Origin of the sequence: Corynebacterium kozikiae (assembly GCF_024580965.1) — a bacterium.
GTDB lineage: Bacteria > Actinomycetota > Actinomycetes > Mycobacteriales > Mycobacteriaceae > Corynebacterium > Corynebacterium kozikiae.
Genome location: NZ_JANIKJ010000015.1, coordinates 1 through 43,978 on the forward strand (window position 1 = coordinate 1; position 43,978 = coordinate 43,978).

38 protein-coding genes, 1 tRNA gene and 1 rRNA gene are annotated in these 43,978 nt (G+C 59.4%); 8 read left to right on the forward strand and 32 right to left on the reverse strand.

All coding sequences use genetic code 11. The features are described from left to right. Positions 1-707: 707 nt before the first annotated feature. The 5 genes from NQ018_RS08805 to secA2 form a co-directional block, all read right to left on the reverse strand. A complete protein-coding gene (locus tag NQ018_RS08805; protein ID WP_306429010.1) occupies positions 708-1,268 on the reverse strand; it encodes a MerR family transcriptional regulator in 561 nt (186 codons plus the stop codon). 151 nt (positions 1,269-1,419) lie between these two features. Beyond that, positions 1,420-2,079, reverse strand: a complete 660-nt coding sequence (locus tag NQ018_RS08810; RefSeq protein ID WP_257060429.1) for a bifunctional nuclease family protein — start codon at positions 2,077-2,079, stop codon at positions 1,420-1,422. Positions 2,080-2,262: 183 nt separating this feature from the next. Next, positions 2,263-3,027: a transcriptional regulator FtsR gene (ftsR, locus tag NQ018_RS08815; RefSeq protein ID WP_257060430.1), complete on the reverse strand. Its 765-nt coding sequence runs from the start codon at positions 3,025-3,027 to the stop codon at positions 2,263-2,265. Between the two features lie 47 nt (positions 3,028-3,074). After that, on the reverse strand, positions 3,075-3,506 hold the full coding sequence (odhI, locus tag NQ018_RS08820; RefSeq protein WP_257038152.1) for an oxoglutarate dehydrogenase inhibitor Odhl: 432 nt from the start codon (positions 3,504-3,506) through the stop codon (positions 3,075-3,077). A 382-nt stretch (positions 3,507-3,888) separates the two neighbouring features. Further along, positions 3,889-6,237 carry an accessory Sec system translocase SecA2 gene (gene secA2, locus NQ018_RS08825; RefSeq protein WP_257060431.1) on the reverse strand — a complete coding sequence of 783 codons (2,349 nt, stop codon included), beginning with the start codon at positions 6,235-6,237 and terminating at the stop codon, positions 3,889-3,891. A 360-nt stretch (positions 6,238-6,597) separates the two neighbouring features. Here secA2 and NQ018_RS08830 point away from each other — a divergent pair, with 360 nt between their 5' ends. The 3 genes from NQ018_RS08830 to NQ018_RS08840 all read left to right on the forward strand — a co-directional run bounded on the left by NQ018_RS08830 (position 6,598) and on the right by NQ018_RS08840 (position 8,342). Further along, the gene (locus tag NQ018_RS08830; RefSeq protein ID WP_257060439.1) at positions 6,598-7,764 is read left to right on the forward strand and encodes a bifunctional alpha/beta hydrolase/OsmC family protein; all 1,167 of its coding nucleotides are present in this window, start codon (positions 6,598-6,600) and stop codon (positions 7,762-7,764) included. Between the two features lie 9 nt (positions 7,765-7,773). Next, the gene (locus NQ018_RS08835; protein ID WP_257060441.1) at positions 7,774-8,181 is read left to right on the forward strand and encodes a YchJ family protein; all 408 of its coding nucleotides are present in this window, start codon (positions 7,774-7,776) and stop codon (positions 8,179-8,181) included. Between the two features lie 84 nt (positions 8,182-8,265). Beyond that, positions 8,266-8,342: transfer RNA gene (locus NQ018_RS08840), tRNA-Pro, on the forward strand. A 57-nt stretch (positions 8,343-8,399) separates the two neighbouring features. Here NQ018_RS08840 and NQ018_RS08845 read toward each other — a convergent pair. Both NQ018_RS08845 and NQ018_RS08850 read right to left on the reverse strand, forming a co-directional pair. Continuing rightward, positions 8,400-8,747 carry a PIN domain-containing protein gene (locus NQ018_RS08845; RefSeq protein WP_257060442.1) on the reverse strand — a complete coding sequence of 116 codons (348 nt, stop codon included), beginning with the start codon at positions 8,745-8,747 and terminating at the stop codon, positions 8,400-8,402. Continuing rightward, the gene (locus NQ018_RS08850) at positions 8,744-9,193 is read right to left on the reverse strand and encodes a helix-turn-helix domain-containing protein (RefSeq protein WP_257060443.1); all 450 of its coding nucleotides are present in this window, start codon (positions 9,191-9,193) and stop codon (positions 8,744-8,746) included. The genes NQ018_RS08845 and NQ018_RS08850 overlap by 4 nt, the downstream gene beginning before the upstream one ends. A gap of 854 nt (positions 9,194-10,047) precedes the next feature. On the opposite strand from NQ018_RS08850, the gene NQ018_RS08855 reads away from it, so the two are divergent. Beyond that, positions 10,048-10,377 (forward strand): hypothetical protein, encoded by a 330-nt coding sequence (locus tag NQ018_RS08855; RefSeq protein ID WP_257060444.1) that lies wholly within the window; start codon positions 10,048-10,050, stop codon positions 10,375-10,377. A 150-nt stretch (positions 10,378-10,527) separates the two neighbouring features. Here NQ018_RS08855 and NQ018_RS08860 read toward each other — a convergent pair whose 3' ends face one another. Then, the gene (locus tag NQ018_RS08860; protein ID WP_257060445.1) at positions 10,528-11,025 is read right to left on the reverse strand and encodes a hypothetical protein; all 498 of its coding nucleotides are present in this window, start codon (positions 11,023-11,025) and stop codon (positions 10,528-10,530) included. Positions 11,026-11,520: 495 nt separating this feature from the next. Between NQ018_RS08860 and NQ018_RS08865 the strand changes: the two genes are divergently transcribed. From NQ018_RS08865 to NQ018_RS08875, 3 genes are read left to right on the forward strand one after another with little or no spacing between them, the layout of a single operon-like run. After that, a complete protein-coding gene (locus NQ018_RS08865; protein ID WP_257060446.1) occupies positions 11,521-13,479 on the forward strand; it encodes a type I restriction-modification system subunit M in 1,959 nt (652 codons plus the stop codon). Next, positions 13,479-14,711 carry a restriction endonuclease subunit S gene (locus tag NQ018_RS08870; RefSeq protein WP_257060448.1) on the forward strand — a complete coding sequence of 411 codons (1,233 nt, stop codon included), beginning with the start codon at positions 13,479-13,481 and terminating at the stop codon, positions 14,709-14,711. Before NQ018_RS08865 ends, NQ018_RS08870 begins: the two co-directional genes overlap by 1 nt. Before the next feature lie 3 nt (positions 14,712-14,714). Beyond that, the gene (locus NQ018_RS08875) at positions 14,715-17,837 is read left to right on the forward strand and encodes a type I restriction endonuclease subunit R (RefSeq protein WP_257060450.1); all 3,123 of its coding nucleotides are present in this window, start codon (positions 14,715-14,717) and stop codon (positions 17,835-17,837) included. Between the two features lie 93 nt (positions 17,838-17,930). Here the strand turns inward: NQ018_RS08875 and NQ018_RS08880 are convergent, their stop codons facing one another. From NQ018_RS08880 to NQ018_RS08890, 3 genes are read right to left on the reverse strand one after another with little or no spacing between them, the layout of a single operon-like run. After that, a complete protein-coding gene (locus tag NQ018_RS08880; RefSeq protein WP_257053901.1) occupies positions 17,931-18,722 on the reverse strand; it encodes an ABC transporter ATP-binding protein in 792 nt (263 codons plus the stop codon). 8 nt (positions 18,723-18,730) lie between these two features. Next, positions 18,731-19,654 (reverse strand): ABC transporter permease, encoded by a 924-nt coding sequence (locus NQ018_RS08885; RefSeq protein WP_257053864.1) that lies wholly within the window; start codon positions 19,652-19,654, stop codon positions 18,731-18,733. Next, a complete protein-coding gene (locus NQ018_RS08890; RefSeq protein WP_257039273.1) occupies positions 19,651-20,640 on the reverse strand; it encodes an ABC transporter substrate-binding protein in 990 nt (329 codons plus the stop codon). Before NQ018_RS08890 ends, NQ018_RS08885 begins: the two co-directional genes overlap by 4 nt. Before the next feature lie 213 nt (positions 20,641-20,853). Between NQ018_RS08890 and NQ018_RS08895 the strand changes: the two genes are divergently transcribed. Next, the gene (locus NQ018_RS08895) at positions 20,854-21,627 is read left to right on the forward strand and encodes a class I SAM-dependent methyltransferase (protein ID WP_257060452.1); all 774 of its coding nucleotides are present in this window, start codon (positions 20,854-20,856) and stop codon (positions 21,625-21,627) included. Positions 21,628-21,724: 97 nt separating this feature from the next. Here NQ018_RS08895 and NQ018_RS08900 read toward each other — a convergent pair whose 3' ends face one another. The 21 genes from NQ018_RS08900 to rrf all read right to left on the reverse strand — a co-directional run bounded on the left by NQ018_RS08900 (position 21,725) and on the right by rrf (position 43,975). Beyond that, complete coding sequence (locus tag NQ018_RS08900; protein ID WP_257060453.1) at positions 21,725-23,506, reverse strand: ABC transporter ATP-binding protein; 1,782 nt, start codon at positions 23,504-23,506, stop codon at positions 21,725-21,727. After that, the gene (locus tag NQ018_RS08905; RefSeq protein WP_306429013.1) at positions 23,506-25,137 is read right to left on the reverse strand and encodes an ABC transporter transmembrane domain-containing protein; all 1,632 of its coding nucleotides are present in this window, start codon (positions 25,135-25,137) and stop codon (positions 23,506-23,508) included. Before NQ018_RS08905 ends, NQ018_RS08900 begins: the two co-directional genes overlap by 1 nt. Positions 25,138-25,231: 94 nt before the next feature. Further along, entirely contained in the window at positions 25,232-26,632 is a 1,401-nt protein-coding gene (gene der, locus NQ018_RS08910; protein WP_306428626.1) for a ribosome biogenesis GTPase Der, read from the reverse strand. A gap of 203 nt (positions 26,633-26,835) precedes the next feature. Beyond that, positions 26,836-27,552: a (d)CMP kinase gene (gene cmk, locus NQ018_RS08915; RefSeq protein ID WP_257060479.1), complete on the reverse strand. Its 717-nt coding sequence runs from the start codon at positions 27,550-27,552 to the stop codon at positions 26,836-26,838. Next, positions 27,552-28,670 (reverse strand): pseudouridine synthase, encoded by a 1,119-nt coding sequence (locus NQ018_RS08920; RefSeq protein ID WP_373566926.1) that lies wholly within the window; start codon positions 28,668-28,670, stop codon positions 27,552-27,554. The genes cmk and NQ018_RS08920 overlap by 1 nt, the downstream gene beginning before the upstream one ends. A gap of 163 nt (positions 28,671-28,833) precedes the next feature. Beyond that, a complete protein-coding gene (gene scpB / locus NQ018_RS08925) occupies positions 28,834-29,433 on the reverse strand; it encodes an SMC-Scp complex subunit ScpB (protein ID WP_257060454.1) in 600 nt (199 codons plus the stop codon). Next, a complete protein-coding gene (locus tag NQ018_RS08930; protein ID WP_257060455.1) occupies positions 29,430-31,022 on the reverse strand; it encodes a cation:proton antiporter in 1,593 nt (530 codons plus the stop codon). Before NQ018_RS08930 ends, scpB begins: the two co-directional genes overlap by 4 nt. Positions 31,023-31,147: 125 nt before the next feature. Beyond that, entirely contained in the window at positions 31,148-31,753 is a 606-nt protein-coding gene (gene bioD / locus NQ018_RS08935; RefSeq protein ID WP_257060457.1) for an ATP-dependent dethiobiotin synthetase BioD, read from the reverse strand. Positions 31,754-31,905: 152 nt separating this feature from the next. Further along, complete coding sequence (locus NQ018_RS08940; protein WP_257060458.1) at positions 31,906-32,715, reverse strand: segregation and condensation protein A; 810 nt, start codon at positions 32,713-32,715, stop codon at positions 31,906-31,908. A gap of 10 nt (positions 32,716-32,725) precedes the next feature. Next, a complete protein-coding gene (locus NQ018_RS08945; RefSeq protein ID WP_257060459.1) occupies positions 32,726-33,610 on the reverse strand; it encodes a ParA family protein in 885 nt (294 codons plus the stop codon). 203 nt (positions 33,611-33,813) lie between these two features. Next, positions 33,814-34,743: a site-specific tyrosine recombinase XerD gene (xerD, locus tag NQ018_RS08950; RefSeq protein ID WP_257060460.1), complete on the reverse strand. Its 930-nt coding sequence runs from the start codon at positions 34,741-34,743 to the stop codon at positions 33,814-33,816. Continuing rightward, the gene (locus NQ018_RS08955) at positions 34,733-35,392 is read right to left on the reverse strand and encodes an NUDIX domain-containing protein (RefSeq protein ID WP_257060461.1); all 660 of its coding nucleotides are present in this window, start codon (positions 35,390-35,392) and stop codon (positions 34,733-34,735) included. The genes xerD and NQ018_RS08955 overlap by 11 nt, the downstream gene beginning before the upstream one ends. Before the next feature lies 1 nt (position 35,393). Next, positions 35,394-36,350, reverse strand: coding sequence for a copper transporter (locus NQ018_RS08960; protein WP_257060463.1), 957 nt, complete (start codon positions 36,348-36,350; stop codon positions 35,394-35,396). Between the two features lie 30 nt (positions 36,351-36,380). Beyond that, a complete protein-coding gene (gene steA / locus NQ018_RS08965) occupies positions 36,381-37,574 on the reverse strand; it encodes a putative cytokinetic ring protein SteA (RefSeq protein ID WP_257060482.1) in 1,194 nt (397 codons plus the stop codon). 183 nt (positions 37,575-37,757) lie between these two features. Continuing rightward, on the reverse strand, positions 37,758-39,518 hold the full coding sequence (gene recN / locus NQ018_RS08970) for a DNA repair protein RecN (protein WP_257060464.1): 1,761 nt from the start codon (positions 39,516-39,518) through the stop codon (positions 37,758-37,760). Between the two features lie 80 nt (positions 39,519-39,598). Continuing rightward, the gene (locus NQ018_RS08975; RefSeq protein WP_257060466.1) at positions 39,599-40,561 is read right to left on the reverse strand and encodes an NAD kinase; all 963 of its coding nucleotides are present in this window, start codon (positions 40,559-40,561) and stop codon (positions 39,599-39,601) included. Further along, entirely contained in the window at positions 40,562-41,383 is an 822-nt protein-coding gene (locus tag NQ018_RS08980) for a TlyA family RNA methyltransferase (protein WP_257060468.1), read from the reverse strand. 82 nt (positions 41,384-41,465) lie between these two features. Beyond that, positions 41,466-41,639, reverse strand: coding sequence for a hypothetical protein (locus NQ018_RS08985; protein WP_257060470.1), 174 nt, complete (start codon positions 41,637-41,639; stop codon positions 41,466-41,468). Between the two features lie 62 nt (positions 41,640-41,701). After that, positions 41,702-42,727: an HAD-IIA family hydrolase gene (locus NQ018_RS08990; protein WP_257060472.1), complete on the reverse strand. Its 1,026-nt coding sequence runs from the start codon at positions 42,725-42,727 to the stop codon at positions 41,702-41,704. Between the two features lie 36 nt (positions 42,728-42,763). Then, positions 42,764-43,750, reverse strand: coding sequence for a tetratricopeptide repeat protein (locus tag NQ018_RS08995; protein ID WP_257060474.1), 987 nt, complete (start codon positions 43,748-43,750; stop codon positions 42,764-42,766). A gap of 108 nt (positions 43,751-43,858) precedes the next feature. Continuing rightward, positions 43,859-43,975, reverse strand: a 5S ribosomal RNA gene (gene rrf, locus NQ018_RS09000). Between the last annotated feature and the right edge of the window lie 3 nt (positions 43,976-43,978).

A 43,978-nucleotide genomic window follows, 5' to 3' on the forward strand; every position in this document is an offset into this window, starting at 1 on the left:
AGATTCTCCGCCAGAATACGATCCTCAACCAAGCGGACCACACGGTCCTTCGCATCCTGATCAAACTTCTTTGGCATGTTCCAGATTTTCCCATCTACTCAAACGGAACAAAACCCGGGACACTTCACCACCGGGGTGTTTGACCGGGTACGTACCTTCCGGTTGCAAAGATGAACCTTTCACAAGAAAACGAGAATTCAGCTTGCTTTTCCACAGTGTTTGCTGTGGATTGAGGTGCTACCAAGAGGGCACCGGCCAACAAGGCACTGGCACCAATCACACCGAGCTTTTTCATTCAGCTACCTTTCCAAATGAGGGACAATGATCGCCCAACTCCCCTATCGGGAGCCTGGGATGAGCAGAGGGTGAGAGGGCAAGGATTTCAAATCCTGCACAAAAATTAGGGAGCATCCAGCACATGGTTCAAATGGAGGAAACGCAACCAATCCCTGGGCTTTCATGAGAATCGGAACAAAACCCACAAAACCAAATATGGAAATCCGTTTAGCTCTTCGGAAACCAAATCAGTAGCCCCCTCGGCACCGACGTCCCAAACACAAACCCAAAAAAGAGGGGCTCCGCGCCTCTCAATAGGGGGTGTACTGAAAACTACCCCCGTTACCGAGCCAACGCACACCCAATTGGGGAGCAACGCAAAAAGGGCCCTCCGTGTTGCAGCTCGGAGGGCCCGATTCTTTACCGTAAAACTAGGAGCTCTTGCGCCTGCGCCTTGCGGCGAGCTCATCCATAGCGATCACCTGCGGACCATCAAGGTCCTCCTCAATCCGCTCGGATGGGAAGGAGGAAATGGTGCCGGTGAGTTCGCGCATAATGCCTGGCACCGCGATGCCAAACACGCCCTGGCCGTCACCCAGGAGGTCAAATACTTCTTCCGCAGAACGGCATTCGTACACCGTCTTGCCATCGGAAACCAATGTGATCTCCGCGAGGTCGTTCACGCCAAGGTCACGCAGCTTCTCTACGGCGAGGCGAATGTTCTGCAAAGAAATACCGGTGTCCAAGAGTCGCTTGACGATCTTCAGCACCAGGATGTCCTTGAAGGAGTACAAACGCTGGGAGCCGGAACCGTGAGCACCGCGGATGGATGGCACAACGAGCTTAGTGCGTGCCCAGTAGTCAAGCTGACGGTAGGTGATGCCTGCAACCTGGCAAGCAATAGGAACGCGGTAGCCCACTTCCTCGTCTGGCCCCACGTCAAACAGGGTGTCTTGCACACCCATCTCCTCAGGCTTGATCTCCAGAGACATGCCTTGCTCCTCGCGGTACTGTGAAAATCTTCGTTGAAGCGCTCGCAGTTGATGAAAACCGATGCTTCATATTCTTTAGCAAGGTTAGAACAGGGTCAAGGGTTTCCCTCACGACACGCCCATAACTTAAACCTCAAGTTGAAGTTTAAACCTAAATTGCACCATTGTCATCTTCAGTCCCATCGGCCCCATCAGTCTCATCAGTCACATCTGTTTCACCGAAACTGAAGGCGTCATCCTCCACATCCAACGAGAGGTCGTCCTCCGAGATCCCGAGCTCCGCCATTAAGGCAGAAAAATCTGCATCCGCCTGCGCATCGCCTGAAGCAGACGCTGCGCCCGCACCGCCGACGTCGGCAGGCTCCTCCTCACGAGGCAGCGGCCCGAGCTGGAGGTAGGTGCGCAGGTCTTCGTCGTTCATGAAGATGCTGGCCTGATTGAGAACTTCCTCCTCGGCGAGGATTGGTACGCCGACTTTGAGGGCGAGCAGCGTTGCGTCGGAGGGGCGGGCGTCCATCTCAAAGCCGTCCTCGAACTCCAAGGTGGCAGTGAACTCGCCGTTGAAGTAGGTGGAGATCACTACTTGGCTTAGTTCGCGGCCGGACATTGCGAGCACTTCCATCAGGAGGTCAATTGCGGTTGGCCTGCGTCCCTCCTGCTCATTGACGTGCTGGAGGTGCGCCCAGCCTGCATCGTCCTCCACCCAAATTGGCAGCACCCGGCCGCGCGCGGGCCACCAGAACACCAGGCAGGGGAAGTGTTCTGGGCCCAGACCGATCGGGCCTTGGTAACTCAATTCGTGCTGGGCCATGTGTTTCCTTCCCTTAAGGATGTCTTGTGGAATTGGCTAGTCCCCCACGTTACCCCTGAAACGTTGAAAACCCCGCACCACTGCGCAACCGGTGAACGGGCCCCAAAGTCACGGGGGCCAATGGCAGCTAGTGTGCGGGGCGCTCTCGCATCAACTGCAACAACGCTTGATACAAGAAATGGGCTAAGAACCCAGTTCGTCTTTGAGCTCGGCCTTGAGCAGATTTGCATGCAGTGACACCATCAGTGCGCTCACTTGCTGGGAAAGCTCGCGGGCCTCGTGCTTTGCACCTTCACCCTTTTGGTGCGCCAATGGCTTGACCGCGCGGGTAACCAAGTCTGCCTGGCGGGCTGCTGTGTTGCGCAGGTTCTTCAAGTGGCGGGTATCGATGCCAAATGCTTCAAGCTGCACTGCCAAAGCGGCGGTTTGGGCGTCTTCGGCGTCGAAGTACCCGGAGGCGTCTGCGTCAATCACCCCACCTTTAGCCAGCGCTCGAACCTGCTCAACCGTGATCTCGGCGCGTGCTGCCAAGTCAGCTTCGCTGAGTCGCGTTGCCCCGGCGGTGCCGCGGAACTTTTCCGGGCTTACCACTGGTGCACTTGGTTCAACCTGCGGCGTGATGGCGGTGACAAGGCCGGAGTCCATTGCCTCCAGTTGCTCACGGATCACTTTCAGCGGCAGGTAGGCGTCACGTTGGGTGGTGAGGATGAAGCGGAGCCGGTCAACGTCAGCCTGGGTGAAACGGCGGTAGCCACTCGCCGTGCGTTGTGGGGAGATGAGTCCTTCAGATTCCAGGAAGCGGATTTTAGAAACGGTGACGTCGGGAAACTCGGCAGTGAGCTGCTGCAGTACCACTCCAATGGCCATGGTCTTTGGAGCTTTCGCCGGAATTACTGCGCGCGAAGCGCCAGCCGAAGCTGGTGTTGCTTTCTGAGGTACTGCGCCCATCTACTTCTTTCCCTTGTCCCTACAACTACTTCCTACAACCGCGTTCTTTAGGCTGCTGGGCCCGCCAGGAACACCAGGCGGAACTTGCCAATCTGAACCTCGTCACCGGTGGACAGCGGAGAGGAGTTACGTGGCTCGCGGTTCACATAGGTTCCATTGAGGCTTCCCACGTCCACTACCTCAAACTGGCCGTCGTTGATGCGGAACTCTGCGTGGCGGCGGGACACGGTGACGTCATCCAAGAAGATGTCCGAGTCTGGGTGGCGGCCAGCGGTGGTGGTTTCACGATCCAACAGGAAGCGTGCACCAGCGTTTGGCCCACGCTTTACCACGAGCATGCCTGCACCTGCTGGTGGGGTGACATCAGTGCCAGACGCTGGGGACGCGCTTGCACCGGACTCCATTTCCTTAAGCAGGTCTGCGCGGAACACAGAGGTGGTTTCCACCTGCATATCTGGAGTCACGTTGTTGTCACTCATTGTTCAACCTCCAAGTTGATTGCTCATGGCATCCAATCGCCTCTGATTGCACGCACTGATTCAATGCTTCATATCTTAGCCAGCTTCCCCCTACACTACGCCAACCTAAACAAAATCGTGGGGCACCCGAACGCTGTGGCCATGCCCTCACCTGGAAGGATATGGGCTCGCTGAGAATTGAAAACGCGGCCACATTGTTCAGACATAGTTCAACCGCCGCAATACACCTGCAATCCACCTCAGCGCGGGCAACAGAGCCTAGGCAGGTGGCCGGCTCAAGAATGTGTGGGGAAGTTCCCTCAAACTTCACCCACGCAGGCGCGCCGCGCTCGGTTTCAAGCACCGCGCACAAGCAGCAGCTTCCGACGCTCCCCTCTCCCGTTTAACGGAATATGTTGCCAATCCCCCGAAGCACGCCGTTGCCGGAGTTTTGGAGCGGGTTATCGGACACCATGTACGTCCAGGTGGCGGAGGGGCGTATCAGGCCGGCATCCTCAAGGTGCGCGCCTGCGGCGTCAATAGCAACCGTTCCAAACGTTTCCACGGCCTCATCCACAGCCCGCTGCGCCAATTCTTTGAACTCGCGCACGGCGATGCGGTGGAACTCGTCAATCGGGGTTTCCCTCGCAATGGCGCGCAGGTGGATGGACTCACGGACGTCATCCATGAGGGCTAGGTGCTCACTCCAGGCGTTGTCCAAGTGAAACAGCATGATTTCTCGCGCCGCCTGCTCCAACACCTCGCCAGGAACCTCGCCCTGCAACTGCTCAGCCCGCTGCGGGTTCGCCGCAGCCAGCTCCTGCCAAGCTTGGTTACTCTCCAAGATGTTCTTGCGGCGTTCCACAATGATTTCGCGCTGGTCCGCCAGCAGTTGGTTGTACTTCCACGTCTGGGCGTGGATTTCCAACAGCTCACCTTCGGTGACGCGCTGGCAGTGCCCAATAAAGTTTTCCACCTTCTTGGATTGGATCAGCCCGGTGGCGTCTGGGGTTGCCCCGATCTCTGCGCCGTCGCCGCCCGCTAGCAGCAGATCATCCTCTAGGGACACGTAGAACTGTGACATTCCGGGGTCACCTTGGCGCCCTGCACGCCCGCGGAGTTGGTTGTCCAGGCGCTGCGTGCGGTATCGGCTGGAGCCAATAACCGCCAGCCCACCGGCTGCTACAACTTCCTCATAGTTTGCGCCGTCCACCCCACCGAGGCGAATGTCGGTGCCACGTCCGGCCATCTGCGTAGACACCGTGACCTGCCCGAGCCCGCCTGCTTGGGCGATGATTGCAGCTTCGTGCGCATCGTTCTTCGCATTGAGCACCGCCGCCTGGATCCCTTGTTCCTCAAGTGCCTGCGCCAGGGCTTCGGATTCGGCGACGTCCTGGGTGCCCACGAGCACGGGCTGCCCGGTGGCGTGGATCGCAGCAATATCGGAAACAATCGCTTGGAACTTCTCCGTGGCGGTGGCGTAGACGCGGTCCGCGTAGTCATTGCGAATGTTGGGCACGTTGGGTTCGATTAGGGAAATGTGCAGGTTGTAAAACTGGCGCAGTTGGTCGGTGGCTTCAACGGCGGTGCCGGTCATGCCGCACACCAGCGGGTAACGCCCCATGAGCGCCTGGATGGTGATGGTGTCTAGGATCTTGCCTCCCTCGGTTACAGCGAGGCCCTCTTTCGCTTCCACCGCAGCCTGCACACCGTCGGGCCAGCGCTGCAGTTGCGCTACGCGGCCTTTGGAGGCGTCAATGAGCGCCACTTTGCCTTCGCGGACAATGTAGTGGACATCTCGGTGGACCAGCGCGTGTGCATGCAGCGCCAGGTTCACCTGAACTAGGGTGCTGCCCACATGCTCTGAGTCGTAGAGGCTGTGAATCCCCAGCGCCTGCTCCACGGCGTGGGCGCCTGCCTCGGTGAGGTGTGCGGTGCGGGCGTCGTCGCTTACGGTGAAGTGCTCTTTTTCCTTGAGCCGCCGCACTACCTGCGTGATCCTGCCGCGTGGCGCCTCGCCCGGTGCGCTGCCGGCGAGGACCAGGGGCACCAGCGCTTCGTCGATAAGCACGGAGTCGGCCTCGTCCACAATCGCCACGTCAGGCGCGGCAACTACGGCGTCCTCACTGCGGGTGATCAGTTGGTCGCGCAGCACATCAAAGCCCAGCTCGTTGACGGGGCCGTACACAACGTTTGCAAGGTACGCTTGCCGACGCTCCCCCGGCCCCATTTCCTCAGCGATGTGGGAGGAGCTCAAGCCGAAGAACTCCACGAGCGGGCGCATCCACTCCTGGTCACGCCCGGCCAAGTATTCATTCACGGTGACCACGTGCACCCGCTTACCCAGCAGCCCAAACCCCGTTGCTGCCATGGCGCCCACCAGGGTTTTGCCCTCGCCGGTAGCCATTTGGATCACGTCGCCTTCTAGCAGGCGCAGGACTGCCTGCAACTGCACGGGGAACGGGCGCAAACCTAGCGTGCGCTCGGAGGCCACCTGGAGGCCTGCTAGGAATGTCTCGGGGTCCGCGAGGCGCGGGGGATTACTCTTGCCGGACGCGCCCTTCCCAGACGTGCCCTTGACTACCGCGCCCTTGCCAGCGGCACTCATCACGAGCTCGCGCAGGGCGGCGTCATCGAGATGGGCGAGTTCTCCCGCCTTCTGCCCTGCCCGTTCTACAATGCCGAGGCTGCGTTTTTGGTTGCGCCCGGATTTGCCATCAAGGGCGTTCCAAAACCATTTCAAACCAGCCACGGTGTATCACTTCTTCCTGCAAATCGTCTGGCAGCAGTACCTTTGTGCAAGCTTTGCGCACTGAAATCTGGGTGTGGGCACTCGCGGAAAAACGCCGCTTAGGTGACCTAGATTTCAAAGGGGTGCGCTGTTTAAGCAAACTGACACCCACTTTAGCGGTGCTGCCGTAGTTTACGGCACAGCATTGCTCTACTCTGTGCTCTAGTACGTTGCTCACATACGTTGCTTCCGTGTGTTATTGCCGTGTGCTTTTGCCGTGTGAAGAGCAACGGGCAATTGCAGCTTTCCAACCCAACGCGATCTTCCTCCCCAACCCCAACCCCACCCGAGACCCAGAACCTGAGAAAGGTAAACCGCCCAGTGCATTCCGTGAACGTGAAGGTGCCCTCCTCCAAGGGCTACCAGATGGCCGGCACAATTGACATGCCAGATTCCACGCCCACCGCCTTCGCAATGTTTGCGCACTGCTTTACGGGTTCGCGGTTTACACCTGCGGCTTCGCGTGCATCAAAGGAGCTCGCGGAGCACGGCATCGCGTGTTTGCGCTTCGACTTCCCTGGGCTTGGCCAATCCGAGGGCAACTTCCACGAGACCTCCTTTAGTGAGAACGTGGAAGACATCAAGGCGGCCTACCAGTGGATGAGCGAACACTACAGCGCCCCTCAGTTACTGATTGGCCACTCGCTTGGCGGCGCGGCAGCACTGAAGGCGGCAACCCAACTCAAGAAGCTCCGCGCGGTGGCCACCATTGGCGCGCCTTTCGATCCAGCCCACGCCGTTCTCCACTTCGCCGACCGCATCTCCGAGGTAGATGAAACCGGCGCCGTCACCCTCACCCTCGGCGGGCGTGACATCACCATTTCCCGCGAGTTCCTGGAGGACCTCGCCGAAACCAACCCCGAGGAATACCTCCCCAAACTGCGCAAGCCGCTGCTGATCCTGCACTCCCCGATTGACCAAACCGTAGGCGTAGAAAACGCGCAGCTCATCTACACCACCACACGCTTCCCCAAGTCCCTGGTTTCCCTGCACCAGGTTGATCACTTGGTGACCAAGCAGGGGGCGGCCCAGTTCGCCGCACGCCTCATTGTGGATTGGGTTGGCCAGCATCTGCGCCCCGAGGCCCAAGAGCTTGCCGAGCTTCCCGAACACGTTGCCGTAGCCAGCTCCACCCAGGCGGGCCGCTTTACGGACCTCGTCCACACCGGCACCAACACGCTGACCACCGACCGCGAAAAGTCCGCCGGTGGCAAAGGCCAGGGCATCTCCCCCACCGGCCTCATGCTTTCCGCTCTGGCAGCCGGCGTTTCCCAAACCGTGCGCATCGCAGCAAAAGACGCCAAAATCCACGAACTGGAGCACGTCCAAGCCACCGCAACCAAGCACGGCAGCCAGATCACTGTTGCGCTGCGCTTCACGGGCGCACTTACCGACGCCCACAAGGCCCAACTCCTCGACGCCGCACGGGAGCACGAGATCGCAGCGCTCATCCCTGATGCCCGCATCATCGAAGACGCGGAAGCGTAGGGGCAGGCAATGACTGCTGGGTACCCATTGGATGCACCCTGCCCATGCGGCCAAGGACACCAGGGCCGAGAAGGTGCGCTGAGCTTTGGCAACTGCTGCGAGCCTCTGCTTTCCGGCGCTAAGGATGCACCAACCGCGCGGGCGCTCATGCAGTCGCGCTACACGGCCTTCGTGCTCGAGGATTCCGAGTACCTCATGCGTAGCTGGCACCCAAGGACCAGACCAGCGTCCTTGGACCTTTCCCCGGACATGCAGTGGCTGGGATTGGAGATTCTGCAAACCACTGGAGGCACGATGTTTTCCGCGGAAGGCACGGTGGAGTTCAATGCCTACTACGAAGGCGGCGTGCAACACGAGCACTCCACGTTCAGCCGGGTGGATGGCCGCTGGGTGTACGTGGACGCTTTGCCTTCCTAAACTGCCCTGGCCTGCCAATTTCCCCGGAATGCTCACACTGGTGTAACCTGATCGGTGTTGCCCAATTGGGCGGCAAGCAGTAATCGGGCTGTGGCGCAGTTTGGTAGCGCACCACACTGGGGGTGTGGGGGTCGCAGGTTCAAATCCTGTCAGTCCGACCAAGTAAGAGCCCACCGCTTCGGCGGTGGGTTTTTTTGCTGTGCAGGGGCTGCGGCTGATTATTGCGCTCCGAGAAACCAGTTTGGTGTATCAGAAGCCTCTCCGAGGTCCGCCGCAGCAAGAACATGACGGTCATCAGGATCCGGCAAAGACAATGACTCAATTAAATCTTCATACCCAGTCACCAGACAATCATCCACAGCCTGACACATCAGCTCTCTGGTTCGGCGCAGTTTACTGGGGTCAAGATCTGGCCGGTTGGCCTGGAGATTGCGAAAGACCTCATCCAAGATGTCCTCGGTCCACCGGGCTTGGTAAATATCTGTGCCTGCCAATCTGATCAGGATGTCGCGTAACATAGTGGGATACAGCACGTTGGCGTCGTAGACAACGGTAAAGCCGCTCACTCGTACAGCCCCATCTCCTCGGTCAGGGCAGTGAGATTATCTGCAGCTGTGCGGGTGTCAATATCTCGTTGGTGTTTGTAGGCCTGCACGTCGGCCGCATAGATACGCCGATGCGTGCCAACCTTATGTCCGGGCAAGATGCCGTCATCCATTAATTTAATGACATGCGGACGAGAGACATTAAGCAAGTTAGCTGCTTGCTGGGTGGTTAGCTCGGCCCGCATAGGGATCACGCCTACCGATCTGCCGGCTGCAGAATTAACCAGGATCTCCCGGAGTACTTTGGCTACTTCTCGAGGTAGACGGATAACTTGATCGGAGTCCTCCACAACGACCTTGACGTCCTTATTCGTAGATGTATCGCTCAGGACGCGGTTAATTTTCTGCAAAGCCTTACGGGCTGTGGCCGCTGTGCTGGCGAGTTCATTGTCCTGTAGGTGTGACATGCCACCACATTACCGAATAAACGAAACAAACGAAACATGTGCCATGTAAAGATCCCAAAAGGTATGCCTCAACGTAACCAGATGTGGCAGGCACTCTCCACCAAGGCCCCCGGCGGGCAAGGATGGCCTTCTCAGGTTCGACCTGGTTATTACCTCAACTAAGGGCGTTGAACGCCATCACCTGTTCCCCAAGGCTTATCTGTCGAAAAAGCTGGGCGTCTCTGATCCCAAGAAGATCAACTAGATCGCCAACATGGCACCGGTCGCTTCAAGTGGAAACCGAGTACCATCTCACCGAGCCCATCAACACAGGGTCGTAAAAGAAGCGGAACTAAACCCAGGACGCTTCAGTCCGTAACAAAGGACGGTTTTGCTTTCAAATCACTCCCTGGACACTTTGAGGGCGCAGGACGCACTATTAGCTTCCAATTTTACAATGCTCCTGCATGGGGCATGCGAGGAGAGAATCAGATTTTTATGGAGGTTCGAGAATGGGGACCCCCTACGGGAGCATCGAAACTCGGACCCCTGAATTCCGAAACTCTTGCTAATTATGTATGGTCCAGCCTTGCTAGAAATCTACGCGGAAGAATCGTCAATTCATCTGTAGACTACCTCACAAGTGATAAATACATCCGTTCAGCAAGGACCATGTCCTCACAAAAACCCGTCGGCACATCTCCCGAATCTGAGTACATTGATGCATATCAGCTTGCAGCAGAATGGAACCAAGGCGAGTTTCCGCTAGTTGATTTGAATAACCCAATTTCCCTAGAGGGCATTCCAAAAAACTGTGCTTCTTCAACTGCAACAAGAACAAGCTAATCGATATTCATCCACCCCTAGGAGAACCAGTGATACTAGTCGCCGTTCCCGCCCTGATGGCAGGGATCATTTGGGGCCTCATTACAGGAATCATCTTTACCGTAATAAACCACCGCCGTCACCTTGGCGAGAATAAAAAGACACTAAACTCCAAAGTGAAGCTCGGTGCTTTTAGTTTATTTTGTTCCATTGTATTTTTTATATGGATTAGGCCAGGAGGGTTTGAAACCTACTTATTAACCGCAGCGCTTGTATCCCTCATTTTCGGCGCGGGAACATTTATTTCAGCAAAGACCATAGTGTCAATATGGGATCCGGAAAAATTTCCACCACCAGGGGATAATAAACCATCCAATTGAGTCAGCATATGATTAGCGAAATAGGTGAGCTTCTCGAAGATGCTCAGCGGTCCGGCTTAGCCACAAGCGAATTAGAGCTCGGATAAGCACCCAGCCCTTCCGCCTCCTTGGGGTGTACTTAATACGACGTATACTTCCCCGCCATCGGCCTTACCTCTCCCTCAATCGGGTCAGCACATGGATCTGCAGCAGGACCGGATAGAGGTGGCAGACGACCCCGACCGTCAGGAGAGGCAAAAGGGACACCCATCCACCGGCCACGCTGGCCCAGACCGCGGTAACTGCATGGAGCAGGAACGCCCATGCATGGCCGGCCGCCGCCGCCATCACGGGTCTCGACTCCCTGTCCTTCATCGCCCCGGATGCCTCATCTCTCCGCAGGGAGAAAATAAGCCTGTTCCACCCAATCCATGAGAGAAAGGCATTGAATAGTTCCACTCCCCATCGGCGACTGGCGTCTCGCGAGAGAGAAAGACGATCCCACTGGGAGCTCGGGATATGGCGCTCCAGCGAGTCGCCGACAAAGGGGGCGAGCCCCAAGCCCAGGAGAGTTGTTGTGATAACGAAGCCCACCGAGGCCACGCCCGTCGCATTAGCCACGATCACGAGGCCCAGTACCGCAGCGACCGTCAGAAGCAGAGCGACCATACAGATTCACCACCCCGGGACGCTACTTGGCCCTTCTGGCCCCCGCTCTCTTCCGTAAAACCGCGTCTCCAAGCGCACCCAAAGAAACGAACATGCACACTACTTCTCATGCGGTAAACCCTTCGACTCCTCAACTAGACCTTCTTTCCACCCTCGCGGAGGAGGCCACGAAACTCCCCACTCAGCTAACTGGTTTTTTGTCCACAATACCGAGACTCTCTAGGGCTAGTTCCCCTGTCGAACTCGAGACCCACCTTGTCAATTCTGACATCTACTTCTCCAGAGTATTGTTTTCTGCCAAGCATCAAATTCAGACGCTCACTGTCCCACCGAACCAACAACCACCGCTCCGGCGCTGCTCCTGATCCTGTTGGGTTCCCCAACCGAAATAGTGTTCGCACAAACCGACTGCGTAGACCATGATTGTCAGTTGCGGCGGCTAAAGTAATGAGGTCATCAAAGAACACGTCCCTCAAACCATAAGGAATGATTGCTGTGGCTTCCTCCAACTCCATCTACCAGGCTGTATGGGGCACCGCGGACACCTACCTCCGCGGCACCGTTTCACGCCAAAGCTATGGCGATTACATCCTCCCGTTTACCGTGCTGCGGCGCATGGAGTGTGCGTTGAAGGGCACCAAAACCGCAGTCCTGGAGACCGTCAAAGAAGTAGAGCACATGCCTGACCACCTGGTGGACGCGATGGTTCTGGCTAAGCACAAGTTACCGTTCTATTCTTCTTCCCCGCTGTCTTTGGAGGTGATTGCCAACTCAGATGACAACGTGATGGCTGGCATGCTCGCATACCTGGATAGCTTCAATGAGACTGTCCGTGATGTGTGGAAGGCGTTCAAGTTCCCGGAACTCTTGCAGACGTTAGAGGAAGGCAATGTTCTGTGGGGCGTGGTGGCTCACTTTGCTGGCATTGACTTGTCAAACGAAGCCTTAGCTAAGGGCAATGAGCAGAGCGCAGAAAACGCCATGGGGGACCTGTTCGAGGAACTCATGTACCGCTCTTTCTCCGAAAACGGGCAGGTAGCCGGTGAATACTACACTTCGCGTGAGATCATCCGCTTGATGGTGGATGTGCTGCTCAACTCCGACGATGACGGCCTCCAGGGCAAAGCTCCGGCACGAACTGTGTACGACCCAGCCGCCGGAACCTGCGGCATGTTGCTGGTAGCCAAAAATGCGATGGAAGAACTGAATGGCAACATTCAGGTTGGTCTGTTTGGCCAAGAGATCATGCCGAAGTCTTTTGCACTTGGCCGCTCTGACCTAGTGGTATCCGGCGTTGATCCCAACGCCCTTCAGTTTGGCGACACCCTGGTCAATGACCGCTACGAGGGCCAACAGTTCGATTACGTGCTCTCCAACCCGCCTTATGGCTCTGATTGGAAGAAATCGAAAAACGCGGTAATCGCCGAGGCAAATCGCGAGGGATCCCGTTTTTCTCACGGCCTGCCACCGGTATCTGATGGGCAGATGCTGTTCCTCTGCCACGTAGTAGACAAGCTCAAGGACGCTGAAGAAGGTACTACAAAGGGTGGCCGTGGCGGTGTTGTTACCAACGGTTCCCCACTGTTCACCGGAGCTGCTGGTTCAGGGGCAGACCAGATTCGCCAATGGCTGATCGAGGAAGATTTCCTTGATGCAATCATCGCTCTGCCAACGGACATGTTCCACAACACCGGCATTGCCACCTATATCTGGATCGTGGATAAGAACAAGGAGCCACGGCGTAGAGGCAAGATTCAGCTCATCGACGCAACCGCACAGTGGACTCCAATGCGCAAGTCCATGGGCAATAAGCGCCGCTACTTCTCCGAGGAAGACCGCGCAGCGATTTCAACTCTGTACGCGCAGTTCGATCAGGCTGACCCAGAGCTTTCCAAAATTGTCACCGCGAAGGACCTCTCTTTCTATGACGTGCCAATGTTCCGGGTGAAGCACTACGCAACGCTTATTACCGACGACACCGTGCGAGCAGCTATGGAGCACAAGTCCGCCCTCACCGGACATGAAGCTGTGATTCGTTCATGTGAGGGCGTGGCATGGAATGATCTCCCCAACCACTTAAAGACCCAGGCAAAGGCCGCTGGCTTAAAGATGAGTGCAACCCTGCTCGCACACATCATGCAAGCTGTAGCAGTGGATGATGACACCGCGCCAGAAGCTATCGATCACAAAGGCAACCCAGTGATTGATGCAGGTTCAAAGATTGTGGAGCGCATACCACGAACTGAAAACATCGAAGAGCACATGGCGCGTGAGGTGTACCCCTTCGCCCCAGACCTTGTGTGGAACGAAGCCGATGTGAAGATCGGCTACGAAATCCCAATGACCCGACTGTTCTACAAGCCCGAAGAAACCGAAACGTTGGAAGAACTCGACCGAAAGATCGACGAAAAGCTGGCCTTGATCCAGAAGCTGTTGGCGGAGGTACAGAAATAATGGCTGCGTTTCCTATGGTGCCGGTGGGATTTGCAACAGAAGTAATGCTCGGAAAAATGGTCACAAATACGCCAAAGAATTCAAATGACGTTCTGCAACGGTACGTCCACGCCGCGAACATCCGAGACTATGGCATCCTCGACATGGAACACTCCGAGCGCGAAATGTGGTTCACAAAATCCGAAGCGTGCGCCCTTGACATTCGTGCTGGCGACTTGCTTTTAGCAGAAGGTGGAGCCAGCGGCAAGCCAGCCATTGCCCTAGAAGACTTAGAAAATTGCGGTTTTCAAAATTCCGTTCTCCGAGTCCGCAAGATTGACGGCTTAAGTGAGCCGAGATATCTACTTTATGTCTTCTTAAGTGCGTTTTTGGAAGGCAACTTTGCTCGCCTTATCAATACAGTATCTATTTCCCACTTGCCGGCAGAGAAACTATCAAGATTCCGGATTCCTCTCCCGGACATTGAAACGCAACGTCGTATCGCAAACTATCTCGACCATGAAACCAAACAGATCGACACCCTAGTGGCCGAGCTGGACGAGTATGTGGAGTTGTTGGAGAGCCGAAAATTAAGGTCAGTCACCCAAGCAGTGTCCCACGGCATCCCCGATTCAGAAACAATGGCTTCGCATCCGAAGGTGAAACTACATTTTTTCAGCAGGTTTGTTTCAGGCACTGGTTTTCCCATTGACGAGCAGGGAGTTACAGACCAACAGTATCCTTTTTACAAAGTTTCGTCCTTGTCCAAAGTGGCAGCAGACGGCTTGACTATCATAGACAAGGCTAATAGCGTTTCAGCCGAAAAAGCCAGGCAACTGAGTGCCACTTTAATTCCACCCGCCAGTGCGATCGTTGCGAAAATTGGCGAAGCTGTGCGCCTTAAGAAAGTCCGCATCAATCAATACACATGCTGCATTGACAACAACATGCTCGCATTAATTCCACGCCAGGATTCAATTTGCACCCGATTCTTCCCATACGCTTTGAGTATTTTGAATATCGACTTAATTCTAAATCCGGGGACTGTTCCGACGCTAAATATGTCTACGTTGCGGAACTACGGAATTCCCCTCCCCGACCTCGACACGCAGCATCGTATCGCGGACTTCCTCGATGAGGAGACGGCCAAAACTGACACCATCATCACCGAATGTATTGAGTTAAAGGAGCTTTTGCTCAAACGCCGTCAGGTGCTCATCACGGACGTAGTGACCGGAAAAGTGGAGGTCTAAAACATGACTGATTCACAAGTAGAAAAGGCAATGGCCAATTACCTTGAGAAAGGTTTTGAAGATACGATCGTCGCCGCGCTCCAGCAGGCAGGCTGGGTGCATGACGCATCTAATGCTGAATGGGATGTAGCCCGTGCGTTGCACGTCGGAGACGTTCTCTATTGGTTGCAAACCCAGTACCCCGAAGAATTTGAGAAGGCCGTCCCCGCGAAGCTTACCGGCACCGACCGGCAAGTGGCAGTAAACAAGCTGCTCGACCGCCTCGTTGAAAAACTGAACTCCACGCCAAAACTCACCGCACGGACCAAGAAGGTATCCGGTGGCCTCTTGGGGACCTTGCGGGACGGCTTCTCCCACTCCCAACGTGGACGGCAAAAGGCCAGCTTTGCCAATATGGTGCAGTTCTTTCCAGAGAACCCGCTGTACACAGATATCGCCGCGAAGGCCCGGATGAATCGCCTCCGTGTGATGCGTCAAGTGCGCTTTGATGTGAACTCCACCGAAACCCTCGACCTCGTGCTTACCGTCAACGGCGTCCCGGTAGTCACCATGGAGCTGAAAACGGACAACACCCAGGCCGTTACTGATGCCATCAAGCAATACCGGCAGAACCGTGTACCAAACAAGAACCGTCCACTGTTGATGCCAGGGCGCGCCCTCGTGCACTTCGCCGTTTCCAACCAAGAGGTCTACATGGCCACGGTGCTCGCCGGCGCAGATACCTTCTTCCTGCCTTTCAACAAAGGCAACGGATTCCACGCAGGCAACCCGGCAAACCCCGAAGGCTCCGATACCGCCTACCTATGGCAAGAAGTACTGGCACCAGAGTTATTCCTACGGATCCTTCGCGACTACGCACTATGGGAACCAGCCAAGAAAGGCAATGCAGGCCGCCTTGTCTTCCCTCGCTACCACCAGTTGCGGGCCTGCGAGCGCGTGCTCACAGACATGGCAACCAACGGTGTGGGTGGGCGCTACCTAATTCAGCACTCGGCTGGATCAGGCAAGACCAAAACGATTGCCTGGCTCGCCCATAGGGCAAACCGCGTGTGTAACACCGATGGCCAACCGCTGTTCAATTCCGTCATCGTGGTCACTGACCGAAGGGCGTTGGACGATAACGTCAAAGAAGGCCTCGACCTCATGCGGGCCTCCGAGGGCATGGTTGTGGCCGTGGACAATCAACTTGGTTCCAAATCCAAAAAGCTGGAAAAGGCGTTGTCAGAAGGTGGGCACATCATTTCGTGCACCATTCAAACCTTCCCAGCGCTGGCAAGGATTATGGAAACCAACGAAGCACTGGCGGGAAGAAAGTACTGCGTCATCATTGACGAAGCACACTCATCCCAGCACGGCGAAGCAGCAAAGAAGCTGCGTGAAACCCTAGTGACAGTTGAACAGCCAGGCAGCGAGGACGAGGACTTTAGTAGCGATGACATGCTCATGGCAGTAGATACCGCCGTGGCAAATTCCGCAAACATTTCCTTCATCGCACTCACAGCAACGCCGAAAGGCAAGACTCTGGCCACCTACGGTGTTCCCGACCCTCATGACAACACCAAGCATGCAGCCTTTGACGTCTACTCCATGAGCCAAGCCATCGAGGAGGGGTTCATTCTCGACGTCCTAGCTAACTACTCCACCTACGCCATGTTCGCCCGAATCAAAGATGAACTGGGCCGCACCGAAATGGTGGACGAGTCCGCCGCGGTGGCTGACATGGTTCGTTTCGCTCGCCTGCACCCCACCTCCATTGCACAGAAGGTGGTAGTTGCCGTTGAACACTTCCGCCGCAATGTGATGTCCCACCTGGGCGGTACAGCAAAGGCAATGGTTGTTGCCGCAGACCGGCAAGCAGCACTCACCTGGCAATTGGAGATGAACAAGTACATTGCCAAGCAGGGCTACAAAAACATGACCACGCTTGTAGCTTTTTCTGGCTCCCTGGAAATGGGTGAGAACACCGTAACGGAATACTCGCTCAATGGCGTGACTGACACGGCAATGCACTTCCGGGAAAACGAGCATGCCAAAGTCCTCATTGTGGCCAACAAGTTCCAAACCGGTTTTGACGAGCCACGCCTGTGCGCCATGTACGTGGACAAAAAACTCTCTGGGGTGATGGCGGTGCAAACGCTTTCGCGCCTCAACCGGACGTTCCCTAAGAAGCCGGCTCCGATGGTGGTGGACTTCGTTAATGACCCGCAGGCGATCGTGAATTCCTTTAAGCCCTACTTCAATGAGGCTTTCATTCACACCGATATTCCGGCGAACGCACTCGATGACCTCGGCGAAGAGCTGGACGCAGCGGAGTTTTATACAGCCGAGGAACTGGACGCCGTTGCCGCCGCCTACATTAGTAACCAATCCGGCGAGACTATCCAAGGTACAATCTCCGCGATTCGAAGCAAGTGGAACGATCACATTCGGGACGCGCGTATTCGAGGTGACAAGGAAGCATTTGCCGAGGGCAAGGCGTTTCGCGCAAACTGCATCAAGTACACGAACGCTTGGGAGTTCTTGAGCCAGATCATTGACTATCAAGACCCCATGCTCCACAAGCGTGCAATTCTTTGTGCCTGGCTGGCCAAAGACCTCAACCTGGACCGCCAGGTTGATGATGATGACCTCACCACCGGGTTGGAAATCGTCGGTGTGGCTGTGGAAGAAAGGGAAACCGAAATAGACCTGGGCCTAGCGAAAGGCGATATTGACGGAACGATTGAACTCCCTGGCTTTGATGGTCAGCCAGTAGCAGAAAGCTCCCCGGTCAAGACAGCCTTCGATGCCGCGGTGGAAAAGGTCAATGAAATCCTCAGTGCTGCCGGTATCAGCGCGTCTGATGAAGCCAAGAAAGGTGCCATCCGCGCGTGCTACGGCAAACTTGTTGAGGACAAACAGATCCAAGACATGGCCGGTGAGAATGATGCCGACCAGCTCGCCGCCGCAGCTGGCTTCAAACAAAAAGGCCTCATGGCCATTCTGGGGTCTGCACAGGAATCCCAGGAGGTCTACTCTGCTTTGTCCTCGGACACGGAAAATGTGGAAGCGGTGCTCCAAGCCCTAGCTGGTCTGCTGGTTGCTGCCTCCCAAGACGCGCAGGTGAAAAAGGAGCTGGAAGGCTAGGCCCACCTCCCTCACCTTCCCCACAAACGCGAACACCCTCCATTCCCGCGATCATCGCAGGGGGTGGAGGGTGCGCGAAAACCAGGAGGCGAACTAGCCCAAAAACGCCTTATCAGAGAGCGTGGCGCCCTTGATGTTTACGAACTCCTGGAGGAGGTCACGGACAGTGAGCTTAGCCTTGGTGGCCTCGTCTGCCTCATAGACAATCTGGCCCTCATGCATCATGATGAGTCGATTGCCCAGGCGGATGGCTTGCTCCATGTTGTGCGTCACCATCAGCGTAGTCAGGTTGCCGTCGGCAACAATCCGCTGGGTGAGGGTGGTCACCAGATCCGCGCGTTGGGGATCAAGGGCGGCTGTGTGCTCGTCGAGAAGCATGATCTTCGGCTTTGTGAACCCGGCCATGAGCAGGGAAAGCGCCTGCCGCTGACCACCGGAAAGCAACCCCACCTTGGCGGTGAGCCTGTCTTCCAGACCCAACTCCAAACTCTTGAGTTCCTCGGCGAACATTTCCCGCCGCGCCGCCGTGAGACCGCGCCCGAGGCCCCTGCGCTTGCCGCGAAGCAGCGCGAGGCTCAAGTTCTCCTCAATCGTGAGGTTTGGCGCGGTGCCTGCCAGCGGGTCCTGGAACACGCGGCCCACATAGCGGGCACGCTTGTACTCAGGCAGCTTGTTCACATTGGTGCCGTCGATCTCAATGGCACCTTCATCCATGAACAACCGGCCGGCAACAGCATTGAGCAAGGTGGACTTGCCGGCGCCGTTGGAGCCGATCACGGTCACAAAGTCACCTGGGGCCAGGGTCAAGTCCAGGCCGTTGAGGGCAACGCGTTCGTTGTTCGTCCCAGGGAAGAAGGTTTTGCGGATACCTGCTACGCGCAGCATTGGCTTGGTCATGCGGTCACCTGCTTCCTTTGTGCCGAAGAACTTCCAGCCCCACCGGCCTTAGCCGATTTCCCTGGCTTGGATGCAAACTTGCCCTTCCACCGCGGCAGCAGCAAAGCAACCACCACGAGCACGGCGGACACGGCGCGCATGTCATTGGGATTCAGGCCAACCTGCAGGGCCGCGAAGATGATCAGACGGTACAGCACAGCACCGAGCACCACGGCCACCACTGCAACCCAAATGCGGGACTGGCCCAGGATTGCCTGGCCCATAATCACAGACGCCAGGCCGATGAGGATGAGGCCGATACCCATGGAGATATCTGCAAAGCCCTGGTACTGGGCAACCATCGCGCCACCCAGGCCTACCAGACCGTTGGAGAGCATCAGGGTGAGCACCTTGGTGAAGTCCGTGGACACACCAAAGCTGGTGATCATCGCGGGGTTATCGCCGGTGGCGCGCAGGCTCATGCCAAGGTCCGTGTGGAGGAACCACACCACGAGCGCCACGGCAACCAGCACCACGGCAATGAGCACTGCTACCCCGCCCCAAGTGCCCAGCAGGCCAGCCTCACGCAGAGGTGTGAACACCGTGTCCACGCGCAGCATCGGAATGTTGGCCCCACCCATGATGCGCAGGTTAATACTCCACAGCGCAATCATGGTGAGGATGCCGGCCAGGAGGCCATCAATGTGGCCCTTGGTGTGCAGCAAACCGGTGATCAAGCCAGCGATGGCACCGGCAACAAAGCCCAAGGCGGTTGCCACAAACGGATTCCAACCGTTAGCAATGCCAATCGCGGCGGTTGCTGCACCAGTAGTGAAGCTGCCGTCCACCGTGAGGTCGGGAAAGTTCAGAACGCGGAAAGTGAGGTAGACGCCAATGGCAACGATGCCATAGATGACGCCTACCTCAAGTGAGCCGATCATAGAGTGGTTGCCTCATTCAGCACTGCTTCAGGGATTTCAACGTTGAAGGCTGCCGCGGCTTCCTCATTCACCACGGTAGAAAGGGTGGTTGCGGTTTCCACAGCCATGGTTGCTGGGTCCTCGCCATCGCGCAGGATTCGCAGCGCCATTTCACCGGTCTGGCGGCCAAGAGCACTGTAGTCAATACCCACAGTGGCAATTGCGCCACCTTCAACGGTGCCTTCCTCAGCGCCGATCACGGGGATCTGCTTCTGCTCAGCAACCTGGATCAGGGAGGAGATGCCGGAAACAATCATGTTGTCAGTTGGCACGTAGATAGCGTCCACATCGCCCAAAGCGTCCACAGCCTGCTGGATTTCGGTCACAGCGGCAACGGTCTGGGTGCGAACCTCCAGGCCAAGTGGGCCTGCGGCCTCGGTCACCTGGTCAACCTGCACCTGGGAGTTCACCTCACCGGAGGAGTACACGATGCCAATGGAGTCAGCGTCTGGCACGAGCTGCTTGAGCAGGTCCAACTGGTCAGCAATTGGGGCTGCGTCGCTGGTGCCGGTCACGTTGCCGCCTGGGGCTTCGTTGGAATCCACCAGGTCGGCGCTTTCGGCGTCGGTCACTGCGGTGAACAGCACCGGGATGTCCGTGATGTTCTGTGCCGTTGCCTGTGCGGCTGGGGTGGCCACTGCGAGAACGAGGTCCAGGTCATCGTTGGCAAAGGTCTGCGCGATGGTCAGCGCGGTTGCCTGCTCGCCGTTTGCGTTCTGCTCGGTGAACTCCACCTCAACGCCTGCGTCAGCAAAAGCCTGCTTGAAACCAGCAACGGAAGCATCCAGGGCTGGGTGCTGCACGAGTTGGTTGATGCCAATGCGGTAGGTCTCCCCCGCCGCGGCGCTGGAATCAGTCGAGGTGTTGGAGCTGCTGGAGCAGCCCACGAGTGCAAGTGCGGCAGCGGAAATGGTGCCGATCAATGCCTTCACACGAGTGGTAGACATGCGGATCCCTTTCTCTTAGGGTCATGAAACGCGGCTTTCCCAAGAGGAAAGCTTCACAATTGTTGCTGGTGGGCATTGGTGCCAGCTCGCTGGGTGCCGAGCCAACCAAACACACCCACCCCTTAAGGCATAAGGTGATTCACTAGTTTAGCGGGCATGTACTGCAGAAACGTGATCCGCCACCCCCACGGGGGTTGCGGTAACATTTCCACGGTGAACATTCCGCCGATCTCAAGAAAACACTCCCCCACGTTTCACAGCGGCGAACACCGCACCCAAACCGCGAGTGCCTACCAAGCACCAGCGGCGGAATACCACGCGATCCGCCCCAGCTACCCAGCAGAAATCCTGCAAGAGGCCCTCGGCACCGCGCCGCTCACGGTGGCGGATATCGGCTGCGGCACCGGCAAACTCACCGAAATCCTCACCCAAGCCAACCACCGTGTGATCGGCGTGGACCCCAGCCTCGCGATGCTGAATGAAATCACCGACCCGCACGTCCCGCGAATCTGCGCCACCGCAGAGCACACCGCGCTGGAAAGCGGCAGCATAGACGCCATGTGCTGCGCCCAAACATGGCACTGGGTAGACACCGCCGCCGCCAGCGCTGAGATGGCTCGGATCGGACGTACCGACGCCCCCCTGTTGCTCATATGGAATACCCTCGACGTCACCGTCCCGTGGGTTCACCGCTTCACCAGAATCTCGCACTCCGGTGACACCTTAGCCCAAGGCTTCCTGCCGGACGTCGGTACGCCATGGGCGCTTCAGCACACCTGGCGCAGCGGCTTTGAGCAGACACTGCCTGTGGAGGACCTGCATACGTTGATGCACACGCGCAGCTACTGGCTGCGCGCCAAGGCGGAAACCCGCGCCAAGATGACCGCCAACCTGAACTGGTATCTCTTCGAGCACCTTGGGTTCAGCGCGGGCCAGGAAGTAACGCTGCCCTACCGGGTGGACGCGTTCCTGTACGTGCGCCGCTGATCGAGCCTTCGCGCCCAGCGCCTGGCGCTCTGTATCGAGCTGTCGCGCCACGCACCCTGCAGCGCTCTGTATCAGCTGTCGCGCCCGGCGCTCTGCATCATCTGTCGCGCCCGGCGCTCCATGCAGACCACAATTGCTCATACCGGCCGCCCAGTGCAATCAACTCTTCGTGGGTGCCTTGCTCAATGATTCGGCCCGCGTCCATCACCACCACTTTGTCAGCCCTGCGGGCCTGGTCCAGGCGGTGGGCCACGGTGAGCGCGGTGCGGCCTTCGGTCACTTCGGCTGCGGCAACGTCCAGGGTGCCGGCCCCGGCGGAGCCGGCCTCCGCGGTGGCCTCGTCCATCACCACCACGGCGGGATCCATGAGGAGGATACGCGCGAGGGCGAGTTGCTGCGCCACCACCGGCTCAATCGGAAGGCCCTGGGCACCCACCTGGGTGTCCAAACCGTCGGGGAGATGCTCGAACCACGCTAAGGCCTGCGCGCGGGTGATCGCCTGGATGAGTTCCTCGTCAGTGGCATCGGGCTTGGCCAGCAGCAGATCCTCGCGCAGCGTTCCAGAGAAGATGTAGACCTCCTGAGAGACCAGCGCTAGGCGCGAGCGGCGCTCGGCGTCGGAAAGCCGTGCTACCTCCACCCCATCAATGCTCACGCTGCCGGCATCAGGCAAGCGCAAGCCCGCGATCAGCGCGGCCACGGTAGTTTTTCCTGCGCCGCTGGCACCCACCATGGCAACCGTATGCCCAGCTGGAATGTGCAGGTTGATGTCCTTCACCGCCCACATGCCCTCGCCATATGCAAAGCTCACGTTGTCCAGGCGTACCTCGCCGCGCGGGGCAGGCGCACCGGCATCAGGCACGGCCACCGGAGGATTCAGCGATACTCCCACGATGCGCGCGAGCGATGCATACGCGGATTGCAGGGAGTCCAGCACGCGCATGAGCTGCATGATCGGGTTACGAACCCGGATCACCAGCAATACGCTCGCGGTAGCAGCGCCTAACGTAATCTGCCCTTGGCTTACCAGCCAGAAGCTCATCAGCAGCGCCGCGGAAAGCAACAGCCACTCCGCGACCACCGTCTGCAGGTTGAGCACCAACATGCTAAGCCGTGCGCGCACGCCGAGCAACACCGCATTCCAGCTCGCCTGGAAGATCTGCCCGTGCGTTGCCGCAGACATCCCAAACGCATCCAGCGTGGCCTTGCCGCGGATTGCCTCCAGCACCCTGCGGGCGCGCTGCCCCATTGCGGCGCGCTCGGCGGCAAAACGCTGCGGTGCGTGAGCGAGGTACGCCCGGGCCGCCAGCACATACACTGGGAGCACCAGGACTATGGTGAGCAGGTAGTGCCAGTCCAGCGCGACCATAGACACCGCCGTTGCCACCAGCGCGAACACACCGACGCTGAGCTGTGGCAGCGACTCCGTGACGGCTTTTGAAACCTCCTGGACGTCATCTGTTGCGCGGCTCACGATGTCCCCGGTGCCAGCACTTTCCACCTCATGGACAGGCAGGTTCAGCGTGGTGGTGATCATCGATTCGCGCAGATTCGCAATCACGCGCTCAGACACCGTGGCAATCGTGTAAAAACCCAGAGCATTGCATGCGCCGCCGCACACGGCGGCAACGGCTAACACCACGCTGAGGAGCAATAAGTCTTGGGTGGGGTTGCCACCCAAAGCGGCTTGTCCCTCCCGGACTACATCCACGATCCGCCCCATGAGTTGCGGCACCGCCACACCCATTGCCGCACCGATGCCCAATAGGAAGACCGCGAATACTGAATTGCGGGCGGCATGCGGAACGGCCTTGATTTGCCGGACAACCTCTCTGCGGACTTCTGGCCAGCTCGCCAGTGGGAAGGTATGCGCAGCCATCAGCGCTCACCCCCAGCCAATTTCTCCGTGACCTGCGCGGCCCACTCGGTGGCGTCTAGGCGGTGGTCAGCAGCCGCAATCCAAGCAGGTGCCTCGGTGAACACCACGGTCCGCAACCCGACGTCCGCGCAGCGATCTTGCACGAGGGCGTCCACGATGCGGGATTCCGTCACGGAATCCACCGCGGTAGTGGGGTTGTCCAGCACCAGCAGCCTCGGCTGAAACGCGATGGCCCGAGCAAGTGCAACGCGCTGGCGCTGCCCACCAGAGAGCTGGCTTCCCTCCTCGCCCACCTCACGGTTGGCGCCACCGGGAATGTCCTGAGCCTGGGCGATGGCCAAACCGTGGAGCGCACGCTCGGTGTCAACGTGGACATTGTCAGCCACGGTGCCGTCGAAAAGCGCTGCGGCGTGCGGCGCCACAATCATGTCCGCCGTGCCAGCATCCAATGCTGCCTGCTCCAGCACCATTTTCAATGCCGGCTCCACCGCGCCGGTAATCACAGTGAGCCCTGTTGGCGTGTGTTCGATTAATTCTTGGGCGGCTTGGATTGCTGCCTCATTGCGGGGCGCAAAGGGGGCGTCGAGCACCGCGCGCACCCGCACGGAGCTTGCTTTCGCGGTGGCCCAAAACGAGGCGAGATTTCGCCCGAACATGGTCATTGGAGTGATGATGTACTGGGAAAGCCCCACTACGGTGATGAGTTCACCCACGCTTAGGGTGCCGTGGAGCGTCATGAACGCCGCGGCCACGCTCAGCGCCGTAACAAAGATTGCACCTACTGCTTCTGTGGTGCCGTTGAGTTGGGCAGTGGCACCATTCGCGCCCATGGTTTTGCGGTAGGCGCGTTCAGAAACATTGTGGTAGCGGCGCGTGATCGTGGAAACCGCGCCAAGGCCTTTGATGATGCGCAGCCCGTGCACCACGTCCGCCGCCGTGCCCGCTGCCTCCGCCAGCGCCTTTTGCCGCGCCTGGGAGCGCTGAAGTAGCGGTTTTGCCACCCAATTGGCAACCACCACCATCACCGGCCCACCCAGGATTACTGCGATGCCGAGCCACGGGGAGATCAGCCACATCATCACGGATGTGTACACAATCGCGCAGAGCTCGCCCATGGGGAACACGGTCATCATCACTGCTTGGGCAATCTTCGCGGTATCTGAACTCGCAATGGAAAGCAGCTCTCCCGGTGTGTACCGCACGGATTGTCCACCGAAACCGCGGGGATCCCCAATGCGGTCTGTGACCTGCATGCGGAGGTCGTGCGCAATCAGCAAATCCGAGCGGCTGAGGAAAAATCTAGCGGTAACAAAGGTGGCCGCGGAAACCAGGAAGTTCAGCGCGATCAGCAGCAACCAGAACAGCATCTGCGGCCAATCATTATTGGCAATGGCCTGGTCAATGGTGCGGCCAACCAGCACCGGAGTAAGCCCGTTGGCAATGAAACCAATACCAATGCACGCGGTAGCAACCAGTGACCAAGGCCGTTGGGAAAGCAGCGTCTTGATTAGCCATTTGCTTTCCTCCAACGAGGGCAGCTTGGAAGGCGAACCCCCAGGGCCCTGGATTTCCCGATAGCGCTGCCGCTCTTGCGGATCCATGGTTGCCACATACGGGCTTGTGTTGGCCAAAAGTTCCTCCTGCTCAGCAAAAACGTACCCCACCGAAACGAGCGCGCCGGGCTGTATTTTCGTTCCCGATTACAGCCCGGCACACATCACTCTTTTAACGCTTGGAGCGCCGCTCGCGCACACGCACCGCGATCTTCACAGGTGAACCGGTGAAGCCAAAGGATTCGCGGAACTTGCGCTCCAGGTAGCGTCGGTACCCTGCATCCAGGAAGCCCGTGGTGAACAGCACGATCACCGGCGGCCTGGTTGAGGCTTGCGTGGCAAACAGTACGCGGGGCACGCGCCCGCCCTTCATTGGTGGTGGGTTCTGCGCAATCGTTGCCCGCAGCCAGGTGTTGAGCTGACCAGTGGTCACACGCTTGTCCCAGCTTTCCAGCGCCTCCAGCATGTATGGCTCAAGGCGTTGCAGGGCGCGGCCAGTCTCAGCGGAGATGTTGATGCGCTTGACCCAAGGGATGTGGGCGAGCTGCTGCTCAAGCTCGCGCTCGAGCTCCCAGCGGCGGTCATCATCCATGAGGTCCCACTTGTTGAGCACCAGCACCAAAGCCTTGCCGGCGTCCAAGATCATGGCCAGAATACGCTGGTCTTGCTCGGAGATTGGCTCGGAGGCGTCGATCATGAACACCACAACCTCGGCCGCATCAATCACGCCGCGTGTGCGCAGCGAAGCGTAGTACTCATGCCCCTGCGCATTCTTCACCTTGCGCCGCAGCCCTGCGGTGTCAATGAACTTCCACAGGTTCTGGTCAAGCTGCACCAGGGAGTCCACTGGGTCCACGGTAGTGCCGGCAACATTGTCCACTACGGAGCGGTTCTCGCCGGTGAGCTTGTTGAGCAGGGACGACTTGCCAACGTTGGGCTTTCCGACGAGCGCAACGCGCCGCGGCCCCTCCACGATGCTGGCTGCGCGAGGTTCCTCGGGGAAGGCGTTGAGGATCGCCTCGAGGACGTCAGCACCACCACGGCCATGCTGCGCGGACACGGGCCAAGGATCACCCAGGCCCAGGGCGTAGAACTCAGCGACGTCCGCGTATTGGTTGTCCGAGTCAAACTTATTGGCAACCAAGAACACTGGCACCTTGGAGCGCTGCAGCTTCCGGGCCATGATTTCATCAGTTTCGGTCACGCCAACCTTGGTGTCTACCACCATCACGATGACGTCGGCAGTCTCCATTGCCACTTCGGCCTGGCGCGCAATTGCCCCGTGGATGCCCTTGACGTTTGGGTCCCAGCCGCCAGTGTCTTGCACCCAGAAGCGCTTGCCGCCCCAGTCAGCGATGTAGCTCACACGGTCACGAGTAACACCCGGGAAGTCCTCCACCACGGCCTCGCGGCGGCCAATAAAGCGGTTCACCAGGGAGGACTTACCGACGTTCGGACGTCCCACAATAGCCACGGTGCAGAGGTTTTCACGCAGATGACCCTCGGGGTCAATGCCGAAGGCTTGCTCAAGCTCGGACCAGTCTTCATCGGAGTAGCCGGCACCGAAGTCCATGTCACCGAACTCAGACTCATCGAACACGGCCTGCTGTTCATCGGTGAAGTCGAATTCAAAGTCGTCTTCATCAAAGTCACCGGTGGCGTAGCCTTTGCCCGCTACCTCAACTTCTTCTTCCACAAACCCTTGGCTGGCATCGAACTCGCCGCCTTGGGAGTGATACACGAACTGGGTTTCCTGCTCGTCTTGTTCGCGGTTGCTCACTGCTTGCTCCTTTCAGCGGAACGTTCAATCAGGGTGAGTACGGCCTCAATGGCTTCATGTAGGTTCAGTTCGGAAGTGTCCACAATCGTGGCGTCCTCCGCGGGGCGCAGAGGGCTGAGCGCCCTGGTGGAATCCAGTTCATCGCGGCGAACCACATCCGCTAGGACCTGTTCAAAAATCACTTCACGGCCTGCTGCTCGATCTTGTTCAAAGCGGCGCTGCGCGCGCACCTCAGGGCTTGCGGTGAGAAACACCTTCACTGGGGCGTCGGTAAGCACGTTCGTGCCGATGTCCCGGCCATCCACAATGCAGCGGTGGGCCTGGGTGGCCAGGGTGCGTTGCAGGCGAACCAAGTTTTCGCGAACCGCTGGGACGGCGGACACTGCGGACACCGCGTTGGTCACCTCGGGGCCACGAATCTCGTGTTGCACGTCCATTCCTGCCAGGAGGACTTCGCGGGAGGCGGGGTCGTCGTTCATGCTCAGCGGGAGCGCTTCGGTGGCTTGCGCGACTGCCTGTGCATCCTGGGGGTCGATGCCCTCGCGGAGCACGTGCAGGGTGGCCACCCGGTACATTGCACCGGTATCCAGGTACTTCGCCCCGAGCTGTGCCGCGAGGGTGCGGCAGATGGTGGATTTACCGGCGCCGGAGGGGCCATCCACGGCAACGATCAACCCGCCGTTTGGCATGTTAGAAATCGCATTGGAGTGCATCACAGATCCACCGCCTTGTAGAGGCTGGCCAGCTCATTGCGATTCAGTGCCCGGATGGTGCCGGGGGTCTGCTCGCCGAGCTGGATGGTGTGCAGCTTGGTGCGGACCAGGCGCTGGACCGGGTACCCGGCTGCCTTGAGCATGCGGCGCACAATGTGCTTGCGGCCTTCATGCAGCTCCACGCGCAGGATGGATTTGCCCTGGTAGACGTCCACGATCTGGACGTAGTCTGCCTTCGCCGGGCCATCATCCAGCTCGATGCCGTTGCGCAGGGTGCGGATCAACTCGCGGTCAGCCTCGCCGAGCACGGTAGCAAGGTAGGTTTTGGACACCTCGTAGCGTGGGTGCATGAGGCGGTTAGCGAGTTCGCCGTCGTTGGTGAGCAGGAGGAGGCCTTCGGTATCTGCGTCGAGGCGCCCCACATGGAACAGGCGCTGACCTGCAGCAACCTTTTCACCGACGATGTCGCCGATGTTCGCACGCCCAAACTCATCACTCATGGTGGAGTGCAGCCCGCGTGGCTTGTTGAGCACGAAATACTGAAGTTCCTCATTGATGTTGATGCGCACGCCATCCACACGAATGATGTCCCGATCCGGGTACACGCGCACGCCCTGCTCCATCACAATCTTGCCGTTGACCTCCACGCGGCCAGCGTCAATCAGGATTTCAGCGTGCCGACGCGACGCCACACCAGCCTGGGCCAGCACCTTCTGCAGGCGTACGCCCTCCCCCTCTGGGGCTGGGAGATTGCCGGTAGGCTGCTGCACATGCTGGCGGCGCGCGGGCTTGGCGTTGGAGAGCAGCATCTGGGATTCGCTGGTGCGGCGGCCGTCGCTCAGCCCACCAACGCTGTCCTGCTCGTAGCGAGAGCGCACTCGCTTGCCTGCTTTGTGCTGGGCCTTTCCCTGGACCTTTCCATTGCCAGCGGTCCTGCCTTGGCCGGTGTTCTGCGGATTGCCCTGGCCACGGTGCGGCTTCTTCTTGCTTGGGTGTTGCCCCGGACCCAGCCCCGTGCCTTGGGCCTGAGCCGCGTTGCGCTGCTTCGCAGAGCGCTGTGCGCGGGGATTTTTGCGTCCTTTTTCCGGTGTGCCGTCACGGCGAGCGGTTGGTGCCACGATGTATTCCTCACCCCATGATCACATGGGTGGTAGATATTTGATTGTTAAGCTATACCACCCTACGCCTGAGGTGAGTGGAGCGCAAGTGGATGGATGGTCAGGATTGTCAGGCTGATGCGGGCCAAGGGGGCTTACACTCCGCCTTACACCACCCCTTTGCCTAGTAATCCTCGATCGCGTCAATTTCGGGGAGCAGGGGCGCAAGGTTTGGAAGTCTCTCCAGTGAGTCGATGCCGAGAAGCTCCAGGAACAGCTCAGTGGTTTCAAAGTATTGTGCGCCGTGACCGCCCTGTGGCGCAGTCCCCTCTTCCGGGTCCGCCAAAGTACTCTTCATATCCACTTCCCGGATCAGCCCGCGCAGCGCGAGCGTACGCATCACTCCGTCTACGTTCACGCCGCGAACAGCAGAAACCTGCGCCCTGGTTGCGGGCTGCCGGTAGGCGATCACGGCCAGGGTTTCCAGCGCCGCACGGGAGAGCTTCGCCTGGCTCCCGCCGAGCAAGAACTTTTCCACCACAGGGGCGTATTCCCTGCTGGTGTACCAGCGCCACGCCCCGGCGGTTTCCACCAGACGCATGCCGCTTTCACGCTCGTCGTATTCCGCGGCGATCTGCCGCAGCACCGCGAGCACATCAGCTTCTGGAACTTCCAACGCCGCAGCAAGGGCGCGAGGCCTCACCGGCTCGTCCACAACCAACAGGATCGCCTCAATGCCGCCACGAACCTCGCCAACACCAATAGACCCAGCTTCCCCACTCATTGCACCTGCTCCTTCGCCTGGGCCACGCGCTGCTTGGCAATCACGATCTTTCGGTCCACGTCCATGAGCAGCTCATCCACTGTTACGGGATCCACTTTGGCGTGCTTGCGCGCCTGCAGCAGGTACACCTGGGAGGCCCGTAGCGCCTCGAGCCGGTATACGGCTGCCTTCAACGTGTGCTCGCGGTACAGCCTGATCTTTTCTTCTGCAGTGAGCTGTTCAAACTCTTCCGGCACGTCAAAGACGCCACGGATACCGGACTGGATGGCCTCGAGTTGTTCATGAGGGATGTCCTGGGCGTGGTGCTGCACCGTTTCCAACGCTGCCTGCCGCGCACCGCGGATGAGGGCCTCGCGTTCTTGGTCACCAAAAGAGTTTTGGGCGCTGGCCAGTGTGAGCTTTCGCATGAGCCACGGCAGGGTAAGCCCTGGCAGCACCATGGTGAAGAACAGCACGGTCAGCGCAATCACGCTCACCTCGTGGTAGATGGCAAACGATGTCCCGGCGGGAATGGCCAGCACCAGCGCAAGGGTGACGAGCCCCCGCATTCCCGCCCAGGTCAACAGCAGCACCTCTTGGAGACGCAGCGGCGCTCCGGTGGCCACACCCTTGCGCATGTTAAAGCGATACATGCCGTACATCCACGCGGCGCGCACCGCGATGGCAACAACGGAAAGCACCACGCCAACCCACACCGCGTGCCACAGACTGGACCCTACCTCCTCAATGGCGCTGCGCACGCTCAAGCCGATCAACCCAAAGGCCACGCCGGTAAACAGCAGTTCCACTACATGCCAAAACGCCGTTCCAGACAAGCGATCTTCCGCCATCTGGTCCGCCTTCGAGCTAAAGGTAATTGCAGCGATCACAATCGCGATCACACCGCTGGCGTGAACTTCTTCAGCAATAATGTAGGTGGCAAAAGGAATCACCCAGGTCAGCGCAATTCTGGTGGAAGAATTACTCATCCAAGAATGGAGCCTCGCGAAGCCCCAACCCAGCAGGTAGCCGATGAGCACCGCCGCGCCGGCCGCATATAGGAACGTCAAAACCGCACGCCAAGGGCTCACCTCTTGCCCGGACAGCAGCACGCTTAGAGCGAGGTTGAACACCACAATCGAGGCGGCGTCATTGAACAACCCTTCAGTTTGCAGCGTGTTCGTGATGCGATGCGGCACACCCGCAGGTTCTGCCACGGCATCCACAGCCACCGGGTCCGGCGGGGCAATCGCAGCGCCAATAATCAACGCGCCCGCCAACGAAAGCGCAGGAATCAGCAGATACGCCGTAACCCCCACCGCGAAAGCACTCACCAGCACCAGCGCCACGGACAGCATGAGTACCGTGCGCCACTCACTGCGAATCGCCTGCCAGCTCGTGCGCCGCGCAAGCGCCCACAGCAGTGGCGGGATGAAAATTGGAAGAATCAGATTTGCCGGGATGGAAATATTAGGAATCCACGGCACAAAAATCGCACCAGCAGCAACGAGGGTGTGCAGCACTGGCCAGGGCAGGCCAGTCCGCTCCCCCACGGCCACCATAATGACCGTGACCAGCAGCAATCCGATGATCGCGATGAGTATTTCCATGAATGTCCTTTCCACCCGCGCCGAGCAGGTGCCACCAAGGCATTGTAGATCGGGCAAGGATCACGGTGCCTGCGCCCCCACGCCCAAACGTCTCCCAAATCTTCGGCGGCGTCACCACTGCGGTGTCACCACTGCGGTGGGAGCATGATTGTGGTGGTGAGCTTGGCAAACTCCTCGGCTTCCAAATTGCCCACACCGTCATTGATGCTGCCCAAGAATGGAACGTTGGTGGCGTTACTCACCTTCATCAACATCAACCTGGTTTGTAGATCAGCCCCGGCGGGCAGCTTGCCACCGATCAGCCCTTCCACCTTCGCGCCACAGGCGCGCGCAAACTCCACGGCCTGCACCGCGAGGCTCACCGCGCCAGGAGCCATCCCGGATACCACAACAAGCGGGGCGTGAAGCTCCGCTGCGATGTCAGCAATGGTCTTGTGCCCGATGAGTGGCACGCTGAGGCCTCCGGAGCCTTCCACGATAATGGTCTTGCCAGTGGCTTGGAGCTCCTGGACGGCAGCGATCGGATTGGGTTCGTCGGAAAAATCCAGCCCCTTGGAGCCTGTGAGCTTCTCCACGGTGTTGATGTCCGTCTTTGCAGCGGTGCCGGCGAGGCGGGCCACTTTCACAGGGACGACGTCACGCCCCCGCCTGCGCAGCACCTGAAGGATTGCGGCCACTGCGGTGGTTTTGCCAACCCCGGACGCGAGGCCGGCCACCACAACAATGCTCACCGTTGCCTCCCTTTCCGCTCACGCCCAAAAGTGCCAATTGTCACAGGTTTTCAAGTGTACCTAGGTCTGAGAAGTGCTGAAAGCTGGTGTGAGCAGCCAAGCGCGTAAGCACAGCATTGATCCACGCCACACCCCTCCCGCGCAATGGCGCGCTACTCCCAGTTACTCGCGGCAACCACAGCTGGGTCCACTTCGATCCCGGTCCACGCCACCTTGAGCTCCTCGAGTGGCTCGGGCTGGTCCACGTTGATCGCCTTGGCTTTATACAGCTCTAGTAGTGCCAGGAACCTACCCACAATCTGCATGGATATTTCACAGTCGCGGGTGAGTGCGGCGAAGCTCAACCAATTTTGCGCCCCCACAAGGCGCAGTGTGTCCAACACCTTGCCCGCTTGTTCGGGAACAGAAACTGCGACCTCATGAATGTGCCCCACCGCAACCGTCTCCGGTGGCTTTGGGCGAAACACCCCGGCGGCGAGTTCAGCGAAGGACTGGGCAGTGTGACCAAGCTGCAGCGGTGGAAGCAGGTTCACAAATTGAGCCTCCATGGACACTTGCCGCGGATAGCGTTGCTGGGCTTGGGCCTGCCAGGTGGCAAAGAGGTCCGCCACCTGGCTGTATGCCTTGTACTGCAGCAGGCGGGCAAAGAGGAGGTCCCGGGTTTCCAGAAGGGCTAGGTCTTCCTCATTGTCCACCTCGCCGCGGGGCACGAGGCGAGCGGCTTTGAGGTCTAGCAGCGTGGCCGCGATAACCAGGAACTCGGTGACTTCATCTAAGGGGGCAAACTCGCCGAGCGCTTTGGCGTAGGCCACGAACTCGTCGGTAACTTTTGAAAGTGCTACTTCGGTGACGTCAAGCTTTTTGCGCTGGATGAGTTGCAGCAGGAGGTCAAAGGGGCCTTCAAAGTTTTCTAGGATGATCCGGAAGCCTGGCAGTTCCTGCTGCTGCGGTTCATCAGGCACAGCTGAGGCTCTATGCGGAGGTGCGCTCAATGACTTCCCTAGCCAACTGCCGGTATTGCTGGGCGCCTTGGGAACTTGGTGCCCAGGTGATGATCGGCTCACCGGCAACGGAGGTTTCGGGGAAGCGCACGGTGCGGGTGATGACGGTGTCAAAGACTTGCTCGTCGAACACCTCCACGACGCGGCTCATTACTTCCCGAGCGTGGGTGGTGCGACGATCAAACATGGTGACCAGGATGCCCACGATCTCCAGGTTGAAGTTCAACCGATCTCGCACTTTTTCCACGGTATCCGTGAGCAGAGCCAGGCCACGCAGGGAGAAGTATTCACACTCCATCGGGATGATCACGCCATGCGAACACGCCAAGGCGTTCACGGTAAGCAGGCCGAGCGAAGGCTGACAGTCCAGGATGATGAAGTCATAATCCCGCATCACCGGGCGCAGCGCGCGAGCCAGGGTTTGTTCGCGGCCCACCTCATTGACCAATTGGATCTCCGCCGCAGAGAGGTCAATGTTCGCCGGCACGAGGTCCAATCCGGGCACTGAGGTGTAGTGGATTGCCTGATGGATGGAGGTGTGGTGGTCCACCAACAGGTTGTAGACGGTGAGGTCCAGCTCATCGTGAGGGATACCCAAGCCCGCGGAGAGCGCACCTTGGGGATCAAGATCCACCAGGAGCACCTTGCGCCCCGCTTCAGCAAGGCACGCACCCAGGTTAATGGTGGAAGTGGTTTTCCCCACCCCGCCTTTCTGGTTGCACATGGAGATGATGGTGGCCGGTCCGTGCTTTTCTAGCTTCGGTGGCTCGGGGATTTCCCGCACCGGGCGGCCGGTGAGGCCCACCTGTGGATCGGGACGATCAAACAGTCCTGCATCCTGCGCCGAAGCCGCCATATCAATCCCTCTTCCTTGACTTTTCAGCTACCAGCTTCGAGCGGCCGTGTGCCGCTCTCCCAAAGGGTTGCTCCTCATATGCCTCTTGCTAGGCAACTACAAGGCAATACTGCGCACCAGTTTAGCGCCTTAAGGGGAAAAATACACTGCTGTAATTTTTGCCCAATCTTCAAGCACCAGGGCTTGACTCTCGCTGTGCCAGATTACGCCCGAGGGTGGGAGGTTGCCCACACCTGGCGCAGATTATCAGCAGTCACATGCGTGTAGATTTGCGTCGTGGTCACCGACGAATGCCCCAAGAGTTCCTGCACCACACGCACGTTTGCCCCACCCTCCATGAGGTGTGTGGCAAAGCTGTGCCGCAGCGTGTGCGGCGAAATCTCCTGGCGAATCCCCGCACCCTCAGCACGGTTCTTCAACACCTGCCACACGCTCTGCCGAGACAGCGCACCGCCGCGCTGGTTCAGAAACAGCGCGTGAGACTTTCCCGCTGCCAACGCCGGACGCCCCCTCACCACGTAGCGGTCCACAGCCTCAATGGCCTTGCTTCCCACCGGCACCACCCGCGCCTTGTTCCCCTTACCCACGATCCGCACCAAGCCATCGCGAATCTCCGGCAGAGAATCCAACATGAGTCCGGTGCACTCCGAGACGCGCACCCCGGTGGCATACAAGAACTCCACCAGGGCGGCGTCACGCAAGTCCTGCGGCGTGGCCGCATCATCCACCGGAATCGAATCAATCAGCCGCGCCACTTCATCGATACGCAGCGTATCCGGCAGGTCCCTCGCTGTCTTCGGCGGCGAGACTTCCGCCGCCACGTCCACCGGAATCAGACCCTCCGCGAGCGCAAACTTGTGCAGGCCCCGCACCACCACCAGGGCGCGGCCGCTTGACGACGCCGCCAAAGGCCGCAGCCCCTTCTGGGGGTCCCCGGCCCTCAGCGCCCGCAGGTACCCCTCCAAGTCCTGCGGGGTGACCGCAGAAAGATCCTCGCGGCCCAGTGACTCCAGGTAGTCAAGGTATCGGCGCAGGTCCCTAGAGTAGTTGCTCAAGGTGTTGGCGCTCACCCCACGCTCGATGGCCAGGTGGGTGAGCCAGGCCTCAACTACCGAGCTAGGCTTAGCGGCCACGCGGGACCTTCTTCATGTCCCCTATGAATCCCTCAGCTTGGCGCCGTGCAGCCAAGGCCCGTGGGCGCAGCTCGAAAGGCTGATCTGCGTCTTGGGCCTGCGCGCCGCCTTTCAGCACCTGCCAGGCCGTCAAGATGCCCGCAACCGCGGTGGAGTTGTGCACTTGCTGGCTCAACACCATGTACACGGCGTCTTCGAGCGCTACCCACTCAAATGTGAGGTCTGCTTCCTCGTCATCGCCAGCTTCAGGCCGCGGCACCTCGCTGAGGTCTTGGGCAAGGTACACACGCACGGTTTCATCACAGAAGCCAGGGCTGAGCACCACATCTACCAGTAACTTCCAGTCCTGTGCCGCGAGCCCCGCCTCTTCCTGCAGTTCTCGTTTGGCACATTCCAGTGGGTCCTCCTGCGCAACGTCCAGCAGGCCGGCGGGAAGCTCCCACAGCCGCGTCCCCACCGCGTGCCGGTATTGCCGGATCATCGCGATGCGGGCGCCATCAAAGGCCACCACCGCAACAGCTCCGAAGTGCTCCACGATTTCTCGCGCGGCCGTGCTGCCTTTCGGCATGCGAACCTGGTCGCGTCGGACTGCGAGAATTGGAGCGTCCACTAAGAGCTCCGAGCTTTGGACCTCGAACTCGTGCTGCATGTTAGTTGTTGTCGGTGGTTGGCAGCGCAGGTGCTACAGCTTCGGCGCTCGCGGCGGTGCCATAGGCTCCCGAGCGGCCATCGAGCTGCTCACGCACGGCGAGCACAGTTGCCACCTGCGCCCAGGCGCGGTCTACTGAATCCACGGTGCTTACGTCCTCGCGGGCATTCGCGTTTTCCCTGAGCAGCGCCAGCGTACCCTGCTCACCCGCCGCAAACACCCGTCCGGCTACCACCACATTGCCGCCGCGGGAGTCCAAGGCACGGGCAAAGTTGGCTTGGTTTTCCGCAGCGAATGCCGCCTCAGGCGAGCCGTTGTTACCCGTGAGCAAAATGATGGACTGCGCAGGCAAAATGGTGCCAGTTGCGTAGCTGATAAAGCCGGCGTCGCTCAAAGCCCCGAGGATAATTGCGCGATCCTCTGAACTTGCCTGCTCCTGGCCATTTTCTGGGTTCAACGCGAGCGCACTGCCCAAGGACTCACCGGCGTGGGTCCCGGAATCCAGGCGATCCACGGAAAGCTGCACGCCTGCGGGAAGAGTGTTTGTGATGAGGCTCTTGAGCTCATCTGCACCATCCTGGCTGAAGAACTTGTCCTCCAATGTGATGGTCCCGGAATCACCGGCACCGGCTTCCCGGAGTAGCGCCTGCAAGCCCTGGTAGTCCTCATCGGAAGCGCCTGCGGTGCGCAAAATGAGCACTTGGCGCTGCTCCAGAGCGCCGCGCACGGCCGTGGGGGCTACCTCTTTGATAAAGGTGTCCGCGCTTGCCGACTGCGCATTGGCCACCTCAACTTCCAACTTAGCGGCATCCCGCTCGGCGGTCAGCGCTTGTTCCTGCGCCAATTGGCCACCCGGAAGGTTGGGCGCCAACAGGTAGGTACCCGCTGCCACGCCTGCGGCCAGGCCAAATGCAATACCTGCCAATGCCGCAGCACCACGGCCAGTCTTTTGTGCCATCGAATCGATCCTTCTGCGTGAGCTCGGAAGCTAGTTGAACAGACCTTGGAAACTCAAGGCCAGGTTGTTCCACGTGTCAATGAGGTTTTCAGTGAACGTGCCGTTACCACTGGTGCCCGCGATCACGCCGAGCACCCCGATGAGCACCAGCAAGCCAAGAATGACCCACAACCAAGTGAGATTGGTGTTGCTGCGCACGCTATAGAGGTTTGCCATCGCGCGGGCATCAATGAGCTTCGGAGCAATCTTGGCGTAAGTGAGCAGCGTTGCCGGAGAGGCCTCGCCCTGGGCAGCAAACACAGAGTCCAGATCAAAGCCACTGCCTGCGTGCACAATCAACTCTGCACCATGGTAATCCGCCAAGAGCAACGCCAAATCAGAAGCGCTGTCCACGGCCGCGGGGAAGGTCATCGCCCCCACGCCGAGGTCTTGGATGCGCTCCAGGCCAGCCGCGTGACCGTCGGGATCCGCTGGCAGCACCACGCGCGCACCGCTGCGCAGCGCCTCCGCCCCGATCCCGGCAGGATTACCGACGATAAAGTGTGGCTTCATCCCCAGTTCTACGAGTGTATCGGCGGCGTCATCCACCGCGATGATCGCTGGGTCATATTCACGGATGAAGTTGCGTAGTTCCTTGACCTGATTGCGGTGGCCCGCAGTGGGGCTGACCACGAGCACTTTGCGGTCCCGCAGCTCCGAACCCATGTCCGGCACGCCGAGGCCATCAATGAGCAGTGGCGCCTCGGAGTGGATGAACTGGATGGTGTTGCCAAAGTAGGCCTCCATGTGGTCGATCAGCGACTGCTGCGCGTCCACAAATGAGGCCTCCGCCTGTGCCGCGGAAATCGGTTCAGCGGTGGCGATGAGCTTTTCGCTCTGGAAGAGCTGCCCGTCCTTAGTCAGGCGCCCCTTCTTGCCGTCCTTCAGCGCGCTCAACAGGTCGGCGCCGCCGCCTTCATAGAGGTCAATGCCGGCGTCGAGCAGCATTTGGGGGCCAAAGTTGGGGATGGCGCCCGTGGTGAACTGGCCGGCGTTGACCACTGCTGCTGGGCGCGCCTCGATGAGTTGCTGGGCAAGCGGGCGGCTGATATCTGGGGCATTGACTACCGCAATGTCTCCCGCGCCGAGGCGCTTGAAACCCTTGGCGTTGGCCGTGCAGTCACGCAGGGTTGCCTGCAAACCGGGCAGATCAGAGGAGCGACTAAACAGACTCATACGCCCCAGTAAAACCAACAACCACACGTTTTTCGGTGAGGCGCGCGCAAAAACACCGATATTTTGGCGGTTTTTTCCAACAGCGGCACGGGGCTGCGCTGCCCCGCCGCTTGCCCCACAGCTTGCCCCAGCAGCTTCCCCGGCCGCTTGCCGGGCTTGCTGTCCCCCTCACACCGCCCGTCCCGTCATCCATTATCCGGCCCGAAGGCTCTCAACTTCCTGCTGCGCCTTGTCCAGCAACTCCTGGGCGTGCGCGCGGCCGGTGTCTGTATCATCCAGGCCGGCAAGCATCCGTGCCAGCTCCTCCACCCTGCGCTGCTCATCGAGGTGCTCCACACCGGAGGTCACGGAATCATCGGCCACATCTTTGACCACATGCAGGTGTGTATCCGCGTAGGCCGCTACCTGCGGCAGGTGGGTCACCACGATCACTTGGTTATTGGTGGCCAACTTTGCCAACCGGCGCCCGATCTCTACGGCGGCGCGGCCGCCAACACCGGCATCAACCTCATCAAACACCAGGGTTGTGCCCGCAGTTCCAGCAGAAAGGATCACCTCCAACGCCAGCATGATGCGGGAAAGCTCACCGCCGGAGGCGGAACTTGCCAAAGGCTGTGGTTTGGCGCTTTGGTTGTGCGCCATGGTGAACTCCACGGCGTCAATCCCGCTGGGCCTTGGCGCTACTACCTCATGGCGCACGCCGAACACCGACTTTGGCATGGCCAAGCCACGCAGCTCCGCCGTGACGGCCTCTGAGAGCGCCGTGATTGCCTTTCGCCTGGCTGCCGAGAGCTTCTCCGCAGCCTTCATCATTGCCACCTGGCTTGCAGCCACATCTTTTTCCAACTGCTCCAGGGCCAGCGGGGAAATGTCAATCGCCTCAAGCCGGGCTTGGGCCTTGGCCAGCCATTGCAACACACCATCCACGTCAGGGGCGTACTTCCTGGTAAGCGCCTTAATTTGCTGCTGGCGCTGCAGCATCTCCTCGAGTGCAGCTGGGTCCGCGGGCAGATCACTCAGGAATGCGCCGAGCTCTCCAGAAACGTCACGCAACGCCGCGGCAACCTCCTCCAGGCGCTCAGAAATTGCCTGCAAGGCCGGGTCCGAAGAGCCACGGAGGGCACCAAGAGCGTGCCCCACCAAGTCCGAGGCGCCTAGGCTTTCATCCCCGCTGCCTCCCCCTGGGCCTCCAGCACCAGCGAACTCCTCAAGCGCCTGCGCACCATCAATACTGCCAAGTGCCAGCACGGTTTGTTCACGCAGTTCATCTACGGCCTGCAGGCGCTTGATGCTCACCTGCAGTTCCGCATCCTCACCTTGCTGGGGGTCCACTCCTTGAATTTCCTGGATGGCAAATTCCAGGCGGTCGATCTCCTGGGCCAACTCCATACGGGAGTTTTTGCGCTCTGCAAGTTCTTTAGAAAGCTTCTGGAACTTGCGGTACTGCTCCAGGTAAGCGGCCTTCAGCGCCTCGATCTTGCCGTCCGCGCGGTCCAGTGCCTCCAACTGCTGGTCCGGATGCAGGAGACGGAGTTGATCATTTTGGCCGTGGATGGTGAGGAGTTCCCCACTGAACTCAGCCAAGTGGGAGGCCGGGACGGAACGCCCACCCAAATACGCCTTGGAGCGGCCTTTTTCACTGATGGTTCGGCTGGCAATGATCTCCCCATTTTCATCCAACTCACCACCGGCACCCTCCACCATCGCAATCACCTGCTGTTTGAGGTGCGGAGCTAGTTGGTCCACCGAGAAGCGCCCTTCCACCGCCGCCTGCGTTGCCTGTGTGCGGACCTTGGACGCGTCGGCACGGCCCCCGGCGAGCAGCCGCAAGCTGGTCACCACCATGGTCTTTCCAGCGCCCGTTTCACCGGTGAGCACGGTGAGTCCCGCGCCGAACTCAAGGGAGCTGGTGGAGATTACACCGAGGTTTTCGATCGAAAGATCCGCAAGCATGCTCACCATCGTAGCCTAGACAGCCACTCCACAGGGGAACAGGTGTGCGAGCCGTGGTGTTAGCTGCGCGAAGTTGCCACCTAGGCGCCTTGGATGTTTTTGGCCTCGTTCGGGCCACGCCAGCCTTCGGTGGGCAGCCGCAACTTGGATACCAGGCGATCCGTAAAGGGCCGGTTGTCCAGCCGTACCCACTTCACCGGGCGCTCCCCGCGGCGCACTTCCACGCGCGCACCAGGAGGAACGGGGATGCTGCGGAAGCCATCCATCACGGCCACAGCGGGGAATGCGCTCGCCTGCGATTCCACAGCAACCACTGACTGCGGGCTCACCACCAGCGGCTTGGTGAACAGCGCGTGCGCGTTGTTGGGCACCACCAGAATCGCATCCAGCTCCGGCCACAACACCGGTCCACCTGCGGAAAAGGCATATGCAGTGGACCCCGTTGGGGTGGAGACCAGCACACCGTCGCACCCGAATGCGCTCACGGGGCGGGCATCGACCTCCAAAATGGCATCAAGCACCCCCTGGCGATTCGTGTTTTCCACGCTCACCTCATTCAATGCCCAGCCCTGCCCCAGTGGCTCGCCGTCCGCGCCGAACACTTCCACCTGGATGGTCATGCGCTCCTCAATGTCGAACTTGCCGGAGGTCACCCGCGCCATCGCTTCATCCAGGGAATCCTTTTCCCATTCGGCAAGGAATCCGACGTGCCCAAGGTTGATTCCCAGCACCGGGAGATCGGCCGCGTGAGCGAGGTCGGCTGCGCGGAGGAAGGTGCCGTCGCCGCCGAGGACCAGCACAAACTCAGCGCCAATCGCGGACTCGGGTACGTGGGGGACGTGCTTGAACTGGCTGAGCACGGGGTGGTGGTTCATGGTTTCGTCGCCCTCGCGCACTGCAACACGAACGTCAATGCCGGCGTCGTGTAGCAGCTCAGCCGCAAGACCAGCGGTGGCAATGTTGATGGGCCTGCCTGTGTGTGCAACCAACAACACTTCCTTGGGGCGGGTCTCACCGCGGGTTTGCTGACCAAGGGTGTCCATTTAGGCGGGTCCTTCCTCCACTGCACGTTGCACCATTGCTGCAACCAGTGTGCCATCTAGTGGCGGCTCATTTGCGGTTTTGCGCAACCATAGGAAGTATTCCACATTCCCGCTGGGCCCCGGCAGCGGAGAGGCCACCACGCCGCGCAGCACCAGGCCAAGCGATTGAGCAAAGTTTGCCACATGCTCAGTCACTTCTGCGCGCAGCTTGGGATCGCGAACTACCCCGCCTGCACCGAGTCGGTCTTTGCCCACCTCAAACTGGGGCTTCACCATAGGCAGGAGGTCTGCGCCCTCATCGAGGCAGGCAACGATTGCGGGAAGGGTGAGTTCCAAAGAGATGAAGCTCAAGTCCCCCACCATGAGGTTGCAGGTGCCGCCGAGCAGTTCTGGGGTGATCTGGCGGATGTTGGTGCGGTCAAACACATTCACCCTGGGATCGTTTTGAAGGCGCCAGATGAGCTGCCCATAGCCCACGTCCACCGCAAGGACTTCGCTCGCGCCGCGGCGCAGGAGGACGTCGGTAAACCCCCCGGTGGAAGCGCCAGCGTCGAGGGCTCTTGCGCCGTTGATCTCCAGTCCTTGGGGCTCGAAGGCTGCGAGCGCGCCGAGCAGTTTGTGGGCGCCACGAGAAGCCCAGTCATCATCCTCCGTGGCTGCGACCTTAATGGAGACTTCCGGCTCAACCTGGGTGGCTGGCTTTGTAGCTTGGATGCCTGCCACGGTAACGCGCCCAGAGCGAATCATCTCTTGCGCCTGCTCGCGTGAGCGCGCAATTTTCCTGCGCACAAGCTCGGCGTCCAACCTGCGCCTGGTTGCCATGGTGTCCCTTTCTTGCAGTATTTCTTCCCAGATACTTGCCCTGCTTTATGCTGATTTGCTGCGGTGCTACATTGCCGGGTTGCTACTTCAGGGCATTGTTGAGGATCGCGTGCGCCGCTTGAAGCTGCTCCAACTCCTCGGTGGGGCCGTCGGTTGGTTCGCTAAAGATTGCTTCAACCTGCGCCACAAGCTCATCCGGGTCCACAGCTTGAGCGCGGGGATCTCCCGGTACCGGCTTTGGTGTTTGGTGTTGCACGAGCTCTCCTTGGTTCTCTCGTGGGTCCGGTGCTTTATTACAGGTCAGCACTCGGTGCGAAGCTAGACCCACGCAGCCACGGCAGCCTGTGCCGCAGGCCCCTCAGCGATCAGCTCACCTTCAAATGGGGATTGACTTGCCCAAGCCACCTGCAACGCCGTGCGCAGCGCATGGGTTGCGGGCTTCTCGCCCTCCAGACCAACTGCCCCAGCACCGCCGTTGGTAGCACTGCCACCGCCGCTGAGCACAATGTTGCCATCTTGCGCGGTAGCTTGGAATCCACCCTGCGGCCCTGGGGCAAATAAAGCGGGTTCTTGGTCTAAGCAGGCCAGCGACTCAGCCACGAACGTCGGACGCTCGCCCGCCGCAGCGCGAAGCAACGCCCAGTGCTTGGAGACTCCGGTGAGCACGTGGAGTGTGTCATATCCTGCGGCAACGCCACCTGCGATGTCCGTGTCCAGGCGGTCACCCACGGCCAGCGGTTTGGATGCGCCGAAGCGCTGTGCGGCCTGATGGAACATCGCCGGGCCTGGCTTGCCTGCGGATTGCGGCACCACCCCGGTGGCATTGGTGACTGCCGCAACCAGCGAGCCGTTGCCAACACAGAATCCGCGCGGGGTGGGCAAGGTGGCGTCGAGGTTGGATGCCATGTACTTCGCGCCTTGCTGAATTGCCAACGCCGCTTCAGAAAGTTGTGCCCATCCGGTTTCCGGGTTGTGGCCGTGTAGCACCGCTTTGGGCTGCTCATCAGCGGTTTCCGCCACCAAATACCCAGCTTCACGCACGAGTTGCTTGAATGATTCCGCGCCCACTACGTAAACGCCGTCACCTGGTGAAAGTACTTCCTCCGCCAGACCGATGGCAGCTTGCGCCGAGGTGAGCACCTGGTCCGCAGTAGTAGGAACACCCATCTCGCCGAGCATCGCTGCTACGGCCTCTGGTCCGCGCGACGCATTGTTTGTGATGTACGCAACCGGAATCTGCGCGTTGTTGATGGCGTCTACGGCGAAATCTAACGCCCTGCCTTCGAGCCAGACGGTGCCGTCGAGGTCAAAAAGGAGGGCGTCATACGCAGTGCTAAAGCTCATGGTGTTCAAGCTTAGCCCAGCATGGTGGAAACAACGTTAGTCTTGCTCTGCTTCAAGCTCCTGGATTCGCTCCGCTGCGTCCAACAATTCAAACTCATCCTGGGAGGCCGCGACCTTAAACCAGTGTTTTGCCTGCTCTTTCTTACCGACGCGCGCAAGCGCGTCTGCGTAAGCGTAAGACAGGCGGGCTGCGGTCTCCCCTTTCGCCTTCTCCGAAGGGTTCATACGCTCGAGGGTCAGTAGTGCGGAGTCGAGCTGCCCGAGGTCTGTGCGGGCACCAGCGAGCACAATTGCGAACTCCACCTTGGACTCGGGGTCCAGCATCTCTGCTTCCTCAGTGCGGGCCATAGCGAGTGCCTTTTCGGGGCGGCCGAGGCCACGTTCGCAGTCAGCCATCACGGCGAGCAAGCCGGGGCCACCGGAGATGCGCCGTGCTGCACGCAGTTCCGCCAATGCTTCGCGCCATTCGCCTGCGTGATAGGCGGCAATGCCGTTGGTCTCGCGGGCTACGGCTACGCGGCCTGCACGGTCTTTGGCGGCGCGTGCGTGGCGCAGTGCCAGTTGGGGATCATCAGCTAGCAGCGTTGCGGCCATGAACATGTGCTTTGCTACGGCATCGGCATTGTCACGGGACAGCACTTTGAGGTCCTGGAGGACCATGGGGTCGAGGTCGTTGACGTCGATGTCGCTGGGCAGGTCTGGTTCGTTGACGCGTGCCTTGATGCGTTCTTCGCGGTAGCCGGAACGCATTGGACCGGTGAAGTTCTTGTCACGGTTGGCGCCGGCTCGTTGGCGGCGCGTGCCATTGTGGCCCTTGTTGCCGTTGTCTTCAGATCGCTTGCCGTCTCGGTTCCAATCGCGATCACGATCACGGTCACGGTTGTGCGAGCGGTTGCCGTTGGCTTCGTTGCGGCGACGATCGCCGCGGTGTTCTTCGCGGTTGCGGTCGCCGTATTGTTTGCGTCCACCGCCGCGGGTGCCACGGCTTTCGTGGTTGTTATTGCGGTTGTGGTGTTCTGCCATGGTTGTTTCCTGTGTTTTGGGTGTGAGAAAAGAGCGTGCAGTAATTGGTGAGGTGTATTTTACCTTCCATTACTGCACGCTCTTTTACTCGTTCACTTTGAAGTTTTAGGTCGGCGGTGACTTACTCTCCCACACCCTCCCGGGTGCAGTACCATCAGCGCTGTCGGGCTTAGCTTCCGGGTTCGGAATGGGACCGGGCGTGGCCCCGACGCTATAACCACCGACACA

Excerpts from the sequence above, each read along its gene's own strand:
- NQ018_RS08805 (WP_306429010.1), bottom strand. The coding sequence starts at position 1,268 with ATGTCTCTGGAGATCAAGCCTGAGGAGATGGGTGTGCAAGACACCCTG.
- NQ018_RS08810 (WP_257060429.1), bottom strand. The coding sequence starts at position 2,079 with ATGGCCCAGCACGAATTGAGTTACCAAGGCCCGATCGGTCTGGGCCCA.
- ftsR (WP_257060430.1), bottom strand. The coding sequence starts at position 3,027 with ATGGGCGCAGTACCTCAGAAAGCAACACCAGCTTCGGCTGGCGCTTCG.
- odhI (WP_257038152.1), bottom strand. The coding sequence starts at position 3,506 with ATGAGTGACAACAACGTGACTCCAGATATGCAGGTGGAAACCACCTCT.
- NQ018_RS08835 (WP_257060441.1), top strand. The coding sequence starts at position 7,774 with ATGACTGCTGGGTACCCATTGGATGCACCCTGCCCATGCGGCCAAGGA.
- NQ018_RS08850 (WP_257060443.1), bottom strand. The coding sequence starts at position 9,193 with ATGTCACACCTACAGGACAATGAACTCGCCAGCACAGCGGCCACAGCC.
- NQ018_RS08860 (WP_257060445.1), bottom strand. The coding sequence starts at position 11,025 with ATGGTCGCTCTGCTTCTGACGGTCGCTGCGGTACTGGGCCTCGTGATC.
- NQ018_RS08870 (WP_257060448.1), top strand. The coding sequence starts at position 13,479 with ATGGCTGCGTTTCCTATGGTGCCGGTGGGATTTGCAACAGAAGTAATG.
- NQ018_RS08875 (WP_257060450.1), top strand. The coding sequence starts at position 14,715 with ATGACTGATTCACAAGTAGAAAAGGCAATGGCCAATTACCTTGAGAAA.
- NQ018_RS08880 (WP_257053901.1), bottom strand. The coding sequence starts at position 18,722 with ATGCTGCGCGTAGCAGGTATCCGCAAAACCTTCTTCCCTGGGACGAAC.
- NQ018_RS08885 (WP_257053864.1), bottom strand. The coding sequence starts at position 19,654 with ATGATCGGCTCACTTGAGGTAGGCGTCATCTATGGCATCGTTGCCATT.
- NQ018_RS08890 (WP_257039273.1), bottom strand. The coding sequence starts at position 20,640 with ATGTCTACCACTCGTGTGAAGGCATTGATCGGCACCATTTCCGCTGCC.
- NQ018_RS08900 (WP_257060453.1), bottom strand. The coding sequence starts at position 23,506 with ATGGCTGCGCATACCTTCCCACTGGCGAGCTGGCCAGAAGTCCGCAGA.
- der (WP_306428626.1), bottom strand. The coding sequence starts at position 26,632 with ATGGACTTCGGTGCCGGCTACTCCGATGAAGACTGGTCCGAGCTTGAG.
- cmk (WP_257060479.1), bottom strand. The coding sequence starts at position 27,552 with ATGCACTCCAATGCGATTTCTAACATGCCAAACGGCGGGTTGATCGTT.
- scpB (WP_257060454.1), bottom strand. The coding sequence starts at position 29,433 with ATGAGTGGGGAAGCTGGGTCTATTGGTGTTGGCGAGGTTCGTGGCGGC.
- NQ018_RS08930 (WP_257060455.1), bottom strand. The coding sequence starts at position 31,022 with ATGGAAATACTCATCGCGATCATCGGATTGCTGCTGGTCACGGTCATT.
- NQ018_RS08945 (WP_257060459.1), bottom strand. The coding sequence starts at position 33,610 with ATGGCGGCTTCGGCGCAGGATGCAGGACTGTTTGATCGTCCCGATCCA.
- NQ018_RS08955 (WP_257060461.1), bottom strand. The coding sequence starts at position 35,392 with ATGCAGCACGAGTTCGAGGTCCAAAGCTCGGAGCTCTTAGTGGACGCT.
- NQ018_RS08960 (WP_257060463.1), bottom strand. The coding sequence starts at position 36,350 with ATGGCACAAAAGACTGGCCGTGGTGCTGCGGCATTGGCAGGTATTGCA.
- recN (WP_257060464.1), bottom strand. The coding sequence starts at position 39,518 with ATGCTTGCGGATCTTTCGATCGAAAACCTCGGTGTAATCTCCACCAGC.
- NQ018_RS08975 (WP_257060466.1), bottom strand. The coding sequence starts at position 40,561 with ATGGACACCCTTGGTCAGCAAACCCGCGGTGAGACCCGCCCCAAGGAA.
- NQ018_RS08980 (WP_257060468.1), bottom strand. The coding sequence starts at position 41,383 with ATGGCAACCAGGCGCAGGTTGGACGCCGAGCTTGTGCGCAGGAAAATT.
- NQ018_RS08990 (WP_257060472.1), bottom strand. The coding sequence starts at position 42,727 with ATGAGCTTTAGCACTGCGTATGACGCCCTCCTTTTTGACCTCGACGGC.
- NQ018_RS08995 (WP_257060474.1), bottom strand. The coding sequence starts at position 43,750 with ATGGCAGAACACCACAACCGCAATAACAACCACGAAAGCCGTGGCACC.